The organism is Pedobacter sp. NJ-S-72, from assembly GCF_053890575.1.
The window spans coordinates 3,651,256-3,707,299 of sequence record NZ_CM132681.1; the positions used below are offsets into that span (position 1 = coordinate 3,651,256).

Genomic DNA, 56,044 nt, shown 5'->3' on the forward strand with positions numbered 1-56,044 from the left:
CATCAGCAACCAGCATTGAAGTATTGAAGTTCTTACCAAAGCCACCATACTCTTCAGGAATAGAAACCCCTAAAAGTCCCAGTGCGCCTGCTTTAGTTACTAATGAAGGCATCAGGCCTTCTTCCATTTTATCAATACGATCCAGGTTCGGATACACTTCTGCTACAAGAAAATCTCTGCAGGTCTGTGCAATCATTTGCTGTTCTTCATCAAATTCTTCAGGAATAAATACATCCTGGTATGTGGTTTCCTTTATCAAAAACTCGCCACCTTTTACTTTTGTTTTGTCTGTAGTTTCCATATTTTTTTATAGCTGATCTCTACCAGAATGTTTCCGGAGATTTCATTTTTAGATTTTATAATTATTGCTTTATTAAAAAGCACTAAAGAAGTTCAAAAATACCGGCAGCACCTTGTCCGCTACCCACACACATCGTTACCATTCCGTATTTACCATTTCTGCGTTTCAACTCATGAAACAATTGTACAGAGAGTTTTGCACCAGTACAACCCAGTGGGTGGCCTAAAGCAATGGCTCCCCCATTCACGTTCACAATATCCTGATTGATGCCTAAAGTTCTAACCACTGCAAGTGACTGAGAAGCAAAAGCCTCATTCAGTTCAATCAGGTCCATTTGTTCTAAAGTCAGACCAGCTTTCTTTAGTGCCAGAGGGATTGCATCAATCGGGCCTATCCCCATAATTCTTGGTGGTACCCCCACAACGCCATAACTTACCAGGCGGGCAATCGGTTCAACACCCAGTTCTTTCATTTTACTTTCAGATACTACAATTACAAATGCAGCACCATCAGACGTTTGCGAAGAGTTACCAGCAGTCACGCTTCCATCAGCAGCAAAAACAGGTTTCAGCTTAGCTAATTTATCCAGAGTAGTGTCTGCACGTGGTCCTTCATCTGTATCTACAACATAACTTCTTGTTTTCTTTTTCATCTGGCCGTCCAGATAGTTTTCAGTAACTGTAATTGGAGCTACCCCAGCCTTTAAATGACCATTTTTAATAGCTTCTACTGCTTTCATATTAGATTTGAAAGCAAACTCATCCTGATCTTCTCTGCTAACTTTATATTCACTGGCTACAGCTTCGGCAGTGAGTCCCATCCCCCAGTACCAGTCGGGTTCTTTTTTGCGACTTCAAAATTAGGTACGACTTTCCATCCGCCAAATGGCATTCCGGACATTACCTCTACGCCGCCGGCAATAATACAATCTGCCATTCCACTTTTAATTTTAGCAACCGCAGTAGCTATGGTATCCAGCCCAGATGCGCAATACCTGTTTAAAGTCACACCAGGAACCTTATCCGTATCCAATCCCATCAGGGAAATCATACGGCCTATATTTAATCCTTGTCTGCTTCTGGTGTTGCATTCCCAACGATCACATCATCTATTTGTTCTTTATTCAGATTGGGTACTGAGGCTACTAATTGTTTGATTACTTCAGCAGCCAGATCATCGGCCCTGGTAAAACGAAATACGCCACGTGGTGCTTTGCCCACTGCTGTACGTAAACCTGCTATGATATATGCTTCTTGCATTTTTTGATGTAGTTAAGAAAAGTTAAATGGAATAAATCCTGCTGATCCTTTTCTGTTAAACATTATATTTTTTAAATCCTCTGGTTTTTCTATTACCTGCTTAATTACGAAGCGGCTTGCCTTTAGTCACAATACTCTGAATTCTTTCCAGAGTTTTCCGTTCACCGCAAAGCGATAAGAAAGCTTCTCTTTCTAAATCCAGTAAATACTGTTCAGTTACTTCCGTAGGAGAAGACAAGTCACCACCACACATTACATAACCTAGTTTTTCTGAGATTTTTTTATCATGTTCAGAAATGTAATGACCTGAATACATAGTATTAGCACCTGCATAAACAATTCCTAATCCTTGTTTACCCAATACCCTGATATCATTTCTTTTCACAGGTTGTGTATAACCAGTATCTGCCAGCTCAATTGCTTTTGCTTTAGCATCAGCAATTAACCTGCTGCGGTTCATCGAAACTGAGAATTTATCTTTTTGTAAGTAGCCTAAGTCATAGGCTTCAAGCGCAGAGGTCGAAACCTTAGCCATCCCGATAGTCAGGAAACGATCTTTCAGTACATTCTGCACAATCTGATCATCTTTGTATTCATCAGAAGCACGCAAAGCAAATTCTTTTGTTCCCCCACCTCCAGGAATCACACCTACACCAAATTCTACCAGTCCCATATAAGTTTCTGCGTTCAGCTGTACGTGATCTGCATGTAAACTAAATTCACATCCACCACCTAAAGTCAGGTTATGCGGTGCGACTACAACTGGAATAGAAGAATACCTGATTCTCATAGAAGTATTCTGGAAAGCCCTGATCGCCATGTTCAATTCGTCCCATTCCTGCTCTACAGCCATCATGAAAATCATCCCAACATTAGCACCCGCAGAGAAGTTAGCACCATCGTTTCCGATAACTACTCCTCTATAATCTTTTTCGGCCAGGTCAATAGCTTTATTAATAGCCTGTAGGGTGTCACCCCCTATGGTATTCATTTTTGAATGAAACTCTACATTTAATATTCCGTCACCTAAATCAAGAATAGAAGCCCCTGAATTTTTCCAGATTGTTTTAGTGGTACGAATATTATCCAGGATGATGAACGAATCAGCACCCGGTAATGCTTTATAACTTTTAGAAGGAATATCGTAATATTTTTTAACGCCATCTTCTACTTTATAGAACGAAGTATGACCAGCAGCAAGCATTTCATGTACCCAGGCCGCAGCCTCATTTCCATACTTTTTCATGCCTTCCAGAGATTCTTTAATCCCTACAGCATCCCATACTTCAAACGGGCCTAAATCCCATCCGAATCCAGCACGTAAGGCATCATCAATTCTATATAGTTCATCAGCGATTTCTGGAATTCTGTCAGAAACATATTCAAATAAACCAAAGAATGAATGTCTGAATACTTCCCCTGCTTTATCTTTACCTGCAGCAAAAACCTTCATTCGGTCTCTCACGTTTTCGATAGGCTTTGTCAGATCAAGCGTAGCTGATTTAACTTTTTGCTGTGTGCGGTATTCGAGTGTTTTTAAATCAAGAGCTAAAATCTCTGTTTTACCGTCAGCAGTTTTTTTTTTTTTATAAAAACCTTGTTTGGTTTTATCGCCTAACCATTTATTCGCTTCCATTTTGACTACATAGTCAGGAAGTTTAAATAAGTCATGGGCTTTATCATCAGGACAGTTATCATATAGTCCTTTTGACACTTTAATCATGGTATCTAAACCTACTACATCAGAAGTACGGAAAGTAGCTGATTTCGGTCTGCCTAAAGCAGGTCCGGTAAACTTATCTACTTCTTCGACTGTCAGGTCAGGTCTAATTTATCTACCAGATGCAGTAAAGCCATCATAGAATATACGCCTACTCTGTTAGCGATGAATGCGGGAGTATCTTTACATAAAACAGTTGTTTTACCCAAAAATTTATCTCCATAATGCATTAAGAAATCTACCAGTTCAGGTTTAGTGTCCGGAGTTGGAATAATCTCCAGTAAACGCAGATAACGAGGCGGGTTAAAAAAGTGTGTACCGCAGAAATTAGCTTTAAAATCATCGCTTCTTCCTTCGGTCATTAAATGAATGGGAATACCAGAAGTATTTGAAGTAATCAATGTTCCGGGTTTACGGAATTGTTCAACCTGTGCAAATACTATTTTCTTGATATCAAGGTTTTCAACTACTACCTCAATAATCCAGTCTACTCCAGCAATTTTTGACATGTCAGTATCAAAATTACCTGTAGTAATCTTATTCACTACTTTTTTGGTATAAACCGGGGAAGGATTAGTTTTGATGGCATTTTGTAATGCTGCATTGACAATACGGTTCTGAACTGCCGGGTTATCCAGCTTTAACCCTTTTGCTATTTCCTCCGGGCTTAGTTCTTTTGGTGCAATGTCTAACAACAATACTTCTACACCTATATTCGCAAAGTGACAAGCAATGCGTGAGCCCATGATACCGGAGCCTAATACCGCTACTTTATTTATCTTTTTGTTCATCATTTCCTGTAGTTACTGTATATGCTAAAGTGAGTTTATTTAATTTCTGTAAGCTTAGTACCAGGTTATTTTTTTCTGGTATAGTCAAATGATCATTCAGGTATTCATTGAAGGAACGGACAACCCCTTTCGCCACCTGTCGCTTCTCTCTGCCAAAGTCAGTCAGAAAGACTTTCACGGATCTTTTATCACCGGAGGATGCCTCACGATATATTAACCCTGATTCTTCCATATTGTTTAGCATTCTGGACAAACTGGTGGCTTTCACCCCAAGCAAACCTGCAAGCTGTGATACCGCCGTACCATCTTATCAATATTAATCAACACATAACCAATTGCTTGTGTGATCCCAAAGCCTGATGCGATCTGGTTATACGTGTTAGACATGTTTTGCCAAACGACTTTCAATAAATAATCTATTGTTTCCTGTTGTTTCATTAATTACTATGCTTGCATAACAAAGCTAAAGAATATAAAACTAGAATCCAAGAAAAAAAAGAGCACAAAAAAAGCCGCCAGGATTGATCCTGGCGGCTTCTGAAATATTGGTTTCAGACTAGTATAAAGTAAATTCTACTCTTCTGTTTTTCTGACGACCAGCTGCAGTTTTGTTAGTTGCAATTGGTTGGTTTTTACCGTAACCAGTAGCTTCGATTCTAGATGCATTAGCACCTTGAGAAACTAAGTAAGCTTTTACTGATTCAGCTCTGTCTTTAGATAATCTCATGTTCAAATCTGCTGAACCTGTGTTATCTGTGTGACCAGCTAATTTCAAGCTAAAGTTTTTAGTTACTAATAAGTTAGCAACACGGTTTTAACGAAGAGTATGATTTAGCTCTGATTGTAGCTTTAGATAAATCAAATTCTAAGTCTTTAATCGCTTGTTTAACAACTTTACGATCAGCTTCAGTGATAATTACTTTTTCAGTAACAACTGGAGCAGGAGCAACTAATGGACAACCAGCACCATCAACAACAGTTCCAGATGGAGTGTTAGGGCATTTATCCAATTTGTCAGCAACACCATCACCGTCAGTATCTTTTAATAAATCGCTCATTTCAGTTCTTAATTTAGCATTTTCAGATTTCTGAGCATCTAAATCGCTTCTTAAAGAATTTGCAATGTTTTTAGCTTGAACAGCTTCGTCGTAAGAAGCAGCAACTGGATTGCTGAAAGCTAATTGCTTTCCTTTACCCAATGCAAACTCTAAACCAGCGCTAGCATAGCTGAATTTATCGCTATGACGACCACCACGGTAAGTACCGTCTAAGTTATCACCATCAACAAAGTAGATAGACCATCCTAAGTTAAAGTTAACTTTCTCAGAAACTTTAAATCTAGCACCTAATCCTACAGGGATGATTAATTCTTTAACGTCTTTTGGATATTCAGTAGTTCCAGCAGCGCTAGTAACTTTTGGTTTGTAACCAGCTAAACCAGCACCACCTGTTACGAATAATTGTAATGCATCTTGTTTTCTGAATAAGTCGATGTTAAACATGTTAACTTCTGCACTTAAACTAGCAGCATAATTTAATTCAGTTTCAAATTTAGTGTTTCCACCAACGATAGCAACACCTTTACCATCGTTAAATGATTTAGAGTTATCACCTTTCAATTTACCTCTGATTCCGTCTAATTTCAAAGAGAAATATGGTGTGAATTGTTTTTTGATGTAAAGACCATATCCTAAACTTGAACTGTTCTTAGAGAAATCATTGTGGCCACCTAGTGGAGAAGTTGGAGTTAAAACACCAGCGTTAACACCAATAGACCAGGTACTGAACTGCGTAGCAGCAGCAGCATTAGCAGCTGGTTGTTGTTCCTGCGCTTGTGCAGCACCACCGATTAAAAGGGCAGCTAAAGCTACCGGCAGACTTTTAAATAATTTTTGTTTCATAATATGAGTTTAATAAAAAAAATAGTTCTGGTATTTTTTTTGATACTTAAGCAATATCTATACCAATTTAGTTTACAAAGCTCTGAGCACTCTCAGGGCAGGTTTTTCTTCCTAAACTGTATGTTTAATGAAGCAAAATCTGCCGTTTTAAATGAACAGAAAGCGTTATATTGGCGCCAAGGTATGGATTATAAAGAAACCTGACAAATAATTTTCAATCTAAGAGATTATATATTACTATATAAATACAATTATTTAATTTTTCTCAGGCTTATAGTCTTCTGCATCTTTATACATTTTCTCAATAAGATCTTTATTTTTTTCAAGAATAATTTTTCTTTTCAAACTTAACTTAGGCGTAAACTCGCCTCCTTCAATGCTCCATGCCTTAGTCAGCAATACAAACCGCTTAACTGCTCCCTCCCACTTTCCAAACTCTTTAGATGCGTTTGTGATCTCCTGGTTATACTTTTCAAGCACCTGAGGATTTTGAACCATTTCTTCATTGGTCGTATAGTTAATCCCTTTTTTTCCACACCATGATTTCAACGCTTCAAAATTCGGAACTATCAATGCCGATGGGAATTTACGATTTTCACCCAGCACCATGATATGATCAATCAGTACAGATTCTTTATATTTATTTTCCAGCATCTGCGGTGCGACATATTTACCTCCTGCAGTTTTGAAAATTTCCTTTTTACGGTCAGTAATTTTCAGGAACTTTCCATCTACAAGTTCTCCGATATCTTCTGTATGGAACCATCCGTCCTTATCTATAGCTTCTGCTGTCAGGTCTTCTCTCTTATAATAACCTTTCATTACATTATGTCCCCTGGTCAGCACCTCCCCATCTGCCGCAATCTTAACTTCTACCCCATCAATAACAGGACCTACTGTACCAAACATTGCATTTTCAAAATGGTTAACTGTGATAACTGGCGAAGTCTCTGTTAATCCGTATCCTTCAAAAACAGGCATTCCGGCCGCCCAGAAAATACGCGCCAGACGAGGGTTCAACGCTGCCCCCCCGGAAACAATCACCACAATATTACCACCAAGAGCTTCCTGCCATTTTTTAAATACCAGTTTTCTGGCGATACCCAGCTTAAAGTTAAAAAACCAGCCGCTGTTCATATCATATTGCTCAGCAAGTGCTACAGACCAAAAGAAAATACCTCTTTTAATCCCTGTAAGGGCTTTTCCCTTTTCCATGATCTTATCATATACTTTTTCAAGCAATCTTGGAACTGTAGAGAAAACATTTGGTTTAACGAATTGAATATCTGCAACAATGGTGTCCATACTCTCTGCATAATATACCGATACCCCCATATACAAGTAGAGATAAAAAATCATCCTTTCAAAAATATGCGACAGCGGCAAAAAGCTTAGTCCATTTTCCAGTCCATGAGGTACTACGACAGAAGAATTAATAAAGTTCTGCACCAGGTTACTATGTGTAAGCATGACTCCTTTCGGTGTTCCGGTTGTACCTGAGGTATATATTAACGTTAATACATCTTCGGATGTAACAGCAGCACGATAAGTTTCCAGGTCTATTCCTTCGCTTTTCGCTCCGGCATCCACAAGTGTCATCCAGTGATCTGCACCCGGGACTTCATTAAAGGTATAGATTTTCAAATCCGGATTAATGGCTTCACCAATAGGCTTTACTTTTTTGAACAATTCTTCATCTTCAACAAAGAAGACACTTACGCCTGCGTTTTCAAGAATAAACTTAATGTCATGCTCGGCGAGCGTTGGATACAAGGGCACATGATACCCACCAAACTGGTTGACTGCAAAATCAGCAATATTCCATTCTGGTCTGTTATGGGACATTACAGCAATCCTGTCTCCCTTCACCATTCCCAGCTGAATCAGACCTTTACTCAGGCTGTCTGCTGTGTCAGAAAAATTGCTGAGTGCTATATTTTTTCCATACCCCATTAATCTTTCCACTAATAAACTCGTCTTTTGGGAATTTCTCTAAGTTGTATTTAATTAAATCAAATACTCTCGTTACAGTTACAGGCATAATATTGATTTTATCAGTTTAAATATTTTATACAGATGAACCCGGCAAGGTTCAAAGAACGAAATTAGTTCCGGATTACTTTGCTATTCCCAAATCTAACAAATTAATTATTGTAATAAAACCAATTTTAATTTTGGTATGTTTTATTCGCGTAATCTTCTTAAAGGCCGAAAATTGTTCAATATAACAGCAGTTTCCCGAATAAAACAAACAAAATATTATAATGAATTTGTATTTTCTTACCCGACTACACACATCAATGTATTTCACCTGTTTGTCCTGAATAAGTGACACTGTTTAACCGGGTACAGCACAATATTACCACTCTCTTACACTGAACCTACCCGACAAACGTTCTTAATTTTCAATCCACGACGCCCGCGGCATAATAATTGCTAAGCTCATTTTTCACATTTAAACTTTATACAAATCATATGAAAAAAGTATTTACAATACTTTGCCTTACTGTAATCGCTACGTTTGCGATCCAATCTACTTCTAAAGCTCAGAGCTATAAAAACGCCATTGGTGGTCGTTTCGGAGCAGCTAACGGAGTAACTTTCAAAACATCTCTTGGCGAAAACAAGATGCTTGATCTTATTGCCAATTTCAGATCTAACAATAACTATAACTATTTCCGTGTAACTGCTTTATATGAAGTTTACAAACCGATCAGTGGTGCACAAGGACTGAACTGGTACTATGGTGGTGGTGGTAGTGTGGGTTCTGTAAAATACAAACCATACAACTCAAGCGATCTGTATCTTTCTCTTGATGGTGTTTTAGGTCTGGATTACAAATTTGCTGACGCACCCATCAATCTTTCTTTAGACTGGAAACCAGCTATTCAATTAGCTCCGGATACTAATTTTGATGCCTCTGGTGTTGGACTGTCTCTGCGTTTCACTTTCTAGAAACACCTATTTATAAAAAAAGGCATATGAGATCTCATATGCTTTTTTTTTTTATAAATAGGAAATTAATCTATATCCCTGTCCATGCCTTAAAAACTACCTTCTCAACCTCCGTTCCATCCGGATTTATCGAAGACACTAATTGTACATTAGGACTTGCTTTAAGAGTAACCCTGATCTCTTTATCCAGTCCGTCTCTTCTTAACTGGAAACGTACTACATCTCCAACTTTCTTTTGTTTCATCACCGACATCTTTTCAATTGTTGGTTCTGCATAAGTTCCATCAATACCAATCAGTTCATCGTTAACATTTAATCCGTCAACCCATGCTGCTGAATTACGGGAAACTGCCGATATTACTACATGACCTTCTATTACTTTAGTTGCAATACCCAAATAGGCTTCTTTTTGATTTACATCTTTCACGTTTATTCCTGCGTAAGCCAAATACTTTTCATATTCAACCGATCAGTACCGTTCACATATTTCGCCCAGAAATCTGTAAAGCTGATTCCACTGATTCTCTCTACCATAGCTTTGAATTCAGCATCAGTATAGCCTCTGCCTTTAGCCTTGCACTGCTCATACATTGCTTTCATCACATTGTCAAGACTGGCCTTTCCTTTTGTCGCATGTGCGATTTCAAGATCCATCAGCATCCCTACAATTTCTCCTTTACTATAATAAGAGATTCCACTATTCTTTGAATTTTCATCAGGACGGTAATACTTGATCCAGGCATCAAAGCTTGACATTGCGGCAGACTGCACATAGCTACCCTGTGTATTGATCACATCTGACATTGATTTAGTCAAAGTTCCGATAAACTCTTCCTTGCTGATCAATCCTGCACGCAGCATCAGTTTATTTTCATAATAAGCTGTAAATCCTTCAGCAATCCATAAGTCTGTAGTATAGTTTTCGTTCTCATAATCAAACGGGCCTAAGGCTACAGGGCGCAATCTTTTACATTCCATAAATGATGATATTCATGTGCAACCAGGCCCAGAAAATCTTTGTGCCCTTTTTCTGTAGCATAAGCATCCCTGGAAGCTCCCAATACAGTTGAATTTAAATGCTCCAGACCGCCGCCACCTCTAAAAAAATTATGGACTATAAATGTGTAATGCTTATTTGGGTTCTCTCCATAAACAGCAGTTGCCTGTTCAACAACTTTAGCCATATCAATTTTTAAACGCTCCACGTTATAACTGCCGCCACCATACATAGCTACTTCATGTTTAACACCCGCTGCAGTGAATTCAAAGACTTCCTGATTACCAACTTCTATCGGGCTGTCAAATAAGACATCATAATTCTTTGCTGTATAAGTGAATTTCTGACCCGCTACAGGCTCCAGTCCGGTAGAAACTTTAGACCATCCTTCAAAAGGAATAATTTTGACTGTACTAGATAAGGCAAGTTGATTATCAGGATACATAAAAATTGCAGTTGGCGATAAAAATGCATGGGTTGCATCAATAAAGGCTGTCCGTACAGAGACTTCAAACGCATACACACTATAATTGATATCTATTGCATTAGCATTACTGGTATAAACTCTCCAGGTATTCTTTTTTAGTTTTTCAGTTTTAAGCAGTTTTTTGCCGGATGCAGCGGCGAAACCTTCTACGTTTTTCGAAAACTCCCTGATCAGATAAGATCCCGGGGCCCAAACGGGCATTTTAATATCTATATATTCTTTATTCAGACCACTAACATGCATCTTCACATCTGTGTAATGTGCTTGTGGTTCTTTAAAACTTACTTCATAATTAACTTTAATCTGTGCTTTAGCAGCCAGGGCAGGCGCAAGTACAATCAATAACCCTAATCCTATTCGTTTCAACAGCATATTTAATTCTTTTGGCGCAAATTTAAAACATATAGCTTTTGTTATCAGTTAAAATAAGAAATTAGCTGTAACATACTTAATACAAGTATGGCCAGCGCGCATATTAAATATTTTTGTATAATTAGTCGCTCCAAGAACCCATTATGAAACTCAAATACGTCATTTACTCCCTTATTTTCCTTGGGATAGCTTACCTCATTTATCACAGGATATCTACGAACAAGAAACTTGAAAACTCAGGAATGGGTGCTGGAGCAAAAGGCTCTGGAAATTCCAAAGGCGGAAAGTCACAGCATATGTTAGTCAATGGCATTGTTGTTCAGGCCTCATCCTTTGCCAATAAACTGGATGTTACCGGAACAATAGAAGCCAATGAGTCTGTTGCTTTACAAAGTGAAGTTTCCGGTTTAGTAACAGGTATCTATTTTAAAGAAGGCAGTAATGTAAGCAAGGGCAGTTTACTGGTCAAAATTAATGACCGTGATATTCAGGCACAATTGCAGGAGGCACTGACAAAACAGAATTTATCATCGACCAATGAAAACCGGGCAAAACAACTCTTACAAAAAGGAGCAATCAGCCAGGAAGAATATGATACCGCACTTGCGGATTTTTGAAATCTTTAAAAGCTCAGGCACAGCTCATCAGGGCGCAACTGGCTAAAACTTCAATCATCGCTCCTTTCAGTGGAAAAATAGGTCTCCGTTCGATTTCTGCTGGTGAATATATTACGCCTACTAAAATAATTGCGAATTTGCTCAGCACAAACCCTGTAAAGGTCAATTTCTCTGTTCCTGAAAAATATATGGGCCAGATCAAAGTAAACTCTACTATAACATTCCGTACTGATGGTTCTACACAGCTTTACACTGGAAAAGTTTTCGCGTTGGAACCTGGAATAAATGCACAAACCAGGACCTTACAGGTAAAAGCCCTGGCATCAAATGAAAACAATGAGTTACGTCCCGGCTCTTTTGCTAAAGTGTCACTTACCCTGGATAAAGTTGAAAATGCAATATTAATTCCTAACCAGGCTATTATCCCTGTACTGAGAGGCAAAACTGTATTTATCAGCCAAAATGGTAAGGCAAAACAGATAGAAGTACAATCTGGCACACGTACAGATGAAAATATATTGATTACCTCCGGACTAAAAATCGGTGACACAGTTTTAACAACAGGAGCACTTTCATTAAAAGATGATGCCCCTGTAAAAGTATCAGTAGTTAAAAACTAACCGAAATGAGTATATCCACCACGAGTATAAAAAGACCCGTTCTGGCAATTGTAATGAACCTGATGATCCTTCTTTTCGGGGTTATCGGATACAATTTTCTGGGTGTAAGGGAGTTTCCGAATATTGACCCAACGGTAGTTTCTGTACGTACCTCCTATCCTGGAGCAAACTCAGATATTATTGAATCACAGATTACCGAACCGTTGGAAAAATCTATTAACGGGATTGACGGGATCAGAAATATGTCCTCTTCCAGTAACCAGGGAAGCAGTACAATTACTATAGAATTTAACCTCGGTAAAAACATCGAAGAAGCTGCGAATGATGTTCGTGATAAAGTTTCACAGGCTACCCGTAACTTACCTAAAGATATGATGGAAATCCGGTAGTGAGCAAGGCCGATGCAAATTCTGATGCGATCATTACAATGACTATCCAGAGTGATAAAAGAAATCAGCTGGAATTGAGTGATTATGCAGAGAATGTGATTGCCGAACGCATCCAGACTATACCGGGAGTAAGCAGTGTGCAGATTCAGGGTCAGAAGAAATATGCGATGCGAATCCGTATTGACCCTAATAAATTAGCTGCATTAGGCCTGACTTCACAGGATATTGTCACAGCGCTTGACAATGAAAACGTAGAACTTCCTTCTGGTAAAATTACCGGAGCAAGTACGGAGCTAACAGTAAAAACACTGGGTAAGTTAACTAACGAAAAAGAGTTCAATAATCTGATTATTAAAAATGACGGAAACAATGTCATTCAATTAAAAGATGTTGGTTATGCTGAACTCGGCCCGGAAAATGAAGAAACTATTTTAAGGGAGTCTGGCAAACCTATGGTTGCAGTAGCGCTGATCCCTCAGCCCGGGGCAAACTACCTCGATATATCAACAGAGTTTGAAAAGAGGTTTGCGAGATTAAAAAATGATATCCCTAAAGATATAAAACTGAATGTCTCTCTGGATAACACCCGGTTTATTAAGAATTCGGTAACAGAGGTTGCAGAGACAATTATTCTTTCGCTGGTATTGGTTATCCTGATTATTTACCTGTTTTTCAGGGACTGGGCAATAGCGATCAGGCCGTTGATTGACATCCCTGTATCACTGGTTTTCACCTTCTTTATCATGTATATTTTTGGTTTCTCCATTAATGTACTGAGTTTACTGGCTATTGTACTGGCTACCGGGCTGGTGGTAGACGACGGGATTGTGGTTACAGAGAATATTTTCAAGAAAGTAGAAGAAGGATATTCTCCTTTTGAAGCTGCGATTAAAGGTTCCAATGAAATTTTCTTCGCTGTTATTTCCATTTCGATTACCCTTGCAGCAGTGTTCCTTCCAGTTGTATTCCTCCAGGGATTTGTAGGGAGGCTATTCAGGGAATTTGGGATTGTGATCGGTGCAGCGGTCTTGATATCAGCCTTTGTATCCCTGACTTTAACTCCGATGTTAAATGCCTACCTGATGAAAAAGACAGGCCATAAAAAATCGAGGTTTTATGAATGGTCTGAGCCATATTTTGTTAAACTAAATGATAATTACGCCGAAAACCTGAATAAGTTTCTGAATAGAAGATGGCTGGCGATTCCAATCATAGTAGTATGTGTTGGTCTGATCATGTTATTCTGGAAAATACTGCCTAAAAAAACCGCTCCTATATGATGATAGAAGTGCAATCAATATGAGTATTACTACTCCTGAAGGTTCGTCTTACGACTACACAGATAAGTTCATCATGAAGATTGCCAAAATGGTTGAAGATTCTATTCCTGAAAAGAATGTAAACATCACCATTACCTCTCCTAGTTTTGGAGGGAGTGGTGCTGTAAATAGTGGCTTTGTCAGAATGGGTCTTGTTGACCCCGGATTACGTGGTCGCTCACAAGAAGAAATAGCAAACCAGCTTACCCGGATTACTAAGAAATACACCGAGGGAAAAGTATTGGTTACTCAACAGCCTACAATATCAGTTGGCCGTCGCGGTGGTTTACCAATCAGCTATATTATCCAGGCACAGAATTTTGATAAACTCAGAGAAAAAAGTACCACAGTTTATGGACGAGGTTAGTAAAGATCCTACGTTTACGGTTTCAGACGTCAACCTGAAATTCAATAAACCAGAAATCAACCTCACTATTGACAGGGATAAAGCCCGAAACCTTGGCGTATCAGTCTCTGCCATTGCCCAAACACTGCAGCTTGGCCTGAGTGGTCAGCGTTTCTCCTATTTCTTTATGAATGGTAAGCAGTACCAGGTGATCGGACAATTTGACCGTGGTAACCGTAAGGATCCATTAGATCTGAGTTCTGTCTATGTAAGAAATGATAAAGGTGAACTGATACAGGTTGATAACCTGGTGAGTGCAAAAGAAGAAAGCAGCCCACCCCAATTATATAGAAATAACCGTTTTACCGCAGCAACAGTTTCTGCTGGTCTGGCATCGGGGAAAAGCATTGGAGATGGTATTGCTGCTATGGACAGAATCAGGGATAAGGTCTTAGACGAAACGTTTTCTACCGATCTTAGTGGTGAATCCAGGGATTTCCAGGAGAGCTCTTCGAACACGATGTTCGCTTTTGGACTGGCGCTGTTATTAGTGTACCTGATTCTTTCTGCTCAGTTTGAGAGTTTCAAAGATCCGATAATTATCATTATGACAGTACCTATGGCAGTAGCAGGGGCTTTTCTGTCTCTATGGCTATTTGGACAAAGCTGGAATATATTCAGTCAGATCGGTACGATCATGCTGATCGGACTGGTTACAAAAAATGGTATTCTGATTGTGGAGTTCGCCAACCAGCTCAAAGAAAATGGCAAGAGTGTGCATGATGCCATCAGAGAAGCTTCTGTTTCACGTTTAAGACCTATCTTAATGACCAGTCTGGCCATTGCAATCGGAGCCCTGCCTATCGCTATGGCATTGGGTGCAGCGGCAAAAAGCCGGATGGGCATGGGCGTTGTGATTGTAGGCGGAACAACATTCTCACTGGTACTTACCTTATTTGTGATTCCTTCGATCTATTCTTACTGGTCTAAAGAACATAAAACAAATACAGATTTACAAGAGTCATTAAAAGCAGCACTGGCTGAAGAAAAAAATCCTTCGGCTTAAGAAGCTGTTTAAAATAATTATATAAACAAATGAACAAGCATCTCTTTTATTTCTTAGCGTTCCTGATCTGCTCTGCACAAAGTGTAATAGCTCAGGATACACTTAGCCTGGAGGAAGCGATAAGTACTGCATTAAAGAACAACTACGACATCAGATTGGTCAATAATGAAATACAAATTGCCAAAAACAACCTGAATGCAGGAAATGCAGGAATGCTGCCAGGACTTGTTGGTACTTTCAGTCAGTAACGGGGGCAGCAGACAGAATACAGTACAGAGTCCGGCAACGGGCCCTGAGAAAAAAACAAGCGGGGCGCGCAGCACAAGCTTAAACTATGGAGTCGCACTGGACTGGACTATTTTTGATGGGTTCCAGATGTTTGCCAATTATGACAGGCTAAAGGAATTACAAAAACAGGGCGAGGTTAACGGTAAATTAACTATCCTGAATACAGTATCTGATGTAGTTTCAGCCTATTATGTACTGGTCAGACAGCAGCAACTGGTACTGGCAACAGATAGTGCGCTGAAAATTTCAAGATTAAGAGTAACCATTGCAGATAACAAGCTAAAGATAGGACGCGGTTCTAAATTGGATGTATTGAGTGCAAAAAAGTAGACTACAATACAGATACAACGTTATTTCTGCAACAGAAAAACATATTAAATACTTCCAGGATAACACTCAACCAATTGATGGCAAGAGATCTCAATATTGTCTTTGCTGTAAATGAGAAGCTGGATATTGAACACAACCTGAACTAGCTGACCTGGAATTATTAACAGAACGCCTGAACCCGACTTTACAAAATGCCTTTATCAATAAAAAGATAGCTGCATTGAGCTTAAAACAGGTTAAGGGACAGCGTTATCCTACAGTAGCCTTAAACAGTGGCTATGAATTTTCGCGAAGTACCAGTCCTACAGGGTTCAACCAGAAATTCAGGGCTAACGGACTTACTTATGGAGTAACAGCAAGCCTTAATATTTTCAATGGCTTCCTGCAAAGACAGAATGAGCGCAATGCAAAGGTGCAGCTCAACTCTACAGAATTAAGTCTTGATAAAACAAAACAGGATGTGAATGCATTGCTGAATGCTACTTATCAGAATTATGTGACTAACCTCGATCTGTTAAAAGTGGAAACCGGAAACGTGGATCTGGCGAAACAGAACCTTGATATTACTTTTGAAAAATATCGTCTTGGCAGCATCAGTCCGCTGGAATTACGCGAGGCACAAAGAAATTCTATAAATGCCATATTCGCTTCCTGGACGCACAATATCAGGCTAAACTAACAGAAATTAATTTAAAAGAGATTAGTGGTACTTTAAATGTTCAATAAGATGATTACTTTCGTTTATGATACTAGTAGCAGATAGCGGGTCTTCGAAGACAGACTGGCTGGGATATAAAGACGGCAAAACAATCAGTTTTAGCACACAGGGCATCAATCCATACTTTTTAAATGCGCAGGATATCTTCAAAATATTCTCCAAAATGAAAATGACGGAAGAGTTTGCTGCGGATGTCAGGGAAATTTATTTCTATGGTTCCGGATGCTCTACTCCAGATAAACATGAGGTCATATCTAATGGTCTGTCATTATATTTTACTAAAGCTTTCATCAGTGTTGAAAACGATTTAATAGGTTGTGCTTACGCAACATGCGGAGACCGGAAAGGATTGATTTGTATCCTTGGTACTGGTTCTAATGTTTCCTATTTTGATGGCGTATCAACTTATGACAGTAACTATGGCTTAGGTTATATACTGGGTGACGAAGGCTCTGGTACTACGTTTGGGAAAAAGATGGTTACTTCTTATCTGTATAAGCAGATGCCAGAGGATCTGCGTACGATGTTTGAGAAAGAGTTTAACACGGATAAAGAGACTATCATCACTAATGTTTATCAAAAACCATTTCCAAATACTTATTTAGCAGGCTTCAGCCGTTTTATGCACCCGAACAGGGATCACCCTTTTATTAATCAACTGCTTATTGATGGATTCCAGGAATTTATTGATGTAAATATTAAGAACTTTAAGGACTATAAGACGCTGGATTGTCATTTTGTAGGGTCTGTTGCTTATTATTATCAGGATACACTGAAACAGGTTTGCAAGTTGAATGGGCTCAAGATTGGAAGGATAATGCAGAAGCCGATTGAGGGGATATATAACTACATTCTGAAAAAAGAAGGGATTCTCTAGGGTAAGTCTAGCTTCGCAAAAAAAAAAACATACCATGTTCGGCCGGCCATTGCCTTCGCTGAAGAGCTCGGAACGCTATGTCCTCACATTGGTATACTGTTTTTTTTCAAAACTCTCCAAATGGGGTTCATTCTGCTGGTTGGCGCGTTAATATGGTTTGCTAACATGGAGTGTTAATCTGGATTGCTTATATGATGCACTAGAATGGATAAGAGCTAAAGCAGAATTAAATAGCAGATTATGCACGTTAGCTAAGGATTTATTGTTCTTTGCATCTTCACATAATTGATCCCCTCTTTACTAAATTCCTCACCCACCTCAATCATTCCAAACCTCTTGTAAAACGGAGCCTTCTCTGATCTTGCATTACACCAGATTTCAGTAACATTATAATGTCGGGCAACATTCATTAAATGTTCCAGTAATTTTGTTCCATAACCCTGCCCCTGTACATTGTTGTCTGTAGCAAATTTTCTAAACTGGGCCTGCTGATCAGTAATAAAAAGGGAAACCACCGATATTAACTGATCACCTTTAAAAAGCCCAAAGTGGGTCCCATACCGATCTTCTTCCAACTTCACATAATCAATAGTTTTTTCGGGCCACATGACCCTGTGACGCAAATCCCAGGTTTCGCAAGCATTTACTTCTTTTATTATTATGTCCATTTGTAAACAATCATAACATTTTCCCTAAAACTATCAATTCACCCATCCTCTTTTAAATCTCTAATTTCAAATACCAAAAAAATTCTTCCAGCTTTTTTATGCCCTCAATATTACATTGACAATCTATATTAGTGCATCATATTAGCAATCCATATTAGTGCATCATACAAGTAATCCATATTAACTCGCCAACCAACAGAATGAACCCCATTTGGAGAGTTTTGAAAAAAAACAGTATACCAATGTGAGGACATTGCGTTTTTTTTTCCTTCTTCAGGAAAAATAATGCCGGCCGAACATGGTATGTTTTTTTTTTGCGAAGCTAGACTTACCCCTTTAGAACACCGCTTTGTGGTTCACCACAATATCACATACCGTCACCTTACCTTACCTGCAACAACCTCCACGGGGTTCAACTCTCCCTTTCCATTAGACAAGCTCGCGAAAAACTGACCGTTCTCTTCCCCTGTAAACACAGAGTATGTTCCTGGAGGCAGTTTACACTGAAAGAAGCCTTTTACATCGGTTTTAACCTTAGCAACTAACGGCTGATGAATCGCTTTATACAACGGGCCTTCACCTTCTGCCTGCGCACCGGTAGTAACGGCATAGATATAGACTGTACGTTGTATACGCTTGCCGTCATCTTTGTTATTGTTGGTACTGTTGTCATTGTTTTTTCCAGGGCCTGGCATCATGTTTCCCTCCTGAACCGAAACTCTGCCTTGTATCCCCTCGGGGATACTCTTAGGCTGGCCAGGGGTTCTGGAAGCACACGAAAAAGCAAGGAAAGTGATTACTGAAAAAAAAATAGCTAAATAAAATTTCATCTGTATAAGTATTAAAGTTAAATTTGGTTACCTCAAAACGCAATTCATGCAATCCTTTGTGCATTATGATTAATTCTCTCAATTTACGAAAGTGTGGCCTATTATCTATACTCTTTTGCACAAGTATAGCTTTTTCTTCTGTGTATGCACAAGGAGTTATCATGCCTGATGCTACCAATGCTACCTTCTTAAGAGCCAATAGTATTGCATTAGCCAGCAGCGCTAAAACACAAAGGGTTACTGCTTTTTCTCTTGCTGCAAGGAAAGGCTGGGTCATTACCAGAAAAGATCCCAATGGGTCTGTCATGAGGTTACAACGTCTTGATGATACAGGTTTACCAGTATACTATATAACCAATAATAATACGATTGCCGCAGGTACTACCCGTACTAATAAACTCTATAATGGTGGCGGCTTAGGTCTGGCACTTAATGGAAGTACTATTTCAGTGGGGAAAATAGCCATATGGGATGGCGATGGTGTTTTAACCAGCCATGTAGAATTCAGCGGTGGCAGAGTTGAAATTAAAGATCAAACTACTACTACATCCGAGCACTCTACTCTACTCACGTAGCTGGAACCATGATTGCAGCAGGGATAAACCCTATTGCCAGAGGAATGGCATTTGGACTACCTAAGCTTTACTCATTTGATTTTGACAATGATACTCCTGAAATGTCTGAGAATGCTGCTGGATTACTAATTTCTAACCATTCCTATGGCGTAGTAGCCGGCTGGTCTCTAAATACAGATATCAATCCTCAGCGCTGGGAATTCTACGCCTCACCTGGCGCAACCGAAGACTATAAATTCGGATATTATGACTCCCAGTCTGCCGATTGGGACAAAATCTGCTATAACGCACCTTACTACCTGCCTGTTAAATCAGCAGGGAATAACCGTTCTTTAAATGGTCCCCCGGTAGGAGGCTCTTATTACAGGTTCAATGCAGATAAAGTAATGGCTGATGCCGGCAAACGCCCCGCAGGCCTGAGTAACAATGATCAATATGATAATATAGCCACTTACGGGACTGCAAAAAATATACTGACCATTGGTGCTATCAATCCTTTAGGAGATGGCCCTTATACTCCTGACCGTATTCAGGCAGCCACATTCAGCAGCTGGGGACCAACTGATGATGGCAGGATTAAACCGGATTTAGTGGCAGATGGTATTAGGGTAACTTCTACAAGTAATGCTGGCGATGACAGATATGCAACACTTTCTGGCACATCTATGGCTACGCCTAATGTTAGTGGGTCATTAATTCTCTTACAAGAGCTTTACAGTAGTCGTAATAATGCTAATTACATGCGTTCCGCTACCTTAAAGGCTGTCGCTATAGGCACAGCTGCCGAAGCAGGTCTTTCTCCCGGCCCTGATTACAGTTATGGCTGGGGCCTGTTAAATATGGAAGCTGCCGCGCAGGCCATTCTTGATAATCATCTCAAAAGTAAAATTGCTGAAAATATACTTACTCAGGGTGAGCAACAGTTTATTGAAGTAAAAGCCAAAGGCGGAGTTCCGCTCATGGCTACCATTTGCTGGACTGATCCGGAAGCAACCCCGGTCAATACTGCTGACGCACTAAATAATACGGCATCCAGATTGATGAATGATCTTGATTTAAGGGCTGTACAGGAAACAACGACTTATTCTCCGTGGGTACTCAATCCGGCCAATCCATCGGCTCCTGCCACCAAAGGGGATAATACAAGAGACAATGTAGAACAGGTTCGAATTGACGACCCGCTTCCGGGAAAGGTTTACAGATTTAATGTATCCCATAAAGGCACACTAAAACGCGGGGCACAAGCATACTCCATCCTCCTGACAGGAATAGATGCTGATGCAAATTTTGAGTCCAATAAAGTTAATCAGGACGAGCTGAATATGGTCGTTTATCCAGTTCCGGCAAGAAATGAAATCAACATTAATTTCAATGTAGCTGAAAATAATAACGTGATTATCGATCTGATCAATATATCAGGACAGAAACTTTATACTGAGAGAAAAAATGATTTCAAGGGAGTATACTACAGCCAGATAGATTTATCTCACTATACAAGTGGCTTGTACTTTATGGTGGTAAAAATCGGACAGAACTCTTATACCAGGAAATTCGTCTGTACGAAATAATATATAGGCGCTAAACTCTTTTTTCTATTTCAATTTGTATCAGCTGTGCGATCCACTCCAGTTTCTTTCTGTCTTGTGGTGTAAACTGCCTGACCTTTTTATCGACAATACATACTGCACCAATATTAAAACCTTCTGAGGTAGTAATAGGTACTGCAGCATAAAATCTAAGACCGAATTCTCCTGCAACTAAGGGATTTGACATCAGACATGGCTCCACAAGTGCATTTTCAAATACGGTTACCTCATCTTTTAAGATTGCCAGCGAACACAAACTTGTACCTCTTTCTACTTCGTTACCAGAGTCCCCCTGCTGGTCTGCCTTAGTCCAGACATGATCTTTATCAACAAAATTAATCATAGCTAAAGGCACCTTAAGCATGGTTGCCGCAACAGCCGCCAACTGATCAAAAATAGGTTCGTTCGGATTTGGTATATAGAATTTTATACTTTTTTAAGTTCTCTAAACGCTCCTCTTCATTCTGTGGAATTATATTCCTTCCAAAAGTATTCTCCAATATGTTATTTATTACTTGTATAACTTGTACCTGCTAACCTATACAATTACCATACCCTTTTAAAATTTTTCGCAAAAAAAAAAAACATACACCAAACAGGAATACAATGCATCGCTGTTTGATGTATGACAGGTAAAGACTAATAACTTAATTCAACAATCTGTCTGACATCTGCCGGATTAAGGCTTTTATGCTCTCCTAACCCCAGCCATCCCCTTTCGGTAAATCGTTTAGCTATATTTTCTGCAGCACCCTGATAATCATCAGTATACTCAGAAAGTTTTGTATCAATTCCTAAAGAATGGAAGAAAGATTCTGTCCTGACAATTGCCTGTTCTGCCTTTTCGTCTACTGAACCTTCCTTGATATTCCAGATGCGCTCTGCATATTGGGCAAGTTTTTCCTTTTAGTCTCTAAATTATACCGGTAATGCCGGGGCACTATGATTGCCAATGTCCTGGCATGATCAATCCCAAATAATGCGGTAAGCTCATGTCCGATTGCATGTACTGACCAGTCTGTAGGTACGCCTTTTTGGATAAGACCATTTAAGGCCATAGTGCAGCACCACATAAAATTAGCTGCGGCCTCATAGTCTGAAGGGTCTTTCTGTATCCTTGGCGCAATCTCTACCAGTGTCTGCATGATGCCTTCTGCAAATCTATCCTGTAAAAATGCTTGCGCGGGATAGGTCATATACTGTTCCAGCACGTGGGTAAATGCGTCTGTAATACCATTGGCCAGCTGGCGCTGGGGTACTGATTTCACGACAAGCGGATCAAGTATTGAAAATTCAGGGAATAAACCCGGCCCGCCCATACCTAATTTCTCCTGAGTCGATGCGCGTGTGATTACTGCACCGGAATTCATTTCTGAACCGGTAGCAGGTAAAGTCAATACCGTCCCAAATGGCATTCCTTTATCTGTTCTGTTCTGATCTTGTTTTTCAAGATATCCCAGGGTTCATTTCCCTGGTAAAGGGCCGCCGCTGAAAGAAACTTAGTGCCATCAATAACAGATCCGCCACCAACAGCAAGCAGATAAGTTATACCCTTGGTTTTAATAACCTTTAACGCCTCTGTTAACACCTCATATTCCGGATTGGCAGGAATACCGCCAAATTCGGTTACATCAAAGGCAGCAAGAGCTGACATCACCTGGTCATAAATACCATTTGACTTTATACTTCCACCACCATAAAGCAGTAAAATTTTTGCATTTGCCGGGATCTCCTGTGCGATTTTCACGATCTGACCTTTTCCGAAAATTATCTTTACCGGATTCTTAAATTCGAAATTCAACATATCTCTAAATTTATTTATGAATTAAGAGCCTGTTCTAAAAACGACTCACCTTTATTTAACGTTCTGCCTCTTCAAAGCGTATAAACTGCCATTTTGCCTTCGCTTCGCATCTTTTCAAAGAAAACTTTATAACTATTGTTTGGAGGTAAGGTAAAATGAAAAGACAACTTCGTTTCCTGATTATCTTTTGGTATAAAACTGGGAAGTAAGGTATTAGCGATTGCTTCTATTTGTTCTTTCGGCTGCATGTGTAGTTTATAAGTAACAAAGCAAAAGTATCAATTCTTTCTGCTAATCATGGCACTCTGTTTGTTCAGCATGGATTTTAAATTATGAATAGAATACTTGTTGTTGAAGACGATCCAGACTTGCTGGAAGTGATTCAAATGGTACTGGAAGAAAATAATTATAAGGTTTTCCCGCTGATGAATGGAAGACCTGTCTTCAGGATTATTGAAGAATTCAGACCCGATATTATCCTGATGGATATCAAACTGGATGGAATGGATGGGAGGGCAATCTTTAAGGAGATCCGGACAAGACCGGATACAGCCCATTTACCGGTGATGCTAACTTCGGGTGGCTTTTCCGAGGACTACATGATGAGAAGAACTTACACCCTGATGCTTACCTGGAAAAACCATTCGAAATGTCAGTAATGCTCAAACATTTAGAAATGTTACTTTTAAAGCCTGCTTAAATTTGACATTTAAACAGGCTTGGAGCGTTATTTTTTGGTGACTTTAAATTCTGTTCTTCTATTCAATTGACGGCCTTGTGGGTTGTCTTTTCCACTAGGAAGCTGATTTGGAGCTATAGGTTTACTGAACCCATAACCTTTACTCGTCATTCTGCTTGCAGAAATCCCTTTACCAACCAGGTAATCCACACATGACTTCGCTCTTCTGTCTGACAGCTTAAAGTTATAAGCAGCTGTACCTATATTGTCAGTATGTGCACTGAGCTCAATCTCTATAGTCTCATTGTCAACCAGAATTTTATATAACTTATCTAAGATCGTTTCTGATACCGGATTGAGCTGATAGCTATTAAAGTCATATAAGATATTCTCCAGTACAATTGGCTTATCGAATATGAAAGCCTCCAGACATAAACCTAAGGGTTAAGCAATGTATCCAGCTTAGCCAGCTCATCGTAATTGTAAGTAAGGACCTTTTTGAAATAATTATCTTTCTCTGCACTTAATCTCAGTTGACGGTTAGAATTGATTCTGAATCTATATTTCCCATCCTCAGCTGTAGTTACTTTCATTTCCTGTGTAGAATCACTCAGCACAACTAAAGCACCTTCTAGTGGTAAATTAGTTTTACAGTCTAAAAGTGTCCCCTCAATAGTCATAAAGTCTTTTTTGAGATGGAAGATTTCCAGACAACATACCGACTCTCTGTCTGAACTAATATATCCTTCGCTATCCTCGCTATCAGATGGAGTGAAATAAACATCGTCTTTAGAAGAATTGAAAGGATATCCTACATTTCTTGGCTCAGTCCACGTACCGAAATCACCTGCACTTTCATAAAAATCAAGCCCCCCCATTCCTACTCTTCCGTCACTGCTGAACAGTAATTTCTTAGTCTGATCATTATAATACGGAGCTTCTTCATCATTCTCTTTGGAATTGATAGTATTCCCCATATTAGATGCTTCACTCAAAGTCCCGTCACTACGAAGCTTACAGTACCAAAGATCTAATTTACCCAATCCACCCGGTCTGTCTGAAGAAAAAACCAGATATTTCCCATCCCTGGTTACAAAAGGCTGCATAGAATTGAAGCCTTCAATATTGACCTCTGTTCCCAGCATTTTTTTTGGTGCTGACCAGACATCTCCATTACCTCTTGAGATATTTACCTGGTAGATCTTTTTATTGCCTGATCCGCTCCAGATTGTCATATACATCACCCTGCCATTAGGGCTAAAAGCTGGCGCGGCAAACTCTTTACCTTTTTCTGGTGTTCCAACTTTTTGAACTGTTGCTGATGCTCTTTGAGGATTACCAGAAGCTGAATAAATTGCGTTGACAAAAGGGTTTTCTGACTTAACGACTTTAGTCTTCATCTTACTGTCCGGGATAATCCTGGTCTTATTGCCAACTGCAAACGGGTCTTGAAGAAGTGAAATAAAAATTGCTATTTAGTAGTAAAGGTGCATAGTTAGAACCCTGATCATTAATTTGATTGAGTAATTTACTAAACTTATATAAACGCGGATAACGCATTTCATACAAAGCAAAATTACAGGATGCTATTTCAATTTTCGCCTTCTCTGTATATTCGTCATTTATTTTATACTTTGTTAAGAACTCCTTAAAAGAGGTTATCGCATCATTAAATTTTTGATTTGAACGCTGACTTTCACCGTAGTAAAACAAACTTAATATGTATTTAGGGTCGCTGAAATTCCTGGAAACGGCATACCAGGCTTCCGCGCCCCTAAAATCTTTGTAAAGACGAAGCGAGTTAGCGAGCTGATAAACACAATATTCGTATTCAGCACGCTTAGGGCTTTCCTGTTTCATTTTAACTTCAAAAGCATAAGGCACTACAAATCCTGTACTGTCAGAAGATATATTCAATGCTTTTTTATAGTATTCTGCTGCTGCATAATAATCCTTATTCTGGAAATATACGTCTGCGACTCTTTTATTATTTGTAATGTACTGGGCCTGTGCTCCTGTACTGAGTAAACAGATCAAAAGCAATAGTCTGAGAGGTTTCATATTCGTTGATTATAATCGTGGACAAAAGAAGTTAGGACCAGAAATCCCCTTACGGCTGGTAAAGGATACTGATAATTCAAATCCACCTTTACTACCTGTTGCACGGTTAAGCCCTGAAGTGTTAAAGTCATAACTTACACCGAAAGTCATATTTTTCAAGTGCAGGCCAAAGAAAGCTATTGCAGCATCATCAAAGCGATAATTAGATCCAAACATCAGATCTGCTTCTGGGTTAACGTAAAATTGTCCATAAGCTCCCACCGAAGTTTCATGTGCATTTCCCTGTTTCATATAAAGCCCGTTAGGTGTAATATCAAATACATCACTCACTTTAATACGGGCACCACCATGTGCGGTAAACCGGATAGGGATCCTGACATCATCATTTCCAAGAAAACGATCAATCGGTCTTGTTAAGTGATTTGCAGCTACTCCTCCAAATACGTTGACGCGCTTATCTCCACTTCCATCGAAATACATTACCCCCGCATTTACGTCAGGAACCAGTGTATTACTGGAAGTAAAGTTTTCATTGAAAGGCAAATTCGGATCGTATCCTGATCCGGGATTAAACTGATTACCCAACGTGACTTTAGAAGGGTCGAAACTCTTGTTCAGTATCCCTGCCTGCAGACCAAAGTTGATCATATTTAAACCCGCCCTTCCAAAGCGAATCCGGTAAGCTGCCGAAGCCAATGCACTTAGGTAATTATAACTCACATCTCCTGCATTCTGATTCAGGATCATCCCTCCGAATGCAAGGTTTTTAGTAGGTGCCATATCAAATGAGGCGCCTGCTGTAAGATATGAATGGGAGATGGATCCCCATTGTTGTTTGGCATTTACTGACACCCTGTAATCTCCATCGATTACACCTGTTAAAGCCGGGTTAAGCCAAAGTGGGTTGGCATAGTATTGTGAAAAGTGAGGATCGATCTGTGCACTAACCCTCGAAGCTCCCGTAATGCACAACAAGCCCAAGACGATGATTTTTGATAGTTTCTTCATGTTATTAATATTTCAGGTTAATGTGTCTCTTATCTTAAAATTGTAATTGTTCCTTTTCTCTTAACAGTTGTTCCGTCTGTCAGTACCAGTTCTACGTAGTAGACATAAACACCATTTGGCTGTATCTGTCCTCTGTAAGAACCATCCCATCCTACTTGCTGTTGAAGCGATTCGAATATGAATTGTCCCCACTGGTTGTAGATCTGCATTTTACTTTTCGCTATTCCGGTTCCATATACATAGAAGATATCATTTTTTCCATCTCCATTTGGCGTGAACGTATTCGGAATAAAGATGTCGTTAGGCACTAACCCATCGGTCGCTGTTCCGGTAATACTTCCCGCAGCACTGGTCTGACAGGTTGTACTTCCTTTTGCTCTTACTGAAAGTTTTACGGTTGTATTTGCCTGAAGACCTGTAATAAGGTGTGTAGTACCCGCAGCTCCTGAACTTGGATCTTTCCAGTTATTACCACCATCAGTTGATACTTCATAAGCTGTTGCTCCTGTAACATCGTTCCATCCAAAAGTGATGCTGCTCAGTGTACTTGATTTCACAGTCACTACTGGTGTAGCAAGTGATGTCGCTACAGTAACATTTACTGGAATTCTACCGCTTGTAGCAGTTCCTGAAATTGCTTCTACATAGTAGATAGTTGTAGCTGTTATCGCTGGAGTCAGGAAGGCTGGTCCTGTAAATAGAATCGCTCCTCCTGTTGAAGCGCTGTACCAGTTATAAGTAACACCTGCTATCGCATTGGTTACAGTTAAGGTAACCGGACTGCCTGCGCAGCTTACTGCATCTCCTACTGCTGATGCTGGTACGGTAACGATAATTACATAATCATTGGCAGCTGTTAGTCCGTTTCCATCAGTTACAGTACAGTAACTGTCACTTTAAAGGTCCCTCCTAATATTGGTGTTCCTGAAATCGTTCTGGTTACCGGATCAAAAGTTAATCCCGGAGGCAGGTTCGTAGCTACATAGGTAAATGGTGAAGTTCCACCAATTACAGCTGGTAATGTTTGTGGTACATATGAAGTGCCTACCTGTCCGTTTGGTAAGGTTGCAGCTGGCAATATCATTTGAGTACCGCTGCCTACTGCAAGCGTGAAAACTGCTGTGGCATTACATCCTTTGCTGTCGGTAGCGACAACAGAGAAGGTATAGTTTCCAGCAGTAGCTGGTGTTCCGGTCAGCTGACCCGCCGGCGACAATGTTAAACCTGCAGGCAGGCTATTTCCTGATGCTACGGCGTAAGTATATCCCGGTGTACCACCCGTTGCAGAACCAATCTGCGCAGAGTAAGTAGTCGTTGTAGATGCACCCGCTAATGTTGCTCCGTTGAAAATCAATGCAGGATTTACGGTTAAGGTAACAACTTTGGCAGTGGCAGTGGCCGATGAACTTTCACATGTATTCGGTCCCTGTACAGTTACATAATAAGTGATATTCGCTGCAACCGACGGGATGTTGTATACCGCACCGGTAAATGCGAGACTCGTTAATGCTGCATCTGTATACCATTTGAATACAGGAGAGGTAATTGTTTGACTGCTGGCAGTTAAAATAACACCAGATCCTCCGCATACTACCGAAGGTACACCTGCAACACTAATATCTGCTGATGAGGCTGGTGTTCCAATACTAACATTTACTGCAACCCTGGTACTTGTAGTTCCTGCAAATCCTTCTACATAGTAAATAGTACTGGCCGATACTGCCGGAGTCTGGAAGCTTGTGCCTGTAAAGATTGGCGTGCCCCCTGATGCAGTTGCATACCAGTTATAAGTTACTCCTGTTATTGGATTAGAAACTGTTAAGGTCACACGTGATCCGCCACAGCTTGCTCCGTCAGCAACTACCGGAGCTGGTACAGTAACCATATAATCGGATAATTACCTGTAGCCGTTGAACCGGTTGCATCTGTTACTGTTACATTAACAGTAAAGCTTCCTCCTGTTGTCGGAGTTCCTGAGATAGTTCTGTCAGCAGGGTTAAAGTTTAGTCCTGCTGGTACACCTGTCGCCACGTAAGTGTAAGGTCCTGTTCCGCCAACTACAGCTGGCAAAGTCTGGATTGGATACACAGTACCTACTTGTCCGTCTGGCAAGGTTGCTGATGGTAATGACATTACCGCTCCTGTGCCAATATTTAAAGTGAACTGGGCATTGGCATTACAACCTTTACTGTCAGTTGCAATAATGGAGAAAGTATTATTTCCAGCTGCTGTTGGTGTTCCACTAATCAGGCCTGAGGCAGATAGGGTTAAGCCGGCTGGTAAAGTACTTCCTGTAGCTAATGTATAAGTATAAGGTGCTGTTCCGCCTGTGGCAGAATTAAGCTGTGCACTGTAAGGGCTTATCGTAGATCCATTACCTAATGCTCCACCCTGCGAAATTCAATTGAGGATTTACATTCAGCGCAACAACTTTTGCTGTAGCAGCAGAGCTTTCGCAGGTACCTGGTCCTTGTACAGTTACATAATAAGTTGTATTCGCTGTAAGTACCGGGGTAGTGAAGACGTCACCCGTATAAATACGGGTTGTTAATGCGGCATCAGAATACCAGTTAAATACCGGACTAGTTACTGTTGTACTGCTTGCAGTCAAAGTAGCTGTTGAGCCTCCGCATACTATAGCCGGTGCACCTGCCACACTTATATCCGCAGCTGATGCCGGAGATTTTAAGCTGACATTTACTGCGACTCTGGTACTGCTTACTCCAGCAACTCCTTCTACATAATAGATGGTGTTAACTGTTATTACCGGAGTTGTAAAGGTAGTTCCTGTAAAAATTGACGATCCTCCGGATGCCTGAGTATACCAGTTATAGGTAACTCCAGGGATTGCATTAGACACGGTCAGCGTAGCGCTGCTTCCACCGCAATTTGATCCATCCATCGGCAACTACTGGTGCCGGCACGATTACATTAAGCTGGTAATTAGCTGACGCAGTTGAATTGTTTGCATCAGTTACTGTCATAGTAACCGTGAAAGTACCGCCTATTGCTGGTGTTCCTGTAATGTTTCTGGTTGCAGGATCAAAAGTCAGACCTGCTGGTAATCCTGTTAAACTGTATGTATAAGGTGCACTTCCTCCAATTGCTGCAGGTAGGGTTTGTACCGGATATACTGTACCAACTACTCCATCTGGCAAGGTTGCTGCTGGTAATGACAACACTGAAGTCACACTAATATTTATGGTAAACACACCTGCAGTACTACACCCTTTACTATCTGTGGCATTAATTGAGAAAGTATAATTTCCAGCTGTAGTAGGCGTTCCACTGATCAACCCTGAAGCAGATAAGGTTAAGCCATCTGGTAAAGTACTTCCTGTTCCTAAGGTGTAGGTATAAGCAGGGGTACCTCCTGTAGCCGGATTAATGCACACACTATATGGATTAACTGTAGATCCGGCACTTAACGCTGTACCTGTGAAACTCAATTGAGGATTTACATTCAGCACAATTACACTTGCTGTACCTGCAACATTCGGACATTTATTTAATCCTTGTACTGTTACATAATAAGTGGTCGTAGCAGTTAATACTGGTGTAGCAAATATTTCTCCGGTAAATACTGCATTGGTTAACGCAGCATCACTATACCAGGTAAACACAGGGTTGCTAACGGTTTGGCTACTCGCAGTTAAGCTAGTACCAGATCCAGCACAAACAACTGCTGGTACACCATTAACGCTGATATCTGAAGCGTCTGCTGGCGGATTAATAGTCAGTGTCACCACTTTTGCATCAGCAGCAAGGTTTGGACATTTATTACTGCCTTGAACGGTAACGTAGTATTGTGTGGTAACTGTTGATCCTGGAGTAATAAATGTGGCTCCATTATTCACAACAGTTGTTAATGCAGCATCGCTATACCAGGTAAAAACTACTGGATTGGTTACTGTAGTTGTACTGGCTATTAAAGTAGCCGAAGTTCCAACACAAAGACTAGCTGGTACACCACTAACAGTAATATCTGCTGACGTTGCCGGCGGATTCACTGTTAAGGTAACCACCTGAGCCGAACCTGGCGCATTTGCACATCTGTTATCTGCTTTTACAGTTACATAATAAGTTGTAGTTGCAGTAACTGAAGCTATATTAAAGGTTGGCCCTGTGAAGACTGCATTGGTTAAAGCAGCATCTGTATACCAGGTAAATACTGGACCAGGCAATGAACTGCTGGCAGTTAATACCGCCGCTGCTCCTGAACAGATTGGACTTCCTGCACCAGAAACTGTAATATCAGCTGCGCTTGCAGCAGGGTTAATGATAATTGATATTTTGGTTCTTGCTAATCCGCTTCCACAGGCACTACCATTTACAGCTTCTACAAAATAATCTGTAGTCCCTGCAGCCAGGCTTGCCGGAGTGACAAAGCTATTTGTATTAGAGGCAAGCAGGTTTCCTCCGGTTAAAGCATCGTACCAATTGTAACTAACACCTGCAACCTGGTTTACCGATAAGGTAACCGGAGTATTCAGACAGGTAGTTGCTGGATTTCCTGTAGCTGGTACAGGAGCCGGAGCAGCACCGTTAATTGTAACTGTTACATTTGTTACAACTGGGCTCGCACAACCATTACGGTTTGCTGTTACAAAATAAACATAAGTACCAGCTATTAAATTAGTTGGCGTTGTAAATGTTGGTGAGTTTGTAGCTACAGCTGTAGTTGGATTTGCTGAATCGTACCAGTTATAGGTTAGTCCTGCAACTGGATTGCTCACTGCAAGTGTAGCCGCAGTGCCTTCGCATGCTGAAACATTAGCGGAAGCAACAGTTGGAGAAACAATAATACGCTGTGCGTAATTCAGGTTTATAGAGGTAAGCAGGCTTACCAATCCTGTACTCAGTTTTAACTCTACAGCATCAAATGTGCTGGTCGGTGTGAACTGAACAAATGCATCTTTATTACCAGTCAAAAGATTCAGGTTAAGCGCCGGATCTGTAAGCTGTTTAGTATCACCATTGCTGATACCATTCTTGTAAGTCGTCACACTGATATTATTTGCAACACCAAGTGTAAGCAATGCACCAGTTTGGGTCAGACTCAGTTTAACCTGGTCACCCAGCGTTGAGATTCCTGTAAATCCTACAGTCTGACTAACACTCGAATTCAATAAACCAATTGGAATAAAGAGTGAAGAACTGGTGTTAATGTCATCATCAATTGCAAAACCAGGATTAGCTACGCTAGGTAATAAAGCTAAACCTCCACCAGTGTTTGTTTGGGTTACTGCACCTTCGCAAGGAACTGATCCTGGGTTAGGTGTTACATTATTTACAGTAACAATCACCGAAGCAGTACCAGAAACACAAGTTCCTAATGCACCCTGTGCAGTTACATAAAAAGTAGCAGTAGCAGTCAACGGATCAGTCAACGGATCAGTAATGAACGTTCCGTTCCGTTTGCACCATTAGTTGGTGTTGATATTGGAGTCGCCCCTGGTGTGGCAGGATCAACACTATACCAGCTATAAGTTAAACCAGTAGTTGATGAATTGGCAACAAGAGAAGCTTTCTCGCCATTATTAACAGTTACAGCTGGTGGAGTCAGAACTGGTGGGGTAAGTGCTCCTACAGTTATGGCAATAGTAGATTGTGGAGAAACAGCACCGCAAGTGTTAACCGCTTCTACCGCATAAACTACATCTGCTAAAACAACGTCATTAAATATTGGACCATGCTGAACAACATCTAACACACCTGCTTTATACCAGTTGTAGGTTACTCCAGCTTGTTGGTTTTGTACTGTTATCGATAGTGCAGAATTTAAACAGGTACTTGCAGTTGGAGCAAGTAATTGTGGTGCTAAAGGCGCCGGTGTTACAGTCACATTCACCTGAGTCCTTGAACTTCCGCAACCTCCCCTTGAAGCTTCAACAAAGAATTTAGTATCAGCAGTAATTGCATTGCAGCTGTAGTGAAAGTCGGGCCGTCATTACCTAAGTAAGCTCCGGCAGCATCGTACCATTTATAGATTATACCTGGCTGCGGAGCAGGTACAGATAAAGTTGCTGTTGCATTTGAACACACCGTTACATTTGCGGATGCAACTACCGGCGCAACTGCAGTTCTTTTTGCATAGTTGAAGTTGATTTGAGTCAATGCCCCTATAAGACCTGAACTCAATTTAACTTCTACTCCGTCAAACTGAGCTGCCGGGACAAAAGTAAGCAGGGCCTGAGTTCCGCCTCCTAATAGTTTAAGATCAATTAATGGATTACTTACTGCAAAACCATCATTGTTACTTACTGTACCTTTATAAGTAGTAATAGTTACACTTGGTAAAAGTGCAAGTGACAATAGCTGACCTGGTGAAGTTAACAGGACACGAACAGTATCACCAGCATTTGATAAACCAGCAAAATTAACTTGCTGAAATACATTTGAACCTATACCTATAGGAATAGATAGATAATGTTGATGCTGTTACCTGATCATTATCAATAGCCAATAGTGGGTTATCTACCCTGGATAATATAGAGAGTAAGCCTCCAACTCCATTAGTCTGGCTAATTGGACCTTCGCATCCAACTGATATTGGTGTTCCTGCCGGATTCACAGTAATGGTCTGTGAAACTCTTACAGAAGATGCACATCCGGTAACTGTAGAAACAGCATCCAGATAAAAAGTTGTGGTTGCTGTAAGCGGAGGAGTAATATAAGTTGCTCCGGTAAATATTGGTGTAACCGCATTTGCCGAAGTGTACCAGTTGAAAGTTACGTTATTCTCTGTCGAGGTTCCTGTCAGACTTACTGTTTGGCCCTGATTAACCGTAGTCGCTGAGGCAGTAATTTGTGGAGTAACCGGACGAGGATTAACTGTAATATTTGCTGCTGTACGGGTTGCAGAAACGCAGCTGCCGTTTGTAGCTTCTAAATAATAAGTTGTATTCGCAGCAAGTGTGGTGTAGTGAAAACTGTACCAGTAAATAAGGCTGTACCTCCTGTAGCGGCTTCATACCATTTATAGGTAATTCCTGTTACCGGGTTATCAACTGATAATGTTGCAGGTGAACCTGTACAAACCGGAACTACTGTAGCCAGTGCCGGTGCTGCTAATGCTGTAGTAACCGTTACAGTAACCGGAAGACGTGTTGGATTTGCACAACTACCATTGCTCACCTCTAAATAATAAATTGTAGTTGCAGTGAGTGCAGGAGTTGTGAAAGTATTATTTGTTGATAAAATAGTTCCTCCTGTTGCTGCACTATACCAGGTGATTGTTGTGCCAGCTATTGGCGTAACTTTCAGCGTAGCAGTTGAGCCCGAACAGATCGACTGATTTCCTGCCTCAATAGTAGGGTTAGGAGCAACAACGTTTGCACCATAAATATTTACATTGGTTAATGCAGTTAATAAGGCATTTACTTTTACTTCTACTCTGTCATATGCACCACCTGCAAACCCGTTGCGGCGAACCTGTTTCCACCTAATAACCTTAAGTTAAGCAGAGACGCATTTAATGGATAGCTGCTAACTACTGTAGTGCCATTCATTACACTTACTGTGATACCACCAAGGACATTTAAATCCAGTAAACCATTAGGGGTTTCCAGATCAACACTGATACTATCAGTTGCTACTCCTGTTTTTTGGAAAATTAAACGTTGATACCCGGTAGTCCCCAGACCTATAGGAAGAGAAATACGGGTGAAGTTAGTCAGGTCAGCATCCGTAGAATAACCAGGATTTATGACTGCACAGGCCACACATATTAAGCCCCCGGTAATACCACTTTCTTGTTTAGTTGCGGCATAACAGTTCGGATTAACTGTTCCGTTAATTACTGTAATATTAACCGGAACTCTGGTTGCACTTGTACAACCTGAACTATTTGTTGTTCCGGCATAATAAGTAATATTTCCATTAAGTGCAGGTGTGGTAAAACTTGAGCCTGTAGCTATTCAACACCACCAGTCGCAGCTGCATACCACTTAATAGTAGAGCCTGAAGTAGCAGTTGCCTGAAGTGTCGCTGTTTGTCCTGAACTAATAGCTACATTATTAATAGCAACAACCGGCACATCCGGGACCGGGTTAACAGTTACTGTTACCGGAATACGTGCACTCACTGCTGTTCCTGAAACTGCTTCTGCATAATAAGTAGTAGTTACAGTTAATGCCGGAGTAGTAAATGAGGTTCCAGTGAATAATGGTGTATTTCCGGTAGAAGAATAGAAATTATAAGTTGTATTAGGCTGAATGTTATCAATCGTTAAAGTTGCTGTGCTGCCACCGCAAATTGTCACACCAGCAACTGAAGGTGCATCAACAGTAATATTAAGTGCATAATCTGTACTTGTACTGTTTCCTGCATTATCAGTAACCTTCAGCGTTACAGTATAATTACCACCAGCTGTCGGAGTTCCCGAAATTACCCTCGTTGCAGGATTAAAAGTTAACCCGGAGGCAGGTTAGTCGCCGAATAAGTATAAGGACTTGTTCCACCACTTACTGCTGGCAGCGCCGCTGAGGTATAAGGGGTTCCTACTTTTCCGTTCGCTAAGGTAGCTGCAGGTAAAGTCAATGCTCCTGCAACTTTTAAAGTATAAGGAACAGTGATCGTACCGTTTCCACTATCGGTTACTTTGACTGAAAGCGTGAAAGTACCGGATTGGGTAGGTGTTCCTGATATAGTTCTGGTTACAGGATCAAACGTCAGTCCCGGAGGCAGGTTTGTACCTACATAAGTATAAGGGCCGGTTCCGCCTTGTGCTGCGGGAAGAGTTTGAGTTGGATAAACTACATTCACTGCTCCGTCAGGTAACACCACATTTGCTAATGTAAGCGCATCTTTAACTACAATGGTATAGTTTAGGGGAAACGTATTTCCCTCGTTATCACTCACAGTAACGGGAATAATATAAGTACCTGCTTGTGTCGGCGTACCTGTGATTGCTCTAAACCGGGTCAAAGCTTAATCCCGGAGGCAGGTTAGTAGCAGCATAAGTATTCACACCGCTTCCACCTGTCGCTGCAGGAATAATCTGAGTTGGATATGGAACACCAGTTGTACCATCTGATAAAGCAGAAGCTGTTAATACCAGCGGACTTCTAACTATAATCGTATAGCTGGTTGTCGCTATATTTCCGTCTGCATCAGAAATGGTTACCGGGAAAGTATAAGTTCCCGCAGTTGTTGGTGTTCCTGACAGCACCCCGGTGGTTGGGTTTAGTGTAACTCCGGGTGGCAGGTTCGTTGCTGAATAAGTATAGGGGGTACTGCCGCCTGTTGGTGTTGGCAGATTTGTATTAGGATAAACTTTATTTACTGTACCGTTCGGCAAAGTTGCAGTTGGTAAAGTTAAAGTTCCTGTAATTGTTAAAGTATGGGTTGCCGTTGTCTTACATCCGGCAGCATCGGTCGCTACTACGCCAAAAGTTCCTGCCACAACCGCTTAGTAGGTGTCCCGCTGATCAAACCAGCTGAAGTCATCGTCAAACCTGCAGGTAATGTGCTTCCTGCTGCTAATGCGTAAGTATAAGTTGGTGTTCCGCTGGTTGCCGGATTAAGTTGTTTAGAGTAGACCTTACCAACTGTACCGTTGCTCAGTGGAGTCGCAGTAAACAATAACGTTGGTTTAACAGTTACCACAACGCTGTCCAGATCTGATTCTGCGATACAACCAGTTTTTACTGCACCGACATAATAAGTATAAACACCTGCTGTCAGACCAGCGTCTGAAATTGTGTTTGCTGATGCTGGAGTAATCGGTGTTATGGTTCCGTTAACTCCAACTCTTTTATAGAAATTATAAGTATAACCTGCATTCGGACTTTGAGGGGTTAATGTTAACGTACCACCTCCGCATAAAGTCTGCGCGTTACCAGTTACTCCACCGAATAATGGTTTGGGTATTGTTCGCTGTACCTCGTTAATATTAAGGCCTCCAGACAGAATATTACCTCCTATCGCCAGTCCGTTATCTAACGAAACTTTGATCCTGTTAAATGGAGCACCAGGTGTGAAAAAAACGGGGACCTGGTTATTGTTCGTGAATAAACCTAGTAAATCGAGGTTAATTAAATTACTGAGTGAATACAGAGAGCCTACAGGATTATCTCCATTATAGGCTTGTACAGTAATAGTTTTCAGTACGTTCACACTTAATAACGAACCACCCTGAGAGAGTACAACTTTTGCAACATCTGTTGCTGAAGAAAGTCCGTTTAAATAAACGGTCTGTGAAACTGAAGATCCCAGAGTCACTAATCCTGCCTGAAGTTGTGAAGAAGTATTCAAGTTACCATCAATAGCATTTTTAGGATTTGTGACCAGGCTGGTCAGTGAAAGATTTAAGCCCGTCGAGGCTACACTTGTAAATATGGACGAGCCGCAACTATCATCTGTATAATTAAATGGAGTATATACATTCAGCATCACAGCAGCATTTCAGGGATAACCCTAAAAGACCACTTGTATATCTTAGTCTTACACGTACTGAATTATAAGCACTTGTTGAAGTGACTGCTAAGTAAGTAAGCCCGGCTGCATCTGTCACTACTGTCCCCGAGACATTTGCATCTGCGATTTTAGTGCCGTCGTTGCTAGCGGTCGCGCCAGTATAAGCGTCCACTTTAACAAAACCACTACTATACAATCCGGTAACATCTCCAATTATTTTAAGTGCATCAAGATTTAGCCCTGTACCTGTTGGCGGGTCAAAACGTATATAGGTTGTTTTTACCAGCAGCCAGAGGTGCATTGTACTTCAACTGTATCCACGCTTCACCATCTGCATTTGCCAATCCCAAAAGATTGAAATAATTTGCTTTGAGCGCCGCAGGGCTTACCGGTGGTGCAACACTTGCATTACCGGGATTTGTTATGCTACCTGCATTCGGATCATTCAGGTCAACTCTGGGAATTCCCAGAACAGTTGTATAAGCTACAGTACCCGTGGAAGGAGTTACCGTTGCGTAATTTTTAGTTTGCGCATACGATCGCGTATTAAATAGCGTTATAGCTAAAATACTTACGAGAAGACAGAGGTAATTTTTTAAAATTCGGGGAGTAGACGTAGATTTCATACCGGCAGTTTTAGAGGTTAACTTTAATACTTACGACAATTTTAAGTAAAGAGAACTTCTAATTTCGCGTTCAAATCATTCATTTAAATAAGATGGAATGAACGGCGCATTCCATTCATTTTGTTCAATTTTTGATTTCCAAATCAGAAAATTTCTGCCATGCGCTTTTAAACGCATTCTAAAAGCATTTATCCATTTAAAGGAGAAATTATCGCTATTTTTATTTAAAAGCTTTCTGTTCATTTATCACGTATATGTGTATATTCGGTTACTATTGGTGCTTAGCTAGCTTTTTTTACCCAAAATCGAATAATACAATAGAAAAAAAAAAAAACGTATCTATGGAATACAGTCACCGGCTGAACGAACTTAAAAGCTTGATTCTCTTAAAATGTGGTATTCGATTTATTACACCTGCTGATTGCAAGAGAATATCAATTGAGATTAGTAAGCATCTTAACAAGAACGTTAGTGAAACAACTATTAAAAGATTATTTGGTTTCGCTGTTGTTAAACATAAATTTTCTACGTTCACCCTTACCACTCTCGCTGAATATGTTGACATTGCAACGATTGATGTAAACGATTTACCACAACCTTCTGGCCATACAGACGAATGGAAGAGCCTTAAGGACAAAGCAGATAAGATTACTCAATTCACATTAAAAAACTATAAGGAACAGATCCGGCATTCCTTATGATATTACTATCAGCCGAAAATTTGCAGAATATGATTTTGATGAATTTTATGCAGGCGACTATATTTTCACCAGTGTAATTTCACAACCCGGTTATGGGAAAACAATTTTACTCAGCCATCTGGCCGAAGACTTGTTTTACAAACAGGATGCCGCCTACAGAGACTCTACTATTTTTTTCGTTCAGTTCAGGCCTATAACTTCTTTAATAAAGATCAGGCAGACCTTAATATGGAAGACCAGCTGAAACACCAGCTACAAATAGACCCCCAGGAAAATACGCTTGAATACATTAATAATATGCAGGCGGCTCATGGTGGTAAATTCATTATTATGCTGGATGGCTTTGCAGAACTGATCTTAAAAAAAGAAGACAAGAATCGTCTGTTTGATAATATTATCAACCTGATCTGTTCACTGGAAGATTTCAAGAATATAAAGTTAATGATGAGCTTACGCTCTACTACCTGGATGAGATTTTATGAACGCATCCGCCATTCTTCGTTTTTGAAATCTAAATGGTTTCCGGGAAATTATTTCAATCTGCATGAACTGTCTAACGTCCCTCCTCTTACCGAGAAAGAAGTTGACATTATCATCTCAAAAATCAATTACCTGGATAACAAAGAAATTAACCCCAGACTTAAAGCCCAGTTAAAATTCCCGCTTCACATTCAGCTTTATATCAGCTGAAAGAGGAAGATCCGGATTTCAACTATTATACGAATATTACTTTTTATGAGCTTGTTTCCCGTTTCATTCAGGAAAAGATATACCGTTCAAACTATTATACAGAGAAAATACTCTTTCTGAAGAAAATCATTCAACTCACAGCGTATGGAAAACAAACTAATGCAGTAGAAAAGGACAGCCTTCTTTCAGAACTTTCCGCCTTCAGGAATGCCTATATGGAATTGCTTGCTGATGGTATCTTAATGGAAGAAAAGCGAACAGAGAATGCACATCCAAAAGAGTATGTGCGCTTCTTACACCCACATATGTTTGAATATTTTCTATTCGTTGAAATACTGGAGAAGTTTCATCTTCAGGTGAACATGGATTTCTTCACTTATATCAATACGGAATACGAATCTAACCAGGTACGCTTTCAGCTACTGCAATGGACTACGCGCTTCCTGATCAAAACAGGTAACTTCCATGAGTTAAAATCTGTTTTCAAAAAAACCTGAATAGTTTTGAGACTAATTATCTGATTCTGTTTATGGCAGAAGAGATTAAATACAGATCAAAATTCAATCCCGACATTATCAGGGTGCTGGATGAAAACCAATTCCACGAAATCATTATTTCAAAACTGATCAATTTTGATTTTATAGACTCCTGTTATAAAGAGGCTGTTGCAGCACTGATTGATATCGCAAGTAATGACGATCATTTACTAGTCTATAATTCTATACTTGGGGTCCTTGAAGTAATCAAGCTCGATAAAATAGCTATTAAGGCCAGGATAAAAAACATCAGGGCCCTGAATGCCGCAGACTGGATGGTAAACCCGGTAGAGGCACTGGAAATTATTTATGCTAAAATCAACGCAGAACAGCCTGCCGAAAGGAATCTGTTAGTTAATATTGAGAGTTTAAAAAATGGAGACAACCCTTTTGGAGTCAAGCCTGAGCACCATATGGATCCCAGGCAGGGTATTTCCTACCTCCTGATTCTATATGTTAATATATTTACCGGAGATGCAACATCCGGTCACGAAGTGATCTCCAATATAGTTAAACTTCATCCAAGAGAATTTGCAAAAAAAAAACTACTTTCACTATTTATATCCTTGCCGTCTACGGGATGTATAGTTCCAGAAGTGCTCCAGAAAAAAAAAAAAACAGATCAGATAGAGAGTATCATAGTTTATCTGTCAAACAGAAACTGTACTAATTTCGCCAAGTATCAGGAAGTTATTTTATTAATGTTCCAGGCACAGCAGTATTATAACAGAAAAGAATATGAAATTGCTATTCATCATACCAAAGAATGCTTGTTGCTGTTCAGAAGAAATAATGTGTTATTAAATGCGATGTTTATGTTCAACTTACTGATCAACATCTATACAGATCTGAAAGAATACGATCTGGTCAATGAATACAAATATGAAAAGCTCTGTTTATTGGATGAGCACCAGGTTTCAAGACAACTTTTTTAAATGAACATAAAAAACGGTCTGTCTCTTATTGAGACAGACCGTTTTTATTGGGTATCTGATGAATAAATTTTATTTATAATCAGCGGCTAATTTTAATGCGTCATAAGCATTAACAATTCCACCTGTAATACAAAGATCTGCAAAAGGTACAGATTTCGCAGCTTCACCTTCTTCAGCTTCCACATCTACATTATGATTAATTTTCACAACTGATTTTAAAATTATGTCTTTTACTTGTATAGCAGTTAATTTTGGATAATATTCTCTGATCAGTGCAGCAATACCAGCTACTACCGGAGCTGCCATACTTGTACCATCATAAGTATCATATTTAGATCCTGGTACTGTAGAGTAAATTCTTACGCCTGGCGCAAATACATCTACTGCAGTCTTACCATAATTAGAGAAACTCGCTTTCAACGTTTTATCATCAACATATCCCGAAGCACCTACAACGATATAAGAATCAGCAATCCCGCCATCTTCATATTTGCGGTCCGGAAAGCTTTTGACCACATCCAGATTTTTTTTTATTGTCGTTACCAGCGGCCTGAATGATCAGAACATCTTTAGACATAGCGTATTTAACAGCTTCATCAACGGTCTTCTTATCCCATGAATAAGCTTTACCAAAACTCATATTCAATACCTTTGCTCCATTGGCAACGGCATAACGAATAGCATTAGCAACATCTTTATCGCGCTCATCGCCATCCGGCACACTACGAACACCCATAATCTGAACGTTATCTGCAACACCTTTAATACCGATTGTATTGGTACGATCTGCAGCAATGATTCCGGATACGTGCGTTCCGTGACTTGCATCAGGTCCCGCTACATCATTATTTCCATAATTCTTTTGCTTGCTGTCAGCATAATTGTCTCCGACAAACTCAGCTCTGGGATCAAAATCAAGATTTAAATTATAAGCCAGCTGATCCTGATAATGCTCCAGACCTTTTACGATCTGTGCTTTATAAAATGCTTCATAAGTTGAATTCGCTAATTGAGAAACCATTATATTTTTCAAACGGCCTTCCATATCTGATGCTGGAGTATAAGCTTTAAAATCAGCTAAAGTTGGATTTTCTTTTCCCATCGTTTTAACCATTGCATCCAATGCACCTTTTAAACCGCCGATATTTGCAACAGCATTTTTAGCTTCATTAGTTTGTTTATCAAAATCTGCCTGTTCTTTTTGATAGGCTTCAAAAGCAGGTAAATCGGCAGGTTTAACCGTTTCGGCAGTTACACCTGTAAACCTTGCTTTATCTCTCCGTAATACGCGGGTAAGTTCCAATGCTTCGTGACTCACTGATCCTTTTGCTGAACCAATGAAGTTCCATCCGTTTACATCATCAATATATCCGTTTTTGTCATCATCTTTTCCATTACCTGCAACCTCTTTTTTATTTACCCAGATCACACTTAAAAGATCTTCATGTTTGGTATCAACTCCACCATCGAGAACACCAACAATAACAGGTGTTGATTTCTTACCTTTCAATAATTCTTTATATTATATGCTTTCTGTACTAACTCCGAAAACAGAGTCTGTTTTGAAATCCAGGTTATGCCAGTTATCTTTTTGAGCTTGTGCAAATGAGCTGAAACCAAATCCTGCTATAAATACGGCACTGAATATTCCCCGCAATACAACTCTATTTTTTAATGTATTCATATGTGTTAATTAAATTACACTTTAAACGTTAATAATGATAATTAGTTATGCCTTCAACCTATTTTATTATGGATTTCCAGCCTAATTCAAAGGTAACAGTTTAACCTGATTACCAAATCAAAAAACCAGGTATTTCTCCTGGCTTTCCATTATAAACTAATAAGATTTTTATTTTAACACAAGGAAATTCAAATTCTTTAATTAACAGGGAGAAAATTAATGATTTATCCTTCAGCAAGAACGTGATAGAAATCTCTGATCCTTGCAAAAGCCGGATGCAATGAAACTACATCACCAAAAACTAATAGTGCAGGTGATGAAACTTTATGATCTTCAACAAGCTCTGGATAGTTTCTACTACTCCTACAATAGTTTTTTTTCGTCATGAGCAGACCCATTTTCAATAACAGCAACTGGTAACCGGTCTTTACCCTCTGCTATAAAAATAGCTGCAATTTCTCTGATCCGTTCAATTCCCATTAAAACTACCACAGTAGCTTTGGATTTTGCTGCGCCTTTTAAATCTGCGGAAAGCTCTCCTTTTGAATTAACACCGGAAAGTACCCAGAAGCTTTCGCTCATATTTCCATAAATCATAGGAATTTTGTGCAAACCCGGAACACCAGTAGCACTTGATATACCTGGTACAATTTCAGTCTTTATACTATAAGATTCTGCAAAATTGATTTCTTCGAAACCCTTGGCAAATACAAATGGATCGCCGCTTTTAAGTCTTACGACGTGGCCGTAATTCAAAGCATAATCGATCATCAATTTATTCACTGCATCCTGTGAGAATGACTCTCCGTCGGATTGTCCGCCTACAAAAATCTTTATGGCATGTTCAGCATGATTGAGTAATGCACCATTGACTAAGGCATCATATAAAACAACATCAGCAGTATTGAGTGCCTTTACTCCTTTTAAACTAATTAAATCAGGATCTCCGGGGCCGGCTCCAACTAATGTAATACGGGGTTCCTGAATGCTTTTTTTTTATTTTATTTAAAATCATAACCGGCTATTTTAAAGGTTTATATATCTGTCAATAAACAAATATAATAAAGTCTATTCAAATAGTCGTCTTTTTTTTATAATAATTTTAATACAGCAATTCTCCGCTGTTTTCACGGGCTATTACATCTGCAACAGAAGTCTTTGAAAGAACTTCTAAGGTTGCATCTCTAACATCAATAAATGTTTTTCTGATCCCACAGGTTTTCTCATCATGACACTCGTCACACTTCCGGTAAAACTTTAAGCTTGCACAAGGAACCATAGCGATAGGTCCGTCTGTTATTCTCAGAATGTCCACAAGATATATATCCGCAGCATTCTTGTTCAGACTAACCTCCGCCTGCCCCTTTTTTACTGTACAGATAACCTGCATTACGCAAATCCAATAATATCTGTTCCAGGAATTTTCTGGGTATCATCTCCTGTTCTGCCAACCTTACAATTTGCATTGGAGGATTCTCAACGTTCTTGCCTAAAGCCACCAGTGCTTTAATGGCATATTTTGTTTTCTTAGACAACATATTAAATACAAAGCTAAGAAAAGATTTAGGTATTGATAAATGTGACAGATTTAATACCACATTTATTCATTCGTTTTCTTAAACACGAGCCTCCCTAAAGTTTCATCTTTTAATATGTAACGGTAATATAACCTGCTGACCTGAAAAACCCGTTCCAGAATAATCATCATTACCGCGGGCAGAACAATCCACTCAAAGATCTCCACTTTCCAGAAAACATAACTTAGCAATAGAATTGTCCTGATACATTCCAGCTCATATATATACTTGCGCTGTTCTATCAGAGCACCGCAATTAATCAGTGTAAAAAAGTATAGTTGCAGTAATGAACAGCTTATCGGCCATTCCAAGAACAGGAAACCATGCAGTAAAACCAGTAAGCAGCAGGATAGAAAAGATCACCTGCGCATTCAGGTAATTCCTGAATTTAAACTGATGATCATCTTTTCGCCCGGGCATTAGAAATTTCTTTTCTAATGCTGGCCGGATATCCTGATCTAACAAAGCAGGGCTTCCAAAAATGATCTGACATTTTTGTTTAATGCCTTTTACCCGGCGGCAGGCTTCTATAATTTCCAGGTAATAATGAAAATGCTGCCATAAAAAGCTATAACTTTTAAGCGGATGTGTTAATCCATAATGAGGCTTCTCTTCTTCCAGCTGAAAAGTCCCGAAAAGCTTATCCCAGAAAGTAAAAACATCACCATAGTTTTTATCCAGATACTTTTCGTCACTGGCGTGATGTATACCATGTAATGATGGTGTAATCAGTATATGCTCAAGCCAGCCCAGTTTCCCGACTAACTGCGTATGTGTAAAAAATGAATAAGCACCGTGTACTAAAAGAATAGTAAAGACCATTACCGGATGAAAACCAATTAAAGGTAAAATAGCATAGAAAATATTTCGGATTAAGGCCTGGATTGTAGTAATGCGTGCAGAGACGGTCAGATTAAACTCTTCACTTTGATGATGAACAATGTGTGCTGCCCATAAAAAGTTTATCTCATGGCCAAGCCGGTGATACCAATACCATAACAGATCGGTTGCCAGCATCAGGATAATCCACACCCACCAGCTATCAGGGATATGAATAATGGCATAATTAGTATATATCCAGTCAAAAAACTGGTAAAAACCCACAGTAACAAATAAATTTATCAGACGTTCTGCGATTCCGATACTCACATTGGCTACCGAGCTTTCATGTTTGAAATAGTGTTCTTTCTTTTTCCTTTTAGCCAGTTTATACTCTAAAAGCAAAAAGATAAAGAATACAGGTATAATGAAAGCAAGGTAGTTTAGTTTACAGATAACTTCATATCAGGTATTTTCGATTTAATCTTTCAAAAATACCCAATATATATAAAGTCTACTAATTTTATAGTCTTTATTTAATAAAGTCTTCAAAGAAGTTACCCGGAGCCTCTTCATTTAAAGATCCATCATTTTTAATCGTAGCCATCAGGGCAGCCAGTTTCTTTTCCAGTCTTTCAGATTCCGCTCTGTGCTGTTCGGCCTGATCAGCAGAAAGGTCGTCTTCATCAATTAATGTTAAAATTTTGGCCTGTAAATACAGATCATAGGTTTCGGCAGTCTTTTTTGCCAGTAAATTCAGCATTTCTTTATAGGTCATAACAGTTATGATTAGGTTTTTATCGATATCATAACGCTTATCGGATGTATTTGTTCTGATAAAATGCTGTGTTATCGGGGCAGAGTGTAGAGAAAGTCAACAAGTTCTTTTTCAGTCAAAAACCTTAAACAGCTACTATAAAGCATATTAACTATTTTCTGGCACGCTGGCACCATTTTGAACTATAGCTAAATAGAATTAGTTAATTAGAATTTTAAATTTAAATAAACAATTATTATGAGAAATTTCATTTTATCAGCAGCAGTTATAGCAATCGCAGGAGTATCAACAGTTAAAGCAAATGAAATTAAAAATCCAATTGATAGTGCAGCTTATACAGCAACATTGGATAGTACTGCTAATATAGTGAGACAAGATAGTGCAGCTACAATGGTTAGACAGGATAGTGCTTCTTATACAGTTGCAAAAGATAGCGCAGCTTATTCAGTAAAACAGGAAGACACTAAAGTACCGGTTAAAGTGGAAGAATTACCAGAACCAGTAAAAGCTACTTTAAAAGCTGATGCTTATAAAGAATGGACAGCAACCGGAGCTTTTTTAATTACCAAAGCAGATAAATCAACTTATTATCAGGTGGACGTTAAAAAAGACGATAAAGTAGCCTTCTTAAAAGTAGGTGCTGACGGTGTTGTGCAACAATAGTTAATACACACAATAAAATATAAATAATATAAAAGCCGGAAGTTCTCCGGCTTTTGTATTTTTGCCTATATTCAAAAGCGAACAGAATACTTATGGCGAAAATACTTATTATTGAAGATGATCTAACTTTCTCACAGTTGTTAGAAGGCTTTCTTAAAAAGCATGGCCATGAGCCTTATGTTGTCCACGATGTTAAAAGTACTTCAAAAAAATCATCGAACAACACAACTTCGAATTATTTCTGATAGATTATCGTCTTCCTGATGGAACTGGATTAGATGTATTGGCACATCTGCGTGAGCACAGCCTTAATTACCCGGTAGTGATTATGACGAGCTTTAATGATGTACGGACAGCCGTAAAATCAATTCAGCTTGGTGCAATAGACTATATCACCAAACCGGTCAACCCTGATGAGCTATTAATGATTATCAGAGGCTCTCTGGAGAAGAAGGCAGAAAATAATCAGACTGCCTCAGTTGAACATGAAGATTTCATTAAAGGAAAAAAAAGTACAAGCAGCTGATAAATTGTATGCCCATATAGATCTGGTTGCACCAACAGACATGTCTGTAATTATACAGGGGGAAAGCGGAACTGGTAAAGAATATGCCGCCCGTACCCTGCATGCTCAAAGCAAGCGGAATACTAAACCTTTTGTGGCTATTGACTGCGGGGCTCTTTCTAAAGATTTAGCCGCAAGTGAATTATTTGGTCATGTCAAAGGTGCCTTTACTGGTGCTGTCAATGACAAAAAGGGACAATTTGAAGCTGCTGAAGGGGGTACATTATTTCTGGATGAAGTAGGAAATCTGAGTTATGAGGTACAGGTAAAACTGTTAAGGGCGTTACAGGAAAGAGTTATCCAACCTCTGGGCAGTACTAAAAAAGTATCTGTAAATGTGCGGATCATTACCGCTACAAATGACGATTTGCTAACCAGTATACAAAATGGTGAATTCCGTGAAGATCTCTATCACCGTTTAAATGAGTTTAAAATTCTTTTGCCTGCTTTACGTGAAACGCGGTAAAGATCTTGAGCTTTTTATTGATCATTTCATTAAACTTTCCAATGCTGAACTTGGCAGGAATGTACAAAAACTTTCTGCTCCTGTTAAAGACCTGCTTTTACAATACGACTGGCCAGGTAACCTGAGAGAGTTGAAAAATGTGATTAAAAGAATGGTCTTGCTTACGCCTTCGGATACCGCAGGGATCGAATCATTACCTGATGAAATGATTCTGGCCATTAAACAGACGCCTAAACCTGGCGGATCTGATCTTAAAGCGATCAATGAAAGCAATGAGAAAAGTTTGATTATGGAAACCTTAATCAAGGTGAAATACAACAAATCTAAGGCAGCAAAACTCCTTAATATAGACAGAAAGACGCTTTACAGTAAAATGGAGCGTTATGAAATTGAATAGATCAGCTAATTTTCTGATCAACCAGCTGCATGAGTAAACTGAGCCTTTTAATCAATAACTCTAATTTTTCCTGACGTGCAGAATCAATTTCCTGTACTGTTTCAGAAAGATCGATTTCCATCATCCTGAATTCTGAAGCCAGCTGTCCTGACCCCATCTGAGCCGTTCTTCCCGCTATCCGGTGTACAATTAATCTTGCCAGAGGCTGATCCTTTGCAATTATACTTTGCTGTAGTTCAGCCATGTCATTCACACAATCTTCTTTAAACCTGTTCAGAATTTTCAATAATAACTCCTGATCACCAAAGGTCATCTTTTCTACAACTGATGTATCCAGGCCAATACCAGAAAAATCAGCCGTATCAGAAATCTCCTCTTCTTCGGCTAACACAGTAGTGCTAAAAACAGCAAGCAAATCATTTTCGCGGAAAGGCTTCATAATCAACCCGTCAAACCCTTGTTTCAATACCGATTCCAGCTCTTCGGGAAGAACTTGCGCAGTCATTGCATATATTTTAACATCCGCAGGGATTTTAGCCTTCATCAGCCTGCAAAGCTCTGCACCTGAAATCTCAGGCATACGCATATCCATCAGGATGTATTTAACTTTAGGGTCCCAGACCGCTGCCAGTAAATCTGCCGGGGAATTAAAACATAAATGATCGATATGTTTCTTAGTAAAAATGATCTGGCATAAATCCAGGATCAGCTGGTCATCATCTACTACCCATACTTTATCCTTGACATAAATCTTTTCGCTGATCTGCGGAATATTACTTTCAACAGGAACGTCAGCAATTTTAAAGGTCAGATATACGGTAAATGTACTTCCCACTGCAGGTTTACTCTTTACATAAATACGGCCGTCCTGGTTTTCTACAAGGGATTTAAGAATCGTCAGACCAAGCCCCGCACCAGCCTTATTGATGACCTCCTTATCAGGGGAATCAATTTGCTCAAATTCATTAAAAATCCTGCTGCTTTCTTCTTCTGTCAAACCAATCCCTGTGTCTTTTACCATAAATGTAAAATGCAGGTTATCTGATTGCCGCTTGTAAAAAACACTTAATAGTACTTCACCTGTCTGCGTGAATTTAATTGCATTACTTAACAGGTTATATAAAATCTGTTTAAGCCTGAAAGCATCTCCTTCTACAAAATCAACTCCATGCAACTCTATTTCCGTTTGCATTTTTAGTTTTTTCTGCTCCGCCTGAGGCTTCATAATGGTAATCACTTCTTCAAGCAACTCCCTGATATTAAATGGTTTTTGCTGAAAAGTAAATTTCCCTGATATGATCCTGTTATAGTCAAGAATTTCATTTACAATCTGCAGCAAATGTTCAGAAGAATGATAAATAGCATTGATATCTTTCAGCTTAGGATGCTCCTGATGCCTTATGATTTCGGCATAACCAATAATTGATTGCAAAGGTGTTCTGATTTCATGACTCATATTAGACAGAAACCGCTGTTTGGCCATCCCATGATATTCGGCCTCATCTCTGGCAGCTTCCAGTTCTTTTCTATAAAGGTTACTTTTAGTAATGTCTGTTAAAATGAGATATAGCAACACTATGGTTAACAAGAAAAAATCCAAATCATAATAAAACTGATTCTTGTAATGCCGGTATTTACAACTGCTTTGGCCTCCACCCCATTCTGTTCAATCTGTGTGACAACTTCACTTTCTACTTTTCTCAAAATATCAAGCATCTGACGGATAAGCACTTCATTGGCACTGGCAAGAGTAGCCTCTCTATTCAAAAAACGTGCACTTTTTTTATTTGCTGCTCCTTTGCTATGGTTCGTAACGATTTTTCAAGTCCTTTTGCTATGACTGTTTCTCCGGCTAAAGCAATAGTATCTCTTTTTATCTTTTCTTCATTTGTAACCTGGTAAGACTTATCTTCTTCTTCCTTTTTCTTACTAAATAAACGATTAAAAAACCCCTTACGCTGCTTCGATTCATCTACGGGAAGTATGGTAACCGTAGAGGTCTTCTTTTCTGTAGTAACAATGGTACTATCTTGTTGCTGGGGTCCTTTATTGACCAGATCATTCAGCTTTTGAACTTCCTGGGTAAAGGATTTATTATTGACTAAACCTTCCCGGACTTTAAGATAATTAATAAACTGTTTATCTCTTTGCACCAATAGTTTTTCTATTGACCTGATCCTGTTTAGCTGAATTGAATCGGCACTGTACATCCCAGCTAAAGAATCAAGCATCTGCCTGAGCTGGCCAGACTGTTTAAAGAAATTACCATAATTTCCGGGCGAGTTGAATGCCAGGTTTTTTTTGCTGCTGATCCAGTCCTGCTACTTTCCTGGAAACCATATTGACTAACCGTAATTTAGCATTAGGTGTTGAAATTGTATCCACAGTATCCAGCATTTCATCAAAAGCAATTTTACTCACCCCCCATGCCAAAAAAAGGGCAAAAAAGGCAAGCACGAAACCTATTATAATCTTGCCTTTAGCATCGCTTAAAAAACTTTTCCGTGAAACATCTATCATTAGCTGGTTTTAGTAATATCCAGTAAAGATAACAATGATCAAAAGAATTTGTTAGATGATTGTCCTGAAGGTTAGGTTTATCCTTGGACGGGTAACCTTAGTTGTTTTCGGTAAGCGGTGTAACCAATGGGTTTGCGTGGTCCCTTTCATCACCAGTAAACTTCCGTTTTCCAGTAGTAAAGAGAGAGATTGTTTTGTGTTTTTATGCTTAAAGGCAAAATGGCGTTCAGCACCAAAACTTAATGATGCGATCGTGGTATTCTTACCCAGTGATTTTTCATCATCACTATGCCAGGCCATCCCTTCATCGCCATCATGGTATAAATTGAGCAGACAGGAATTAAATTTAGTACCGCTCAGCTGTTCTATAAGTTGTTTTAATGCAAGAAGATCTGCCGTCCACAACAATGCCTGTTTAGTGGTATTGGAGTAGGTATAAGCATATTCAGCATCCCCATACCAGGCCACTTTCCGTTTGGTAATGATATGTTTACCAAAAATAACAGCTTCATCATTCTTCCAGACAATATCATCTGATAACCGTTGTAAATAATAAGAGAGTTTATCCGGATCAATCACTGCCCATAATAAATAATAAATCACTTCTCCATCATAAGGCAATAAGTTCACCGGTTCTCCTGTACTGAATAAATCCATTCTTTATATAAATTTCTTTGACAATGCCCGCATGGGCGGAATCCATTGGCTATTGCTTCCTTTTCATCTGTAAAAAAAATCCTGTTTTCTCTTTTCATTCTCTTCCCGCTTTTACAGTTAAGCAGTCCGTAGATTTTTAGTTTTTCATTTCCGCCTATAGTGACGATCTTGTTTCTGATCAGCGTTCTGACTACAACATCGCTGACTGATATATGTTTAATCATTTAGGTTAATGCGTCATGAAATATAATTCCTACTGCATAACGTTCACCTTTATGCACCTCACTAATCCCATGTTTCATTTTCATCTGATAATATCCTTTACTACCTTTTGCAGGTCTGAAATTGGTCGTGAATAACAACATATCACCTTTACGCGGATTCAATACAATAGCTTTAGACTGAGCTCTTGGATTTTGCTGGGTTAATACGAACTCACCGCCGCCTTCATAATCCTCTCCGGGTTCATTTAAAAACAAGACCAGCTGAATCGGAAAGTAAAGATCTCCATAAAGATCCTGATGTAAAGTATTGTATCCACCCTGACCATACTTCAGAATAAGCACAGTCGCTTTGGTTTGCTCCTGTTGCTCACAAAGATTCAGAAATTCTTCATGGATAAGCGGATACTGATTGTCTATCCGGAGAACTTTCATCCAGGTATTCGCTATAGGTGCAAGCCGGGGATATACTTCAGTTCTGATGGACTGAATCAATGAAGGCAAGGGATAATTGAAATACTTATATTCTCCAATGCCAAAACGATATCTTTCCATAATGACTGTTTTACGATAGACTTCAGTGTTTTGATAGTTATTGATTAATGCAGAACAATCATCTGCGGTCAGCACATTTTTGATAACAGCATAGCCCTGATCATGCATACTTTCTGTTACCTGCTGCCAGTCTGCAGCATTTATTTTTTCTTCGATGTCTTCATCTTATCCCTCGTTAGCTGTCATTGCTGCTTCCCATCCAATTATAGCCGTTTTACGGGCACTTCCCCAGTGATACCCACCTAGAGCGCCTGTTGACTGAATAATGCGGTGACAGGGGATTAAAAAAGCAACCGGGTTCGCACCTATAGCTGTTCCTACAGCTCTCGAAGCAGTTGGCATTCCAATATTTTTCGCTACCGTCCCATAAGTTGTCAACTGCCCCGAAGGAATTTTCAGTAAGGTTTCCCATACTTTCAGCTGGAAATCCGTTCCTTTTAAATGGAGCTTAATCTCGCTGATCTTGTCCCAGTCGTGCGTGAATATATAGAGCGCATTTTGCTGGGTCACGTCAGCAATTTGTTTGTAAGTTGCATTGGGAAATTTAGTCTTCAACTGCTCCAGTTCAATGGCATCATCATCAGCAAAAGCAATATGACAGATCCCTTTAGGTGTGGATGCGACAAGGATATTGCCAAAAGGAGTTTCTGCGAAACTATAATTAATAACCAGGTTTTCACCGCCGTTTTTATATTCACCAGGCGTCATTCCTTCGATATTAACAAACAGATCATGTAATCTGCCTGTTCCGGAAAGACCTGTTTCGAACGCCGTTTCAAACAGGGTTGCCTGACTTTCTTTCAGCATCTTTTTGGCATGCTCTATAGTCAGATACTGCAAGAATTTTTTAGGGCTTACCCCTGCCCACTCTGTGAATAACCGTTGAAAGTGAAATGGGCTCAGATTTATTTTTTCAGCAACCTCTTCCAGGCCAGGCTGGGTTTTAAAATTGCCATTGATATAGCTGATTGCTTCGGCAATACGGCTAAAAAATTAGTTTCTTCCTGTGCTTTCATAGCTCATATAATTTATTTAACTACACAAAAATAGAGACCAGAATAAGCTTTACCTACCCGAAACTTGCTGTGTTTTAAATATTACTTACTTCCGCCTGTAGCCAACTCAAACTCTTTCATATAGAGCTCATAAGCAGCAGCAATATAGGTCAGATTGTGATGAACCGGATTTGAAATAAATTCTTTGAAATCATCAATATCATTCTTCGTAAACCCTATTTGCACAAAAAAAGGTTGAGCGAGATCAAATTCTGCCGGATTCACCTTTGTATTCCCCAGATTTTTATACAAGTGCAGAGATGCTACAAATAAACGGTAATGTGGTGTAGATTTAAATTCCTGCATAAAATTGATCATGGTGCGGTAAGTTGCCGGTTTTCCTTCATCCATTGCCGTATGCAAAATTGTCCAGAGTACAGATCTTTTCAGCATGAGCGAATCTATATCGCCATATCCCCCACAATGTTTTAAGACCTCAACATCCCTCAAAAAAAGAGAATCTGTTGATAAAGCCTGATGTTTCGCAAAATAAGGTTCCTGATCAAGAACCTGGTTACAATCAATTTTAGTTTGCCCGAAAGCAGCCATATTCACTCCGGAAAACAAGAATATTGAAAGCGCGTAAAAAATATATTTCTTCATAGAAAACAGCCAGCCTGTAAAACGCAGACAAGGTAATAATTTCCACATATCAACTCCGATTGTTTATTATATTTATAAATAAATTTCATAAAAAGGTATGGCTTATAACGAATCGTTAGCTGACCGGGTCAGAGAGTTTTTAGCTGAACAGCCAGTAGTTGAAAAAAAAAAAAAAAATGTTTCAGGGAGTATGTTTTATGGTTAATGAAAAAATGTGTGTTTGTATAAGCCCAAACGGACTGTTATGCCGTATCGGTGCTCAGCAGACCGTGTTGGAACTAGAGAAGGATAATTGCCGGCAGATGATCAATAATGGCAGGGTGATGAAAGATTTTGTTTATGTTGAGGAAGAAAGAGTTCATTCACAGAAAGAGCTGGAATACTGGATAAAGCTCTCTCTGCAATTTAACAAAGAGGCTAAATCCAGTAAAAAAAAGAAAATCTAATCTCTGTTCCAGAATGCCGGTGGTTCAATACCAAGCGACCACAAGTAAACATAACCTTGTGCACGGTGATGAATTTCATTATCTATCCAGTAAAGAATAACATCCGTGGTATACCCCTCATATTGTCCAAACGCAAGGACAATCTCCCGAAAACGCTGATTTGGAATCTGTGGCCAGAAAGTATCAAGACTATGTGTTAGCTGATCCCATAAAAGCTGCTATGAGTCTCCTGATCACCCGACGATGTCCCTGCCAATGATCTAATAAAGTACGCTGAGTGATGATCCCTCAGATCAGGCCATTTCCTTCTTGTTGCATGATGTTGTTTTCCATAATCTGTTTATTTAAATGATTACAGAACAAAAAAAGACATGACAGCTGACAGCCTTATGTCAGCAGAGAAAACAATATTAATTTTTATTTAGCAGATCGAATAGCATTGGAAAAATATGCGTTACAAAATTCTCTGATTGCTTTACGGCGTGCGCGTTTGCAGTATTCTGATTAATCACGATGACAGCCTGCAAATCAGGAATAACCACAACAAACTGCCCACCCCATCCATTCCATAAGTTATTTCTACGCCATTGTACTTCGTATGATAAAAACATAAAGCATAAGCTGATCTGGCAAATCCCCATTCAGTTTTATATTGAACATCCGGGTGTGTGATCAAATTAATCCATTGAGAAGGTACAAGCTGTTTACCCCGATATAGTCCGTTGTGTAAGATTAACGCCCCTACTGTCAAGAGATCTTCAGCTCGCAAACGAATACTAAGCAAGCCACTCCCATCATCATATCCGTCATTCATTTTTGCCCACTCAAACTGACTTATACCCATTGGATCGAACAAGTATTTTTTAGCAAACAAATGAGTATCCATACCTGTACTTTTCGTCAGAATTACTGAAAGCAGGTGAGAAGCCGCATTATTATAATGAAATACGTCTCCAGGATTACTAACAAGTGGTTCTTTTAAAACATAGGCTGCAGGTTCTGGTAATTTCAAAAAATTACCAATCCTGTTTAAGTCTTCATGATATAGCCCTGAGGCCTGATTCATGACCTGACGAATCGTAAGTGTTTGTTTTCTTAAATCAGGATCATTCTTTAATTCAGGGAAGAAATCTATCAGGTTTTCATCCACCGATTTAATATATCCTTTATCTATCGCAATGCCTATTAAGACTGAGCAAATACTTTTTGTAAGCGACTGATCATTAAACAATTTACTTTCATTATATTTATTGAAGTAGTTTTCAGCAATAATCTTATCCTTTTTTAAAACTAAAAGCGCGTAGATATCCGGGTTATCTTTCACAGTGGAAGATGTATCAATATGAAGCTGAGCGAACGTATTGATGATAAAAAAAAGGAAGATACCTATAGTGATGGCTATTTGTTTCACCAAGCAATTATTTATAGTTAACAAGCTGTAAATTAACAAAATAATTGCTCTCATAAAGATTATATTTACTTAAGTGCCATTCCGCAAAACAATCATCCGATATTAAATAAAGAACAGCCAATTTTGTATTTCGCAATAATGAATGAATTGAATAAGAATTCAGGCACGGTGTGTTTTTATTACAAAAAGGCTATTCATTACCCCAAAAAGTCCATTTCTACTCATTAAAATTAAGCCCAGCCCTCTTTTCTTTATTTATCCCCGCAATGTTTTTAACTTCTTATTATTTATTTTCGATCCAGCGTTTGACCAAAGAGGCGTATCCTGAAAAGCCTTAAATGAGTAGGGACGTATTTGTAAAAATCTATAGGATGAAAAAATTAGAATTAAACAAAATGGGTGTTCAGGAAATGAACACAACTGAAATGCTAAACACCGAAGGTGGTAGCTTACTTAGTTTTCTTAGCGACCTGCTTGGAGGAGTTAATACCTTATTAACTAATGTGGTATCTACTCTGAATAAGATATTGTCTCCACTAATTAATATTGGCGTAGGTCCTCTTTAAAAAATTAGAATTTTAAATTCTTAAGATAACCGTTATGCCTTTTTTAGCATAACGGTTATTTTTATATTCTGCCCATATGTCCTTAAAACGTACTCAATTGAAACAATATCAAGCAATTCCATTGTTTACCGGTCAAAAATTGGTAAGCCAGGCCAGTTTATTTACATCGTTACTGTACTGGCTATTTTAGTGACATTCGCGGCATTACCTTTTATTAAAACTCCTATTAGTGTAAAAAGCAATGGTCTCTTACAATCTTCGATGGAGAAAACTGAGCTGACTATTCCTGTGAACGGAAGAATTACACAACTTGAACTAAAAGACAATAAAAAACTCAAACAGGGAGATATTCTCCTGGTTATTGATGCTTCGGCACCTAAAAAACAGGATGCACTGGTACAAACACGCCAGGGACAGATCTATGAGTTTTTACAGGATCTCAACAAATTATTAGTTTATATACAGTGGAACGGATATAATTACCCTCATCCTAAAACCGGACAGTACACCGCATCCTGGCAAGAGTTTGCACAAGAATCTGAAAGTTCAAGAATCGCTAAAGATCAGACAGAAGCAACTTTTAACAGGTA

The 56,044-nt window shown here is 39.4% G+C and carries 71 protein-coding genes and 10 pseudogenes (2 of these 81 running past the window's edge); 23 read left to right on the top strand and 58 right to left on the bottom strand.

Translation table 11 applies throughout. The annotated features are described in order from the left end of the window. The 7 genes and pseudogenes from ACWYN3_RS24240 to ACWYN3_RS24270 form a co-directional block, all read right to left on the bottom strand. Positions 1-301, bottom strand: partial view of an acyl-CoA dehydrogenase family protein gene (locus ACWYN3_RS24240; RefSeq protein WP_456216700.1) — the 5' end (the start) only. 1,490 nt of this gene lie to the left of the window's left edge; 301 of the gene's 1,791 nt are visible here — the first part of the coding sequence; its start codon is at positions 299-301; its stop codon lies beyond the left edge, outside the window. A gap of 82 nt (positions 302-383) precedes the next feature. After that, positions 384-1,560: pseudogene (locus ACWYN3_RS24245) on the bottom strand (acetyl-CoA C-acyltransferase). A gap of 100 nt (positions 1,561-1,660) precedes the next feature. After that, positions 1,661-4,071, bottom strand: a pseudogene (locus ACWYN3_RS24250) (3-hydroxyacyl-CoA dehydrogenase NAD-binding domain-containing protein). Continuing rightward, positions 4,052-4,509: pseudogene (locus ACWYN3_RS24255) on the bottom strand (MarR family winged helix-turn-helix transcriptional regulator). Before ACWYN3_RS24255 ends, ACWYN3_RS24250 begins: the two co-directional pseudogenes overlap by 20 nt. Positions 4,510-4,627: 118 nt before the next feature. Then, positions 4,628-4,846, bottom strand: a complete 219-nt coding sequence (locus tag ACWYN3_RS24260) for an OmpA family protein (protein WP_456216701.1) — start codon at positions 4,844-4,846, stop codon at positions 4,628-4,630. Between the two features lie 25 nt (positions 4,847-4,871). After that, a complete protein-coding gene (locus ACWYN3_RS24265) occupies positions 4,872-5,972 on the bottom strand; it encodes a thrombospondin type 3 repeat-containing protein (protein ID WP_456216702.1) in 1,101 nt (366 codons plus the stop codon). 255 nt (positions 5,973-6,227) lie between these two features. After that, positions 6,228-7,925 (bottom strand): AMP-dependent synthetase/ligase, encoded by a 1,698-nt coding sequence (locus ACWYN3_RS24270; RefSeq protein WP_456216703.1) that lies wholly within the window; start codon positions 7,923-7,925, stop codon positions 6,228-6,230. 522 nt (positions 7,926-8,447) lie between these two features. Here ACWYN3_RS24270 and ACWYN3_RS24275 point away from each other — a divergent pair. Continuing rightward, a complete protein-coding gene (locus tag ACWYN3_RS24275) occupies positions 8,448-8,927 on the top strand; it encodes a hypothetical protein (RefSeq protein WP_456216704.1) in 480 nt (159 codons plus the stop codon). A 70-nt stretch (positions 8,928-8,997) separates the two neighbouring features. Here ACWYN3_RS24275 and ACWYN3_RS24280 read toward each other — a convergent pair whose 3' ends face one another. Genes ACWYN3_RS24280 through ACWYN3_RS24290 form a run of 3 tightly spaced genes read right to left on the bottom strand, consistent with a single transcriptional unit; the run spans position 8,998 to position 10,783 of the window. Next, positions 8,998-9,354 carry a PDZ domain-containing protein gene (locus tag ACWYN3_RS24280; protein WP_456216705.1) on the bottom strand — a complete coding sequence of 119 codons (357 nt, stop codon included), beginning with the start codon at positions 9,352-9,354 and terminating at the stop codon, positions 8,998-9,000. Between the two features lie 2 nt (positions 9,355-9,356). Beyond that, positions 9,357-9,905, bottom strand: a complete 549-nt coding sequence (locus tag ACWYN3_RS24285; protein ID WP_456216706.1) for a M61 family metallopeptidase — start codon at positions 9,903-9,905, stop codon at positions 9,357-9,359. Then, complete coding sequence (locus tag ACWYN3_RS24290) at positions 9,878-10,783, bottom strand: M61 family metallopeptidase (RefSeq protein ID WP_456216707.1); 906 nt, start codon at positions 10,781-10,783, stop codon at positions 9,878-9,880. The genes ACWYN3_RS24285 and ACWYN3_RS24290 overlap by 28 nt, the downstream gene beginning before the upstream one ends. Before the next feature lie 143 nt (positions 10,784-10,926). Here ACWYN3_RS24290 and ACWYN3_RS24295 point away from each other — a divergent pair, with 143 nt between their 5' ends. From ACWYN3_RS24295 to ACWYN3_RS24325, 7 genes and pseudogenes are all read left to right on the top strand, one after another. Next, entirely contained in the window at positions 10,927-11,400 is a 474-nt protein-coding gene (locus tag ACWYN3_RS24295) for an efflux RND transporter periplasmic adaptor subunit (RefSeq protein WP_456216708.1), read from the top strand. After that, positions 11,397-12,020, top strand: coding sequence for an efflux RND transporter periplasmic adaptor subunit (locus ACWYN3_RS24300; protein WP_456216709.1), 624 nt, complete (start codon positions 11,397-11,399; stop codon positions 12,018-12,020). The genes ACWYN3_RS24295 and ACWYN3_RS24300 overlap by 4 nt, the downstream gene beginning before the upstream one ends. Positions 12,021-12,025: 5 nt before the next feature. Further along, positions 12,026-15,140, top strand: a pseudogene (locus ACWYN3_RS24305) (efflux RND transporter permease subunit). Between the two features lie 29 nt (positions 15,141-15,169). Next, positions 15,170-15,388 (top strand): TolC family protein, encoded by a 219-nt coding sequence (locus ACWYN3_RS24310; RefSeq protein ID WP_456216710.1) that lies wholly within the window; start codon positions 15,170-15,172, stop codon positions 15,386-15,388. Further along, positions 15,369-15,758: a TolC family protein gene (locus ACWYN3_RS24315; RefSeq protein ID WP_456216711.1), complete on the top strand. Its 390-nt coding sequence runs from the start codon at positions 15,369-15,371 to the stop codon at positions 15,756-15,758. The genes ACWYN3_RS24310 and ACWYN3_RS24315 overlap by 20 nt, the downstream gene beginning before the upstream one ends. A 211-nt stretch (positions 15,759-15,969) precedes the next feature. Further along, entirely contained in the window at positions 15,970-16,437 is a 468-nt protein-coding gene (locus tag ACWYN3_RS24320; RefSeq protein ID WP_456223138.1) for a TolC family protein, read from the top strand. A 64-nt stretch (positions 16,438-16,501) separates the two neighbouring features. Next, positions 16,502-17,353 carry an N-acetylglucosamine kinase gene (locus ACWYN3_RS24325; protein ID WP_456216712.1) on the top strand — a complete coding sequence of 284 codons (852 nt, stop codon included), beginning with the start codon at positions 16,502-16,504 and terminating at the stop codon, positions 17,351-17,353. A gap of 251 nt (positions 17,354-17,604) precedes the next feature. Here the strand turns inward: ACWYN3_RS24325 and ACWYN3_RS24330 are convergent, their stop codons facing one another. Then, on the bottom strand, positions 17,605-18,021 hold the full coding sequence (locus tag ACWYN3_RS24330; RefSeq protein WP_456216713.1) for a GNAT family N-acetyltransferase: 417 nt from the start codon (positions 18,019-18,021) through the stop codon (positions 17,605-17,607). A gap of 377 nt (positions 18,022-18,398) precedes the next feature. Then, positions 18,399-18,851, bottom strand: coding sequence for a hypothetical protein (locus tag ACWYN3_RS24335; protein ID WP_456216714.1), 453 nt, complete (start codon positions 18,849-18,851; stop codon positions 18,399-18,401). A 140-nt stretch (positions 18,852-18,991) separates the two neighbouring features. On the opposite strand from ACWYN3_RS24335, the gene ACWYN3_RS24340 reads away from it, so the two are divergent. Together ACWYN3_RS24340 and ACWYN3_RS24345 are read left to right on the top strand one after the other, a co-directional pair. Further along, complete coding sequence (locus ACWYN3_RS24340) at positions 18,992-19,426, top strand: hypothetical protein (protein ID WP_456216715.1); 435 nt, start codon at positions 18,992-18,994, stop codon at positions 19,424-19,426. Positions 19,427-19,434: 8 nt separating this feature from the next. Continuing rightward, positions 19,435-20,994: a S8/S53 family peptidase gene (locus ACWYN3_RS24345; protein WP_456216716.1), complete on the top strand. Its 1,560-nt coding sequence runs from the start codon at positions 19,435-19,437 to the stop codon at positions 20,992-20,994. A 10-nt stretch (positions 20,995-21,004) separates the two neighbouring features. Here ACWYN3_RS24345 and ACWYN3_RS24350 read toward each other — a convergent pair whose 3' ends face one another. The 4 genes from ACWYN3_RS24350 to ACWYN3_RS24365 form a co-directional block, all read right to left on the bottom strand. After that, positions 21,005-21,397 carry a GAF domain-containing protein gene (locus ACWYN3_RS24350; RefSeq protein WP_456216717.1) on the bottom strand — a complete coding sequence of 131 codons (393 nt, stop codon included), beginning with the start codon at positions 21,395-21,397 and terminating at the stop codon, positions 21,005-21,007. A 463-nt stretch (positions 21,398-21,860) separates the two neighbouring features. Beyond that, positions 21,861-22,427, bottom strand: coding sequence for an iron-containing alcohol dehydrogenase (locus ACWYN3_RS24355; RefSeq protein WP_456216718.1), 567 nt, complete (start codon positions 22,425-22,427; stop codon positions 21,861-21,863). Further along, entirely contained in the window at positions 22,406-22,816 is a 411-nt protein-coding gene (locus tag ACWYN3_RS24360) for an iron-containing alcohol dehydrogenase (RefSeq protein WP_456216719.1), read from the bottom strand. The genes ACWYN3_RS24355 and ACWYN3_RS24360 overlap by 22 nt, the downstream gene beginning before the upstream one ends. A gap of 71 nt (positions 22,817-22,887) precedes the next feature. After that, positions 22,888-23,064 carry a hypothetical protein gene (locus ACWYN3_RS24365; protein WP_456216720.1) on the bottom strand — a complete coding sequence of 59 codons (177 nt, stop codon included), beginning with the start codon at positions 23,062-23,064 and terminating at the stop codon, positions 22,888-22,890. An 84-nt stretch (positions 23,065-23,148) separates the two neighbouring features. Between ACWYN3_RS24365 and ACWYN3_RS24370 the strand changes: the two genes are divergently transcribed. Then, complete coding sequence (locus tag ACWYN3_RS24370; RefSeq protein ID WP_456216721.1) at positions 23,149-23,475, top strand: response regulator; 327 nt, start codon at positions 23,149-23,151, stop codon at positions 23,473-23,475. A gap of 68 nt (positions 23,476-23,543) precedes the next feature. Here ACWYN3_RS24370 and ACWYN3_RS24375 read toward each other — a convergent pair whose 3' ends face one another. The 23 genes and pseudogenes from ACWYN3_RS24375 to ACWYN3_RS24485 form a co-directional block, all read right to left on the bottom strand. Continuing rightward, a complete protein-coding gene (locus tag ACWYN3_RS24375; RefSeq protein WP_456223139.1) occupies positions 23,544-23,924 on the bottom strand; it encodes an OmpA family protein in 381 nt (126 codons plus the stop codon). 8 nt (positions 23,925-23,932) lie between these two features. Continuing rightward, a complete protein-coding gene (locus tag ACWYN3_RS24380; protein ID WP_456216722.1) occupies positions 23,933-24,895 on the bottom strand; it encodes a hypothetical protein in 963 nt (320 codons plus the stop codon). Positions 24,896-24,920: 25 nt separating this feature from the next. Next, positions 24,921-25,556, bottom strand: coding sequence for a hypothetical protein (locus tag ACWYN3_RS24385; RefSeq protein ID WP_456216723.1), 636 nt, complete (start codon positions 25,554-25,556; stop codon positions 24,921-24,923). Positions 25,557-25,565: 9 nt separating this feature from the next. Continuing rightward, on the bottom strand, positions 25,566-26,564 hold the full coding sequence (locus ACWYN3_RS24390) for a PorP/SprF family type IX secretion system membrane protein (RefSeq protein WP_456216724.1): 999 nt from the start codon (positions 26,562-26,564) through the stop codon (positions 25,566-25,568). Positions 26,565-26,593: 29 nt separating this feature from the next. Continuing rightward, a complete protein-coding gene (locus tag ACWYN3_RS24395; protein ID WP_456216725.1) occupies positions 26,594-27,121 on the bottom strand; it encodes a gliding motility-associated C-terminal domain-containing protein in 528 nt (175 codons plus the stop codon). A gap of 42 nt (positions 27,122-27,163) precedes the next feature. Beyond that, a pseudogene (locus ACWYN3_RS24400) lies at positions 27,164-27,400 on the bottom strand (immunoglobulin domain-containing protein); the annotation flags it as partial. 38 nt (positions 27,401-27,438) lie between these two features. After that, a complete protein-coding gene (locus ACWYN3_RS24405; RefSeq protein WP_456216726.1) occupies positions 27,439-28,449 on the bottom strand; it encodes an immunoglobulin domain-containing protein in 1,011 nt (336 codons plus the stop codon). Next, positions 28,425-28,697, bottom strand: coding sequence for a putative Ig domain-containing protein (locus ACWYN3_RS24410; RefSeq protein ID WP_456216727.1), 273 nt, complete (start codon positions 28,695-28,697; stop codon positions 28,425-28,427). Before ACWYN3_RS24410 ends, ACWYN3_RS24405 begins: the two co-directional genes overlap by 25 nt. Positions 28,698-28,772: 75 nt before the next feature. Beyond that, positions 28,773-28,964, bottom strand: a pseudogene (locus ACWYN3_RS24415) (putative Ig domain-containing protein); the annotation flags it as partial. Next, positions 28,939-29,424 carry an immunoglobulin domain-containing protein gene (locus ACWYN3_RS24420; protein WP_456216728.1) on the bottom strand — a complete coding sequence of 162 codons (486 nt, stop codon included), beginning with the start codon at positions 29,422-29,424 and terminating at the stop codon, positions 28,939-28,941. The gene ACWYN3_RS24420 and the pseudogene ACWYN3_RS24415, both read right to left, overlap by 26 nt. Further along, the gene (locus ACWYN3_RS24425; RefSeq protein WP_456216729.1) at positions 29,417-31,942 is read right to left on the bottom strand and encodes an Ig-like domain-containing protein; all 2,526 of its coding nucleotides are present in this window, start codon (positions 31,940-31,942) and stop codon (positions 29,417-29,419) included. The genes ACWYN3_RS24420 and ACWYN3_RS24425 overlap by 8 nt, the downstream gene beginning before the upstream one ends. Positions 31,943-31,950: 8 nt before the next feature. Continuing rightward, positions 31,951-32,409, bottom strand: coding sequence for an Ig-like domain-containing protein (locus ACWYN3_RS24430; RefSeq protein ID WP_456216730.1), 459 nt, complete (start codon positions 32,407-32,409; stop codon positions 31,951-31,953). Positions 32,410-32,411: 2 nt separating this feature from the next. Next, a complete protein-coding gene (locus tag ACWYN3_RS24435; protein WP_456216731.1) occupies positions 32,412-32,879 on the bottom strand; it encodes an immunoglobulin domain-containing protein in 468 nt (155 codons plus the stop codon). Positions 32,880-32,943: 64 nt separating this feature from the next. Continuing rightward, entirely contained in the window at positions 32,944-33,138 is a 195-nt protein-coding gene (locus tag ACWYN3_RS24440; protein ID WP_456223341.1) for a hypothetical protein, read from the bottom strand. Between the two features lie 51 nt (positions 33,139-33,189). Then, positions 33,190-34,013 (bottom strand): annotated as a pseudogene (locus tag ACWYN3_RS24445) (immunoglobulin domain-containing protein); the annotation flags it as partial. After that, positions 33,956-34,288 (bottom strand): hypothetical protein, encoded by a 333-nt coding sequence (locus ACWYN3_RS24450; protein WP_456223342.1) that lies wholly within the window; start codon positions 34,286-34,288, stop codon positions 33,956-33,958. The pseudogene ACWYN3_RS24445 and the gene ACWYN3_RS24450, both read right to left, overlap by 58 nt. Positions 34,289-34,420: 132 nt before the next feature. Beyond that, positions 34,421-34,483 (bottom strand): annotated as a pseudogene (locus ACWYN3_RS24455) (hypothetical protein); the annotation flags it as partial. Next, the gene (locus ACWYN3_RS24460) at positions 34,480-34,827 is read right to left on the bottom strand and encodes an immunoglobulin domain-containing protein (RefSeq protein WP_456216732.1); all 348 of its coding nucleotides are present in this window, start codon (positions 34,825-34,827) and stop codon (positions 34,480-34,482) included. The gene ACWYN3_RS24460 and the pseudogene ACWYN3_RS24455, both read right to left, overlap by 4 nt. 149 nt (positions 34,828-34,976) lie before the next feature. Continuing rightward, complete coding sequence (locus ACWYN3_RS24465) at positions 34,977-35,492, bottom strand: putative Ig domain-containing protein (protein ID WP_456216733.1); 516 nt, start codon at positions 35,490-35,492, stop codon at positions 34,977-34,979. Continuing rightward, positions 35,479-35,970, bottom strand: a complete 492-nt coding sequence (locus ACWYN3_RS24470; protein ID WP_456216734.1) for an Ig domain-containing protein — start codon at positions 35,968-35,970, stop codon at positions 35,479-35,481. Before ACWYN3_RS24470 ends, ACWYN3_RS24465 begins: the two co-directional genes overlap by 14 nt. After that, positions 35,949-36,959 (bottom strand): immunoglobulin domain-containing protein, encoded by a 1,011-nt coding sequence (locus tag ACWYN3_RS24475; protein WP_456216735.1) that lies wholly within the window; start codon positions 36,957-36,959, stop codon positions 35,949-35,951. Before ACWYN3_RS24475 ends, ACWYN3_RS24470 begins: the two co-directional genes overlap by 22 nt. Next, positions 36,934-37,284, bottom strand: a complete 351-nt coding sequence (locus ACWYN3_RS24480) for a hypothetical protein (RefSeq protein WP_456216736.1) — start codon at positions 37,282-37,284, stop codon at positions 36,934-36,936. The genes ACWYN3_RS24475 and ACWYN3_RS24480 overlap by 26 nt, the downstream gene beginning before the upstream one ends. Next, positions 37,241-37,609 carry a hypothetical protein gene (locus tag ACWYN3_RS24485; RefSeq protein WP_456216737.1) on the bottom strand — a complete coding sequence of 123 codons (369 nt, stop codon included), beginning with the start codon at positions 37,607-37,609 and terminating at the stop codon, positions 37,241-37,243. Before ACWYN3_RS24485 ends, ACWYN3_RS24480 begins: the two co-directional genes overlap by 44 nt. A 341-nt stretch (positions 37,610-37,950) precedes the next feature. Here ACWYN3_RS24485 and ACWYN3_RS24490 point away from each other — a divergent pair, with 341 nt between their 5' ends. From ACWYN3_RS24490 to ACWYN3_RS24505, 4 genes are all read left to right on the top strand, one after another. Further along, entirely contained in the window at positions 37,951-38,310 is a 360-nt protein-coding gene (locus ACWYN3_RS24490; protein WP_456216738.1) for a hypothetical protein, read from the top strand. 228 nt (positions 38,311-38,538) lie between these two features. Further along, positions 38,539-39,000 (top strand): hypothetical protein, encoded by a 462-nt coding sequence (locus ACWYN3_RS24495; protein WP_456216739.1) that lies wholly within the window; start codon positions 38,539-38,541, stop codon positions 38,998-39,000. Positions 39,001-39,215: 215 nt separating this feature from the next. Further along, positions 39,216-39,497, top strand: a complete 282-nt coding sequence (locus tag ACWYN3_RS24500) for a hypothetical protein (protein ID WP_456216740.1) — start codon at positions 39,216-39,218, stop codon at positions 39,495-39,497. 32 nt (positions 39,498-39,529) lie between these two features. Then, positions 39,530-40,471: a hypothetical protein gene (locus tag ACWYN3_RS24505; RefSeq protein WP_456216741.1), complete on the top strand. Its 942-nt coding sequence runs from the start codon at positions 39,530-39,532 to the stop codon at positions 40,469-40,471. 69 nt (positions 40,472-40,540) lie between these two features. On the opposite strand, the gene ACWYN3_RS24510 is transcribed toward ACWYN3_RS24505, so the two are convergent. From ACWYN3_RS24510 to ACWYN3_RS24545, 8 genes and pseudogenes are all read right to left on the bottom strand, one after another. Further along, a complete protein-coding gene (locus ACWYN3_RS24510; RefSeq protein ID WP_456216742.1) occupies positions 40,541-40,987 on the bottom strand; it encodes a S8 family serine peptidase in 447 nt (148 codons plus the stop codon). Beyond that, positions 40,956-41,981, bottom strand: coding sequence for a S8 family serine peptidase (locus ACWYN3_RS24515; RefSeq protein WP_456216743.1), 1,026 nt, complete (start codon positions 41,979-41,981; stop codon positions 40,956-40,958). Before ACWYN3_RS24515 ends, ACWYN3_RS24510 begins: the two co-directional genes overlap by 32 nt. A gap of 12 nt (positions 41,982-41,993) precedes the next feature. After that, positions 41,994-42,155, bottom strand: coding sequence for a hypothetical protein (locus ACWYN3_RS24520; protein WP_456216744.1), 162 nt, complete (start codon positions 42,153-42,155; stop codon positions 41,994-41,996). Positions 42,156-42,379: 224 nt separating this feature from the next. Then, positions 42,380-42,541 carry a hypothetical protein gene (locus ACWYN3_RS24525; RefSeq protein WP_456216745.1) on the bottom strand — a complete coding sequence of 54 codons (162 nt, stop codon included), beginning with the start codon at positions 42,539-42,541 and terminating at the stop codon, positions 42,380-42,382. Beyond that, complete coding sequence (cobA, locus tag ACWYN3_RS24530) at positions 42,519-43,142, bottom strand: uroporphyrinogen-III C-methyltransferase (RefSeq protein ID WP_456223140.1); 624 nt, start codon at positions 43,140-43,142, stop codon at positions 42,519-42,521. Before cobA ends, ACWYN3_RS24525 begins: the two co-directional genes overlap by 23 nt. Positions 43,143-43,257: 115 nt before the next feature. Beyond that, a pseudogene (locus ACWYN3_RS24535) lies at positions 43,258-43,693 on the bottom strand (RrF2 family transcriptional regulator). A gap of 294 nt (positions 43,694-43,987) precedes the next feature. Then, positions 43,988-44,956: a sterol desaturase family protein gene (locus ACWYN3_RS24540; RefSeq protein WP_456216746.1), complete on the bottom strand. Its 969-nt coding sequence runs from the start codon at positions 44,954-44,956 to the stop codon at positions 43,988-43,990. A 127-nt stretch (positions 44,957-45,083) separates the two neighbouring features. Next, positions 45,084-45,329: a hypothetical protein gene (locus ACWYN3_RS24545; RefSeq protein ID WP_456216747.1), complete on the bottom strand. Its 246-nt coding sequence runs from the start codon at positions 45,327-45,329 to the stop codon at positions 45,084-45,086. Positions 45,330-45,566: 237 nt separating this feature from the next. Here ACWYN3_RS24545 and ACWYN3_RS24550 point away from each other — a divergent pair, with 237 nt between their 5' ends. The 5 genes from ACWYN3_RS24550 to ACWYN3_RS24570 all read left to right on the top strand — a co-directional run bounded on the left by ACWYN3_RS24550 (position 45,567) and on the right by ACWYN3_RS24570 (position 47,420). Further along, positions 45,567-45,992 (top strand): hypothetical protein, encoded by a 426-nt coding sequence (locus tag ACWYN3_RS24550; protein WP_456216748.1) that lies wholly within the window; start codon positions 45,567-45,569, stop codon positions 45,990-45,992. Between the two features lie 92 nt (positions 45,993-46,084). Next, complete coding sequence (locus ACWYN3_RS24555; RefSeq protein WP_456216749.1) at positions 46,085-46,237, top strand: hypothetical protein; 153 nt, start codon at positions 46,085-46,087, stop codon at positions 46,235-46,237. Further along, complete coding sequence (locus tag ACWYN3_RS24560; protein ID WP_456223141.1) at positions 46,237-46,518, top strand: response regulator; 282 nt, start codon at positions 46,237-46,239, stop codon at positions 46,516-46,518. Before ACWYN3_RS24555 ends, ACWYN3_RS24560 begins: the two co-directional genes overlap by 1 nt. After that, positions 46,478-47,023, top strand: a complete 546-nt coding sequence (locus ACWYN3_RS24565) for a sigma-54 factor interaction domain-containing protein (RefSeq protein WP_456216750.1) — start codon at positions 46,478-46,480, stop codon at positions 47,021-47,023. The genes ACWYN3_RS24560 and ACWYN3_RS24565 overlap by 41 nt, the downstream gene beginning before the upstream one ends. Continuing rightward, positions 47,010-47,420, top strand: coding sequence for an AAA-type ATPase lid domain-containing protein (locus tag ACWYN3_RS24570; protein ID WP_456216751.1), 411 nt, complete (start codon positions 47,010-47,012; stop codon positions 47,418-47,420). The genes ACWYN3_RS24565 and ACWYN3_RS24570 overlap by 14 nt, the downstream gene beginning before the upstream one ends. Position 47,421: 1 nt before the next feature. Here ACWYN3_RS24570 and ACWYN3_RS24575 read toward each other — a convergent pair whose 3' ends face one another. The 9 genes from ACWYN3_RS24575 to ACWYN3_RS24615 all read right to left on the bottom strand — a co-directional run bounded on the left by ACWYN3_RS24575 (position 47,422) and on the right by ACWYN3_RS24615 (position 53,031). Next, complete coding sequence (locus ACWYN3_RS24575; RefSeq protein ID WP_456216752.1) at positions 47,422-48,993, bottom strand: ATP-binding response regulator; 1,572 nt, start codon at positions 48,991-48,993, stop codon at positions 47,422-47,424. An 8-nt stretch (positions 48,994-49,001) separates the two neighbouring features. After that, the gene (locus tag ACWYN3_RS24580) at positions 49,002-49,187 is read right to left on the bottom strand and encodes a hypothetical protein (RefSeq protein WP_456216753.1); all 186 of its coding nucleotides are present in this window, start codon (positions 49,185-49,187) and stop codon (positions 49,002-49,004) included. Beyond that, the gene (locus ACWYN3_RS24585) at positions 49,184-49,651 is read right to left on the bottom strand and encodes a hypothetical protein (protein WP_456216754.1); all 468 of its coding nucleotides are present in this window, start codon (positions 49,649-49,651) and stop codon (positions 49,184-49,186) included. Before ACWYN3_RS24585 ends, ACWYN3_RS24580 begins: the two co-directional genes overlap by 4 nt. 31 nt (positions 49,652-49,682) lie before the next feature. Then, complete coding sequence (locus ACWYN3_RS24590) at positions 49,683-49,940, bottom strand: hypothetical protein (protein ID WP_456216755.1); 258 nt, start codon at positions 49,938-49,940, stop codon at positions 49,683-49,685. A gap of 51 nt (positions 49,941-49,991) precedes the next feature. Further along, positions 49,992-50,597 carry an alpha-ketoglutarate-dependent dioxygenase AlkB family protein gene (locus ACWYN3_RS24595; protein WP_456216756.1) on the bottom strand — a complete coding sequence of 202 codons (606 nt, stop codon included), beginning with the start codon at positions 50,595-50,597 and terminating at the stop codon, positions 49,992-49,994. Further along, positions 50,567-50,821 carry an Ada metal-binding domain-containing protein gene (locus ACWYN3_RS24600; protein WP_456216757.1) on the bottom strand — a complete coding sequence of 85 codons (255 nt, stop codon included), beginning with the start codon at positions 50,819-50,821 and terminating at the stop codon, positions 50,567-50,569. Before ACWYN3_RS24600 ends, ACWYN3_RS24595 begins: the two co-directional genes overlap by 31 nt. Beyond that, the gene (locus tag ACWYN3_RS24605) at positions 50,822-51,481 is read right to left on the bottom strand and encodes a 2OG-Fe(II) oxygenase (protein WP_456216758.1); all 660 of its coding nucleotides are present in this window, start codon (positions 51,479-51,481) and stop codon (positions 50,822-50,824) included. 57 nt (positions 51,482-51,538) lie between these two features. Continuing rightward, positions 51,539-52,354 carry a bifunctional helix-turn-helix domain-containing protein/methylated-DNA--[protein]-cysteine S-methyltransferase gene (locus ACWYN3_RS24610; RefSeq protein WP_456223142.1) on the bottom strand — a complete coding sequence of 272 codons (816 nt, stop codon included), beginning with the start codon at positions 52,352-52,354 and terminating at the stop codon, positions 51,539-51,541. A 116-nt stretch (positions 52,355-52,470) separates the two neighbouring features. Next, complete coding sequence (locus ACWYN3_RS24615; RefSeq protein ID WP_456216759.1) at positions 52,471-53,031, bottom strand: hypothetical protein; 561 nt, start codon at positions 53,029-53,031, stop codon at positions 52,471-52,473. Positions 53,032-53,207: 176 nt separating this feature from the next. Between ACWYN3_RS24615 and ACWYN3_RS24620 the strand changes: the two genes are divergently transcribed. After that, positions 53,208-53,477 carry a TfoX/Sxy family protein gene (locus ACWYN3_RS24620; RefSeq protein ID WP_456216760.1) on the top strand — a complete coding sequence of 90 codons (270 nt, stop codon included), beginning with the start codon at positions 53,208-53,210 and terminating at the stop codon, positions 53,475-53,477. On the opposite strand, the pseudogene ACWYN3_RS24625 reads toward ACWYN3_RS24620, so the two are convergent. Next, positions 53,474-53,674 (bottom strand): annotated as a pseudogene (locus ACWYN3_RS24625) (DinB family protein); the annotation flags it as partial. The gene ACWYN3_RS24620 and the pseudogene ACWYN3_RS24625 overlap by 4 nt on opposite strands. Before the next feature lie 311 nt (positions 53,675-53,985). Next, the gene (locus ACWYN3_RS24630; RefSeq protein ID WP_456216761.1) at positions 53,986-54,888 is read right to left on the bottom strand and encodes a serine hydrolase domain-containing protein; all 903 of its coding nucleotides are present in this window, start codon (positions 54,886-54,888) and stop codon (positions 53,986-53,988) included. 338 nt (positions 54,889-55,226) lie between these two features. Here ACWYN3_RS24630 and ACWYN3_RS24635 point away from each other — a divergent pair, with 338 nt between their 5' ends. Together ACWYN3_RS24635 and ACWYN3_RS24640 are read left to right on the top strand one after the other, a co-directional pair. Beyond that, complete coding sequence (locus ACWYN3_RS24635) at positions 55,227-55,454, top strand: hypothetical protein (RefSeq protein ID WP_456216762.1); 228 nt, start codon at positions 55,227-55,229, stop codon at positions 55,452-55,454. Positions 55,455-55,643: 189 nt separating this feature from the next. Further along, positions 55,644-56,044, top strand: the start of a protein-coding gene (locus ACWYN3_RS24640; RefSeq protein WP_456216763.1) for an HlyD family secretion protein. 499 nt of this gene lie beyond the right edge of the window; the window shows 401 of its 900 coding nt (coding positions 1-401); its start codon is at positions 55,644-55,646; the stop codon falls past the right edge of the window.

Coding starts and splice junctions, on each gene's coding strand:
- ACWYN3_RS24265 (WP_456216702.1), bottom strand. CDS start 5,972: ATGAAACAAAAATTATTTAAAAGTCTGCCGGTAGCTTTAGCTGCCCTT.
- ACWYN3_RS24270 (WP_456216703.1), bottom strand. CDS start 7,925: ATGGGGTATGGAAAAAATATAGCACTCAGCAATTTTTCTGACACAGCA.
- ACWYN3_RS24275 (WP_456216704.1), top strand. CDS start 8,448: ATGAAAAAAGTATTTACAATACTTTGCCTTACTGTAATCGCTACGTTT.
- ACWYN3_RS24285 (WP_456216706.1), bottom strand. CDS start 9,905: ATGGAATGTAAAAGATTGCGCCCTGTAGCCTTAGGCCCGTTTGATTAT.
- ACWYN3_RS24290 (WP_456216707.1), bottom strand. CDS start 10,783: ATGCTGTTGAAACGAATAGGATTAGGGTTATTGATTGTACTTGCGCCT.
- ACWYN3_RS24295 (WP_456216708.1), top strand. CDS start 10,927: ATGAAACTCAAATACGTCATTTACTCCCTTATTTTCCTTGGGATAGCT.
- ACWYN3_RS24310 (WP_456216710.1), top strand. CDS start 15,170: ATGAACAAGCATCTCTTTTATTTCTTAGCGTTCCTGATCTGCTCTGCA.
- ACWYN3_RS24325 (WP_456216712.1), top strand. CDS start 16,502: ATGATACTAGTAGCAGATAGCGGGTCTTCGAAGACAGACTGGCTGGGA.
- ACWYN3_RS24330 (WP_456216713.1), bottom strand. CDS start 18,021: ATGGACATAATAATAAAAGAAGTAAATGCTTGCGAAACCTGGGATTTG.
- ACWYN3_RS24335 (WP_456216714.1), bottom strand. CDS start 18,851: ATGAAATTTTATTTAGCTATTTTTTTTTCAGTAATCACTTTCCTTGCT.
- ACWYN3_RS24345 (WP_456216716.1), top strand. CDS start 19,435: ATGATTGCAGCAGGGATAAACCCTATTGCCAGAGGAATGGCATTTGGA.
- ACWYN3_RS24355 (WP_456216718.1), bottom strand. CDS start 22,427: ATGCCATTTGGGACGGTATTGACTTTACCTGCTACCGGTTCAGAAATG.
- ACWYN3_RS24360 (WP_456216719.1), bottom strand. CDS start 22,816: ATGTTGAATTTCGAATTTAAGAATCCGGTAAAGATAATTTTCGGAAAA.
- ACWYN3_RS24365 (WP_456216720.1), bottom strand. CDS start 23,064: ATGCAGCCGAAAGAACAAATAGAAGCAATCGCTAATACCTTACTTCCC.
- ACWYN3_RS24370 (WP_456216721.1), top strand. CDS start 23,149: ATGAATAGAATACTTGTTGTTGAAGACGATCCAGACTTGCTGGAAGTG.
- ACWYN3_RS24380 (WP_456216722.1), bottom strand. CDS start 24,895: ATGAAGACTAAAGTCGTTAAGTCAGAAAACCCTTTTGTCAACGCAATT.
- ACWYN3_RS24385 (WP_456216723.1), bottom strand. CDS start 25,556: ATGAAACCTCTCAGACTATTGCTTTTGATCTGTTTACTCAGTACAGGA.
- ACWYN3_RS24390 (WP_456216724.1), bottom strand. CDS start 26,564: ATGAAGAAACTATCAAAAATCATCGTCTTGGGCTTGTTGTGCATTACG.
- ACWYN3_RS24405 (WP_456216726.1), bottom strand. CDS start 28,449: ATGGTTACTGTACCAGCTCCGGTAGTTGCTGACGGAGCAAGCTGTGGC.
- ACWYN3_RS24410 (WP_456216727.1), bottom strand. CDS start 28,697: ATGTCATTACCATCAGCAACCTTGCCAGACGGACAAGTAGGTACTGTG.
- ACWYN3_RS24475 (WP_456216735.1), bottom strand. CDS start 36,959: ATGCTGAATGTATATACTCCATTTAATTATACAGATGATAGTTGCGGC.
- ACWYN3_RS24480 (WP_456216736.1), bottom strand. CDS start 37,284: ATGCACCTCTGGCTGCTGGTAAAAACAACCTATATACGTTTTGACCCG.
- ACWYN3_RS24485 (WP_456216737.1), bottom strand. CDS start 37,609: ATGAAATCTACGTCTACTCCCCGAATTTTAAAAAATTACCTCTGTCTT.
- ACWYN3_RS24490 (WP_456216738.1), top strand. CDS start 37,951: ATGGAATACAGTCACCGGCTGAACGAACTTAAAAGCTTGATTCTCTTA.
- ACWYN3_RS24495 (WP_456216739.1), top strand. CDS start 38,539: ATGGAAGACCAGCTGAAACACCAGCTACAAATAGACCCCCAGGAAAAT.
- ACWYN3_RS24500 (WP_456216740.1), top strand. CDS start 39,216: ATGGAATTGCTTGCTGATGGTATCTTAATGGAAGAAAAGCGAACAGAG.
- ACWYN3_RS24505 (WP_456216741.1), top strand. CDS start 39,530: ATGGCAGAAGAGATTAAATACAGATCAAAATTCAATCCCGACATTATC.
- ACWYN3_RS24520 (WP_456216744.1), bottom strand. CDS start 42,155: ATGAATACATTAAAAAATAGAGTTGTATTGCGGGGAATATTCAGTGCC.
- ACWYN3_RS24525 (WP_456216745.1), bottom strand. CDS start 42,541: ATGACGAAAAAAAACTATTGTAGGAGTAGTAGAAACTATCCAGAGCTT.
- ACWYN3_RS24545 (WP_456216747.1), bottom strand. CDS start 45,329: ATGACCTATAAAGAAATGCTGAATTTACTGGCAAAAAAGACTGCCGAA.
- ACWYN3_RS24550 (WP_456216748.1), top strand. CDS start 45,567: ATGAGAAATTTCATTTTATCAGCAGCAGTTATAGCAATCGCAGGAGTA.
- ACWYN3_RS24555 (WP_456216749.1), top strand. CDS start 46,085: ATGGCGAAAATACTTATTATTGAAGATGATCTAACTTTCTCACAGTTG.
- ACWYN3_RS24565 (WP_456216750.1), top strand. CDS start 46,478: ATGAAGATTTCATTAAAGGAAAAAAAAGTACAAGCAGCTGATAAATTG.
- ACWYN3_RS24585 (WP_456216754.1), bottom strand. CDS start 49,651: ATGCTTGATTCTTTAGCTGGGATGTACAGTGCCGATTCAATTCAGCTA.
- ACWYN3_RS24590 (WP_456216755.1), bottom strand. CDS start 49,940: ATGATAGATGTTTCACGGAAAAGTTTTTTAAGCGATGCTAAAGGCAAG.
- ACWYN3_RS24595 (WP_456216756.1), bottom strand. CDS start 50,597: ATGGATTTATTCAGTACAGGAGAACCGGTGAACTTATTGCCTTATGAT.
- ACWYN3_RS24600 (WP_456216757.1), bottom strand. CDS start 50,821: ATGATTAAACATATATCAGTCAGCGATGTTGTAGTCAGAACGCTGATC.
- ACWYN3_RS24605 (WP_456216758.1), bottom strand. CDS start 51,481: ATGCATGATCAGGGCTATGCTGTTATCAAAAATGTGCTGACCGCAGAT.
- ACWYN3_RS24615 (WP_456216759.1), bottom strand. CDS start 53,031: ATGAAGAAATATATTTTTTACGCGCTTTCAATATTCTTGTTTTCCGGA.
- ACWYN3_RS24620 (WP_456216760.1), top strand. CDS start 53,208: ATGTTTCAGGGAGTATGTTTTATGGTTAATGAAAAAATGTGTGTTTGT.
- ACWYN3_RS24635 (WP_456216762.1), top strand. CDS start 55,227: ATGAGTAGGGACGTATTTGTAAAAATCTATAGGATGAAAAAATTAGAA.